Origin of the sequence: Exiguobacterium sp. s80 (assembly GCF_018618725.1) — a bacterium.
Lineage (GTDB): Bacteria > Bacillota > Bacilli > Exiguobacteriales > Exiguobacteriaceae > Exiguobacterium_A > Exiguobacterium_A oxidotolerans.
The window spans coordinates 1-57,671 of the sequence record NZ_JACSMP010000005.1; the positions used below are offsets into that span (position 1 = coordinate 1).

A 57,671-nucleotide genomic window follows, 5' to 3' on the forward strand; every position below is an offset into this window, starting at 1 on the left:
CGTTGACGAAGCTTGCGCTTCATTCATTGTTTGTATCCGAAGATACGTTTTTTGCCTCATCGTTCAGTTTTCAAAGTTCGTCGTGTCGTGTTAGCGACTTTAATAAGATATCATGGAATAACTTAACCGTCAATCCTTTTTCTTATTTTTTTAATTTGTTTTCGTCGTTCAGAGCGTGTCGCCCTGTCGACATGTATTAATATACTATCTCAAAATAGTAACGTCAACAGATTTTAATAAAAAACTTTTAATTATTTTTTTCTTCTATATATAGTATTTTCGATTCGCGATAAAAAACATATGAACCAATCGTTTAAACGACTGGTTCATATGTTACGAGTTCCACGCCCGTACCTTTTGTTTGACGATAAGAGATGCGAATTAACCCTTTACGCATAAAGAAATCGACTAAACTACCTAAATCAACCTTCAGTTCCTGCAATCGTTCATTTTCCATTAGTTCATACATCGTCCACGGGATTGTTCTTTCACGCATCACTTCAAACAAATACTTTCCACCGGATAATACTTTCGATTGAAGTAGATGTTCCAGACCAATCAAAGCTAAATGGATTCGCAATTCAAGTGTTTCTTCACTTAATAGTAATTGCTGGTATAACTTGTACACTTCCGGATCATCCATGCGAGCTTGTTCCCAGACGACAATTTCAGGATGTGCTCCTTTTTCAAGAACGGAAAGCCGTGCTAAATGATGTAAAGCATGATGCACGTGCGTGTAAGCATCATAGTAGTTACCGCGACTAAAGAGATTACGCCCGTCTTGAAAACGACGTAGTAGTTTCGCAAAAGACAGTGACATTTGCAGGCAACGTTCTGCTTCCGGGAAATTCAACAGCCTTTTTTTCATATCAGTTAAATAATCATTGCGTTCAAAAATAATTGTTCCTTCGGATATCCAATGGACAGCTCGCCGATTCGCGTTCAGTACAATCCATCGTGACAGTACATCTTCATGGACGACATGAAGTGACACCTTGAGTGTATCTAGGCGGTAGTGTTTGATTGTCCATTCAATAGAGGAGTCCCGTGTAACAACTAGTAACAGTATATCAAATTGGTCCGTCAATGAATCCTTCGGTTGCTGTTTTTCAACAGCGATGATCCCTTGCGTTTCTTGATAGGCAGCATATTCGGAATAAATTGTTCTTGTGACTTGTTCCATTCAATTCTCACCCTTCTTCACTCATACTCATCCGTTACCATTTTCGACAAAAATTCATTGTTTCCTTCTTCAGGACATAAGCTACAATATGCTAGACTGTCGTTAGGGGGAATTCAATTGAAAAAACAACGCAAGAATAAAATAAACCGCGCCCGTAACTTGGCGATGTTCCTCGTTTTTGGTGGAATGCTCGTTATGTATGGCGGTCTTCTATTAAAACAATTTGAAATCATCATGGTTATTTTAATGCTACTCGGTTTTGTCATGGTCTTAGCGAGTACTGCCTTATATTTCTTAATTGGTTTAACTTCAACGAAAGCAGCCGTCGTCACTTGTCCGAACTGTGGAAAAGAAACAAAAGTCCTCGGTCGCGTCGATTTATGTATGCATTGCGATGAGCCACTCACGATGGACCAAGAACTTGAAGGAAAAGAATTCGATGAAAAATACAATAAACACAATAAACGAGCTCCCCGTTAAAGGAAGCTCGTTTTTATTGTACGTTTGATTGGCATTCAGGACACGTCCCGTATACTTCGAGACGATGACGATCTACTTTAAATCCAGTCAAATGTGCAGCGACCGTCTCGACATCATCGAGAACCGGATAATTGAAGTCGACGATTTTACCGCACCCTTCACATATCATATGATAATGACGTGTCGTAACGAAATCGAATCGGCTCGAAGCGTCTCCATAGTTCATCTCTTCAACGATTCCTTTTTCACGGAAAACACGTAAATTATTATAAACTGTCGCCACACTCATATTTGGAAAACGATGTTCGAGCGCACGATAGATATCATCTGCCGTCGGATGCGTATGTCCTGTCGTCAAGTATTCCAAGATTGCGTGACGTTGTGGTGTCATGCGAACGCCCGAGTCCCGTAAAGATCGTACTGCGTCATCTAGCATTTCGTTAGCCACGTCCATCCCCTCATTTCTATCTTTCATTGATTATTAGATTGTAATCTTTATAATTAGTCTACCTACATTATTCCCGTCCGTCAACGGCTCTGCTTCTGATTTGACGTCCGTGATACAATCATATCGTGATATTTTTCACGAATCAACGATTGGAGGAATCATCCATGTCAACCCATTCTACACGCCCGACATCCGAGGCGTTATACGACGTTGCCCAAAAATGTATCGTCGGAGGTGTCAACAGTCCATCCCGCTCTTTTAAGGCCGTCGGAGGAGGCGCCCCCGTTTATATGGAACGTGGAGAAGGTGCTTACTTTTACGATGTCGATGGCAATCGTTATATCGATTACTTAGCCGCTTACGGTCCAATCATCACCGGGCACGGGCATCCACATATTACGGAAGCGATTACGCATGCGGCGCAAAATGGTCTCCTATATGGTACGCCTCATCGCCTAGAAATCGACTTTGCACATAAGCTTCAACAAGCGATTCCGTCTTTAGAAAAAGTTCGCTTTACGAATTCAGGAACCGAGGCGGTCATGACGACGATACGAGTCGCGCGTGCCTACACGGGTCGTGAACTCGTCGTGAAATTCAGCGGCTGTTACCACGGACATTCTGATTTAATGTTGATTGCAGCAGGAAGTGGTCCAGCAACACTCGGTTCACCGGACTCTGCCGGTGTAACGAAAGCAACAGCGAAAGAAGTCTTGACGACACCGTTCAATGATGTTGAAGCCTATCGTCAAATCATGGCTGAATGGGGCGATCAAGTTGCCTGTGTCCTCGTCGAACCGATCGTTGGGAACTTCGGGATTGTCGAACCGCATCCTGGATTCCTCGAAGCCATCAATGAGATTACTCATGAGCACGGCGCACTCGTCATCTACGATGAAGTCATCACGGCGTTCCGCTTCACATACGGCAGTGCTCAAGAACTATTGAATATCCGTCCTGATATGACGGCACTCGGCAAGATCATCGGTGGTGGTCTTCCGATCGGTGCATACGGTGGTCGTAAAGACATCATGGAACACGTTGCTCCGCTCGGTCCTGCTTATCAAGCTGGAACGATGGCTGGAAATCCGGCATCGATGGCAGCAGGTATCGCTTGCCTAGAGTTACTTGAACAGCCTGGTGTCTACGAAGAATTCGAACGTCTCGGTGCGAAGCTCGAACAAGGGATTCTCGAGGCTGCTGCTACTCATGACGTCACGATTACAATCAATCGTCTAAAAGGAGCTTTGACGGTCTACTTCACGGATGAGACGGTCACTGACTACCTCGGTGCGGAGCGCTCAAATAGCGAGATGTTCGGTCGTTTCTTCAAATTGATGCTCGAGCAAGGCATTAATCTTGCCCCTTCAAAATACGAGGCGTGGTTCTTGACGACGGCTCACACGGACGCAGACATCGATGAGACGATTGCTGCCGTCAACCGTGCGTTCGCACAATTGTAAGCTGTTCATTCTTTATACAAAAAGGCTATTCCGAAAAAAACGGAATAGCCTTTTTTCATTCGACGAGCTCGAGGTTCTGAATCGCGTACAGTTCAAAATATGCGCCACGTTTACGCATCAACTCTTCATGACGACCGAGTTCCGTGATTTGACCATTTTCAATCACGACAATCTTATCGGCATCCGTAATCGTCGACAGACGGTGGGCGACAGTAAACGTCGTCCGTCCTTTCGCGAGACGCGCAAGCGAATCTTGAATCATCGATTCACTTTCTAGATCTAGCGCACTTGTTGCTTCATCCAGAATGAGAATCGGTGGGTTCTTCAAGAAGACACGGGCAATCGCCAAGCGTTGCTTTTGTCCCCCTGACAGTTTAACGCCTCGTTCTCCGACCGCCGTCTTGTACCCTTGCGGCAGCCGTTCAATGAACTCGTGTGCATTCGCCGCCTTCGCAGCAGCAATTACTTCTTCATCCGTCGCTTCCGGGTTCCCCATCTTGATGTTCATTTCGACCGATTCACTAAAGAGAATCGATTCTTGCATGACCATTCCGATTTGGTCGCGTAAGCCACGCAATTTCAAGTTTCGGATGTCGACACCGTCAAGCGTAATCCGTCCAGACGAAACATCATAAAAACGAGGAATCAGACTGACGAGCGTCGATTTCCCGCCTCCCGACATTCCGACGAAGGCGATTCGTTCCCCCGCCTGGACGTCGAGCGTCAACCGGTTGATCGCAAGTTCGCCATCTTCTTCATACGAGAAGCTGATGTCTTCGAACTGGACGTTTCCTTTAACAGCGACCGGATCTTTCGCATGTGCTTTTTCCGTAATATCATACGGTTCGTCTAAAAATTCAAACATCCGGTCCATCGAAGCAATCGATTGTGTCAACGTAGTGGACGAGTTGACGAGGCGACCGAGCGGTGCATACAGACGGTCGATGTAGCCGATGAAAGCGACCATCGTCCCGATTGTTACTTGTCCGTTCAAGACGAAAAAGGCAGCCGTACCAAAAATCAAAATCGGTGCAAAGTCGGTAATCGTCGAAACGACGACGTAGGTCCGTGCATTCCAGTTCGTCTGACGAAGTGCCGCTTTTAAGAAACCATCATTTTGACCTTTGAACGCTTTGTTTTCATGTGGTTCAAGGGCGAAACTGCGGATAACTGCCATTCCGTTGACCCGCTCCGTCAAATGTCCTTGGAGTTCCGCAAGTGCTGCTGAGCGATCGCGCGTCAAACTGCGGAGCCGCCCATAAAAGAACTTCACGGCAAAGGCATAAAACGGCAATGGGATGATTGCGACGAGCGTCAATTTCGGATTGATCGTCCACATGATGGCAATTGCGATAAAAATCGTAATCATATCGAGCCATAAGTTCATCAAACCCGTTACAACAAAATCTTTTGTTTGTTCGACATCGTTGATGATTCGGGAGATGACTTCCCCGGTTTTCGTATTTGAATAAAACCGAAGTGATAATTTCTGAACATGATCAAACAAATTATTCCGTACGTCGAACAAAATTTTCGACGCCGACCACTGTGCTAAATACTGACGGACGAATTCAAGTGGTGGTTTGACGACGAGGAAGACGAAGAAGCCCGCTCCAATCAAATACGCCAGTTCCTTACTCCGCTCTGCAAGCGGTACCGTATTATCGGTCAGGAGGTTATCGATGATGTACTTATACAGTAACGGTAATCCTAACGGAATCGAAAACTTGATGATCCCGACGAACACCGTCAAAAAGATTTGTTTTTTGTACGGCTTGACGAACTGCATGTAGCGACGAATCGAACCTGGCGCCTTATTTTTCTGTTGTTGAGTTTCCTTACCCATGATGATTCACTTCCTTCAATTAAAAAAAGACGATGGCGAACCATCATCTCCGATATCTTGTTTCATATTCACGATACCACGTTTCAACGAATGCCGGATTGAACGGACCTTTCCGACTTCGAATCCACTGGATTAAAATCTGGACGTTGTCCTTCAGGATACGATCAATCGCTTTCGGATAATTCATTTCCCGGCGATGTTTCTCGTACTCATCCTCATCCAAAATCATATACGACATGTCCGGATACACCTTAATGTCTAAATCATAATCAATGTACTTGACTGCTCGATCCTTTTCATCAAACGTCGAAGGTGACCCTAGGTTACAGTAATAGTAGATTCCATCCTCTCGAATCATACAGATTACGTTAAACCAGAGTTCTGTCGAAAAATAACAAATCGCGGGTTCGCGTGTCCGCCACTGACGACCATCCGATTCACTGACCATGATTCGATCATTGAATCCAATCAATTCTTCTTCCGTCGATTTAAGCACGAGCGTTTCTTCCCAAACTCTGTGTAAGCTGCCATTATGTTTGAAACTTTGAATCTCAATCTTGCTACCTTCTTTTGGGAATCGACTCATGTGCTACTCCTTTCTGAAGCTTTTTTATTCAATTTTTCTATACTCTCGTGCTTATTATACCCATTTTCAGAACACATGAAAAACGAAAGGGTACTTTTTCAGAAAAATGACTGTGATTTATTAACTAAAGTAGTCTAAAATCGCGCGTTTCCGTTGATTGAACATCGGTTTGAGAATCAGTAGATCGACAATCATTTTCGGAAAATAAGATTTATAGAGTAATTCATCAATCATGTAGACCCCGTCCGGACGCTGTTCGACACGGTGGAGATGACACCAAGCAGCGAACGGGAACGGGACCTTGACCCCTACATCAACGAAAGCATGTTGACCGACAATCGGAATCAGTGACTCCCACTCGACGAAAATGGGCGGAAGACCGACTTTAAGCTGAATCGTGTTTCCGGCGATTGTCCGCGTATCACCAATCGTTTTCACTTTCGGGAAAACCGTCATTCCCGTTAATGCTTTCGCATCGCCTAAAAACGTCCAAGCCTGCTCTAACGTCGCTGTTACTTTCGTTTCCGTACGAAATGTATTCATGTAGTCTCCTCCTTTAATAGACGATCGATTTTCATTTGTGCGACTGATATCGGCTGCTTGACGTACGTTGCTTCATCCATCAGTACCGTTCCTTCAGGTTGCGTCGCGACACGGTAAATACTGACTTCCCAAATCCGGTGTGAAAAGATATGTTTAATCTTCCCGACATACGTTCCGGGTACGGTTTCCGTCGATTCGACTAACGGATATTGCCACATACCCGCGAGCAGTCCCGTATCCGGTCGCTGTTCGATTGCAACTTTCCCTGCTTCTTCGTAGACGAGAGCGTCGTATTGAATCGTCTGCGTTTTTCCTTTTTTCGTTTTGACCGGTAACTCACCTTGGGCATTTCGCTCGTACGCAAAACAGACGTCATTGACGGGACATAACCCACACATCGGAGACTTCGGTGTACAGACGATTGCCCCGAGCTCCATCAATCCTTGGTTGAAGCTCGACGGATCAAGCGGATCAATCAGTTCATGGACCGCTGCCTCGAACAGTTTCCGTGTTTTCGGTGCGGCGATGTCTTCATAAATCCCAAGCACCCGCGATAAGACGCGCATGACATTTCCATCGACTGCCGGTTCCGCCTGACCGTAAGCAATTGACAGGACTGCTCCCGTCGTATACGGTCCGACACCACGTAAGCTTTCAAAAATTTCTTTTTCGTCAGGAACAATTCCGCCATATTTTTCAACAACTTCTTGAACGGCGATTTGAAGATTCTTAACACGGGAATAGTATCCTAAGCCTTCCCAGTATTTTAAGACTTCGCTTTGCTCTGCCGCCGCTAAATCGTGCGGCGTCGGAAAACGGTCCGTGAAGCGATTATAATAAGGGATGACGGTATCGACACGCGTCTGTTGTAACATGATTTCACTAATCCAGATGTGGTAAGGATTTTTAGTTTCTCGCCATGGTAACTGGCGTTGTTCACGTAAAAACCATGCGACCAATTCGGTTGTGAACGTTCGTTTGTTAAAGTTTATGAAATATTCTTGAACGGGGATCAAATGTCTACCTCTTTTCTACAAAAATACGTTATAGTGAATGAAAATTACCCGGAACGCTTACACTTGTTTGTTTATCCGTACCATTACTACTTTTAGAGGAGCGAATTCGCATTGGATACTGGTACACATATCGGAATGGGACTTTGTCTCGCCGCCATCGCAACACTTGAACCGGATGTCGCAGCAAGCGCAACACTCTTTGCTGCCGTCACGACCACTGCCTTAGTCGGATCGCACGCCCCCGACTTTGACACGGTTTTTAAATTTAAAGGGAACGGTGCTTACTTGACGCAACACCGTGGAAAATCCCATGGATTGATTGCCCTACTCGCTTGGCCGTTACTCTTATCAATCGTCATCGGCACCTTATTCGGCGTACCACCTACTTCATTATGGCTGATGGCGCAGATCGCTGTCGCCCTTCATGTCTTCGTCGATCTGTTTAACGCCTATGGCACACAAGCTCTGCACCCCTTCAAACAGACCTGGATTGGTTGGGGTGTCATCAATACGTTCGATCCGTATTTATTCACGATGTATTACGGCGCTTTCGGAATCTGGGTCCTGACACGCGCGACCATCGTCATTTTCCCGATTTTAATCGTCATCGTCGCGATTTATTACGCCGTACAGTTTAAACTCCGAAATGATGCCCTGGCGACGGCAGCCCGTTACTATGGCGGGGCCCACAAGTTATTCATCTCACCCGGAATGAAGTGGGACGAGTGGCACGTCGCAGCACGACTGCGCGACGACTATTCCGTCGTCAAAATCAACTCTGGTGTCGTCGTCGAATGCGGAAACTTCCGCATCAAAGAGGAACCGCATGGGGATTCACTCTATGAAGTCGTCAAACAAAATGAGGACTTGAAAGCTTTCCTCGCCTTCTCAAAAATCCACACGTATACGGTATCCCGAAAAGACGGCATCGTCGAATATCGTTTCACGAACTTACGGTATTTCACAAAAGATGTCTACCCATTCGTTGCCGTCGTCCGAATCGACGAGGCGTCCCAACAAATCGTCAGTTCCTATACGGGTTGGGTCTTTAGCGAACGGACGCTGCAAAAGAAACTGATTATCCCTGCTTTATAAACAAAAACTCCGTGTCCGTGGTCAACCGACCAAGACAGGGAGTCTTTTTCTGTTCATTTACTGGACGTCGCGTCCGAGCATCAAGTGCTTAAACTTTTCATTCGATGTATTGAAGCGGTGCAACATCGCGCCATGTTGTTTGATTTGTTGCTCGACGAACCGGACGGCGACAGCCTCACCTTGATATTTTTCGCCTGCCCGGGCAAGCGTCGCCTCAAAATCTTCCCAAAGGACTTCGACCCATGTCAATGCCTCGATTGGCGTTAATACCGGATTGACGGCTTGTAATTCTCCTGCTAGTTGCTCTAGTGCCGCTGTGCGGTTTTCTTCCATCATACACCCTCCTCAGAATGAATCAGCGCAAGCGGAATCGCGACTTCGTTGACGGTTCCTTCAAAATGCCCCCAACCCATGACGCCGTTGACGAAATGTAATTCGAATACCGCCTCTTCCCCTTCGACTTGGTAAAGTTGTCCGGTTTCGAACTGACTTGCATCGACGAGATAACTTTGTGCCATCGCGATTTTCCGAATGACAACTTCGACTTCACTCATGTTCCCATGCTGCTCCGCTTTTCTTTTTTGTTCGTTTAGTTTCGTGACGAGCATTTCTAATTCGTATTTCGATAATTGACTCATCCGTGTTTCCATCAAAAAACTCCCCCTCTTCGTCATTAGTATATACGAAAAGGAGGAGTCATATCATGGTGTTAGCTCGATTTCAGCTCAAGATTCCGTTTGCTTTGAAGGGCGTACATCTTCGCGTAAATCCCTTTTTCCGACAAGAGCACGTCATGTGTACCACGCTCCATGATTTGACCGTGATCGAGGACGATGATTTCATCGGCATCTTTAATCGTCGACAACCGGTGCGCGATGATGAAGGTCGTCCGTCCTTTCGTCAACGTCAGCAAGGCTTCTTGAATCATCGCTTCCGTCTCGGAATCGACACTTGCCGTCGCTTCGTCAAGAACGAGAATCGCGGGATCAAAGGCAAGCGCACGGGCAAAACTGATTAATTGCCGTTCCCCCGCAGACAAGGTCGCACCTTTTTCGATGACCGGTTCGTCTAAGCCATGCGGAAGTCGATCGATGAAGCGGTCTGCTCCGACGGCAACGATTGCCTGGCGGACACGCTCTTCCGAAATCGATGGATTATCCAGTGTAATGTTCGAACGAATCGTTCCTGTAAACAAGAACGGATCTTGTAAGACGATTCCCATGTGGTCACGGACCGCTTGTTTCGGTAACGTCGTAACATCTTGTCCGTCAATCAGGAGATGACCGGACGAAGGATCATAAAAACGCATCAACAGGTTCATGATTGAGCTTTTCCCACTCCCCGTATGCCCGACGAGGGCGATGGTCGCACCAGGACGTGCCTCAATCTCGATTTGACGTAAAACCGGATACCCCTCTTCATAGCTGAATCCGACGTCTTTAAACTCGACGCGCCCTGAGAAACGGGGAATCCGACCTTGTTCGACCGGTTCACCTTTTTCGTCGAGCAACTGGAACATCCGGTCGGCCGAGACGAGTGCTTGTTGGAGCGGTGACAGTTGATTCATGATTTGTGTGACCGGTTCGAACAGACGCGACACGTAATCAATGTAGGCATAGAGAATTCCGAGTGATAAAAATGTCCCGTTCGTTAAACTTTGACCGGCAACGACCCAAATCAATAAGGCGAGCGTCAAGTTTTTTAAGAAATACGATAAGTTGTGTGACATCAATGCATCGAGCCGTAACAGTTTCGCACGGGTTTGATAGTTTTCTTCATTTTTCTGTTCGAATTCAGCGAGCACTTCTGCTTCACGGGCGTACGACTGAATGATCGGCATCGTCTGGATGTTTTCATTCAATTGTCCGTTCATATCCGCGACGAGTGCCCGGACTTTAAAGTTGTTTTCCGTCGCAAACTTTTGGAACAGTTGAATCCAAAAATAGACGATCGGGATAATGGCTAAGGAAACGAGACCCAGCCGGACATCCAGGAAGAACATCGCGACGAGAATCCCTGCCATCGTGATGATGCCTGAGAACACACGCGCCAGGACACCGAGGTAGAGATCCCGGATCGTCTCCGTATCGTTCGTGACACGACTGACGATTTTACCAATCGGTGTCTGATCGAAGTAACGGACCGGCAAGCGTTGCAGATGTGAAAAGACATCAAGCCGCATCCGTTTAACGATTTTATGCGCTGAGCGTTGCAATAAGATTTGTTGGACCCAGTTCAGGCCCGCTGCGATCAACAGCAAAATGATATAAAAGAGCGATAACCAACCAATCGCCTTTAAGTCCGAGGCATAAAAATCATAGACTTGTCCTTGCGTGAGCTTTTCGACACCGGCGTACCGAAACGTTTCCTCTCCTCGCGTGACAGTTAACGTGTCCCCCGCGACTTGACGTTCGCCACCACTGACGACTTGTTCCGGAACGAAATAATACCCCGCCTTCGACTGGACGATCGAGATCGGACCGATGACCGCCGACTTCGGAACGTCTTGCGACTTCGCAAAACGTCGTCCGTCATAACCGACCGTCCCCCCCGATTCGACTTCCACCCAGTCTTTTTCGATTGCGACGATGTGTTCGTCGATGATGATTTTTGCGATATACGGTCCTGTCAGTTCGGCTCCGACCGCTAAAACGAGCAGGAAAAGCCCGAGAAAGATTGCGCGTTTCTCATGCATCGCATAGCGGACGAGTGAACGAATCGTCGTTTTCCGTCTGACGGGATCGAGTAAATAATTTTCTTGTTCAGTCAATTTCAGCACCTCCTGCCTTACGTTTCTTCACTTTGTCGTTCGAATTGTTCTGCATACCAGCCACGTCGTTCCATCAGCTGTTCATGCGTTCCCCGCTCACTGATCACGCCGTCTTGTAAGACGAGAATTTCATCCGCATGCGCGACGGCAGACAACCGGTGCGCAACGATCAATGTCGTTGACTGATGACGGTTCGTCCGGATCGCGTCGATGATTTGTGATTCCGTTTTCGCATCAACGGCTGACAACGAGTCGTCGAGCAACAGCAACTCCGGTTTCTTCAACATCGCCCGGGCAATCGACAAGCGTTGTTTCTGTCCACCGGAAAGCGTGACTCCCCGTTCTCCGACCATCGTTTGTAACCCTTGGTCAAGCGTCTCGACATCCGTCGTAAAGGCCGCTAAACGAATCGCTTCTTGCAACTCAGCTTCTGTTGCCTCACCCGCCCCGAACAAAATGTTATCGCGTACGGATTTTGAGAAGAGTAGATGCTCTTGCGAGACATAGCCCGTCCACCCGCGGACGGTCTCCAGTGCGACGTCTTCATAGGGGGTTCCATTTACTTTCAACATGTCTCGTCCAATCGGATACTCCCGTAAAAATTGGCGTAAGAGCGTTGTTTTCCCAGATCCAGTCGGACCGACGATTCCAATCGTCTGTCCGTGTTTGATCGTCAAATCAATCCCGTGTAACGACGGATGATTCATCTCTGGATACGTAAACGTCAAGTTAGCCAGAGTAATCATTCCCGGTCGCACAACTTCGACTTTCGGTGTCGATGTGATCAGCGGTTTGACACGCATCGTCGCTTCTAAGCGATCGAGACTCGCCGTCCCGCGCTGGATGACGTTGATGAGCTCACCGAAGGCATACATCGGCCAAATCAACATCCCGAGGTAAATATTGAAAGCGACGAGCTGACCGAGCGTAATATCGTTCGTAAAGACAAGGTACGTCCCGAACGATAGACCAATTAAATAGCTGACACCGACCAATAACTTGATGATCGGTTCGAATAAGACGTCAATTTTTGCGACATGCATGTTTTTTTCGAAGACATCCGTCGTCGTGTCATCGAATTTTTTGACATCGATCTCTTCTTGGACGAACGAGCGGATGACACGAAGTCCGGAAATCGATTCGACGACCTGGTCATTCATCGTTCCAAACGCATCTTGGGCGACGATGAAGCGGCCGTGAATTTGACTTCCGAGCTTGTTCATCGCATACGCGAGGAGCGGCATCGGAAGGAGTGCCGCGAGCGTCAGTTTCCAATCAATCGCGACCCCCATCACGACGAGGGTGATCGCCGTCATATTCAACGAATCGACAAGTGTCAACACACCGAATCCGGCTGTTCGTTCGACCGCTTTTAAGTCATTCGTCGCAAGCGCCATCAAATCTCCTGTTCGGTTCTTTTGATAGAATGTCGGCGTCAATTTTAATAAATGTGTAAAGAATCGGCTTCGTAATGTCCGTTCGAGTAAAAATGCCGTCCCGAACAATTTCGCGAGCCATAGATACGTCAAAATAAACGAAGCGATCGAAATTACGAGCAGTCCGACGACATATTGAATCAGTGTCGTCCGGTCCATCGACCCGGACCGTAACCCGTCAATCACTTTTCCAATCAGCCACGGCGGCGTTAAATCAATAAAACCCGTGATAATTAAGAGTACGACGGCAATCAGATAAGATGTTTTGTGTTCTTTTAGAAACCAACTGAGTTGGCGAAATAATCGCACGATGGTTCCCCCCTTTGTGTCATGTTATGGTGTTCCTTTTTTCCGAACGCACAAAAAAGGCATACTGATTTCCGGAAGCAGTCCGAGAATCAATATGCCTTGAAAAGACGATATGAATCAAAAATATGGTCTGCGCGCTCGGGGAACGGATTCCCTGTCAATCGCACACTAAAATGAGTGTTTATACGAGTTCGAGAGTCTCCGCCATATTCAACTGTCCAATAGTAGATGCGATAACAAGTTGCTTTTTCATGTGACGGTTCCTCCTTTTCTTAATCTGAGCGTAGAATAGCACAATTGTCGGACAATTGTCAATTTTCCATCTTGCTATTTAGGAGAATGAGTTTTCAATTTTTTCAAAAGGAAAGACGCTTGTTAGATTCCTTCTTCTTCTTGCTTGACCTGTTCGATGACTGTTGCCACGATTCCATATGGGAACCCTTTTCGAACGAGTGCTTGTTTCGTTTTTTGTTCTCGGGCAAATGGCTCCAGTTTATGATATTTCGGATAATATTTACGCGCTTGATAGAGCGCCGCCTCTTCTTCCGCGTCGACTTCGACTTCCTCAAAGACGATTTGAAACCCTTGTTGCGTCACTTCTGAAGAAAAACCACGTTGCATCAGAGTTTGTTGCAGTTTCTGTTTCAATTCCCGGACCGAACGCCGCGCTAATTCCTTTTGTTTTTGGCGCAAGAACTTGACGACCTTCTCAAGCTCTTCTTCTTCCGTAAACTGTCGTAACGCTTCATCGATAAACTCTTTTTTTACCTTCAATGCTGCTAAATCACGCCGGATTCGTCCCGGACCTTGGGGAGTCGTCGCTTTTTTCGTCGCCGTATAGGCAAGGGCAAACTGCTGGTCATCGATATACTTTTGTTCCGTCAGGCGCTGAATCGCATGTTTGATTGCGTGTTCCGGCGTTTCCTTTTCGATCAAATGCGTTTCGACTTCGCTCGTCGCCCGCATCCGGTAAGACAAATGGTTCAACGACAACCGGTAAGCTTTTTGTTCTTCTTCCGCCGTCAACACTTCCTTGACGAAGTCGTCATCGATTTCCTTATCACGCTCAAGGTTATATTTAATTAAGATGTCAACATCGACGGCAAACGCATACTCTTCTTTTCCGTCCCGTTCGATATAGATATTAAACCGTTCATTATTTTTCTTTTGGGTTGAAATCCGTTTAATCTTCAAGGGGGTATCCTCCTATATGAAACTGAATACTTAACGATAACATGCTTCCTCATGTTTGAGTGAAACTGACAAACGGGAACATATGTACAAGATTGTTGAAAGGGATGATACAGATGAAGATTGCGATTACAGGTGGGACAGGAATGATTGGGCAGGCGCTCTCGAAACGATTGATTGCGGAGGGGCATCATGTCTATATTTTGACCCGGTCCGTACAAGACAACACAGAACACACTACTTACGTTGAGTGGTTGACGTCGTCCGCCGCTCCAGAACAGCAGCTTGAAGGTATCGATGCCTTTATCCACCTGGCTGGCGCTTCCATCAATGATGGTCGCTGGACGGAAGAACGGAAACAAACGATTCTGCAAAGCCGGATCGATTCGACGAAAGAGTTAGTCCGCATCAACCAGGCATTAACAACGAAACCGGCTGTCGTCCTCTCCGCTTCCGCTGTCGGCATCTATGGACAGGACCGGCACCAGACATTCACGGAGGAACAGCCACTCCCGCCGACAAGTGACTTCCTCAGTCAAGTCTGCGTCAAGTGGGAAGCGTTAGCCCAACCAATCGCTGACCTCGGGATTCGGCTCGTCCATCCGCGGATCGGTGTCGTCCTTAGTAAAGAAGGCGGAGCCTATCCATTGATGCGCCTCCCCTACAAGCTTTTCGGCGGCGGGACGATGGGCGACGGAAAGCAATGGGTCTCTTGGGTTCATATCGACGACCTCGTTGAATTATTCATCTTTGCCCTTAAAACAAATCAACTCACTGGTCCGCTTAACATTACGGCACCGCATCCGGAAACGATGCGTCAGTTCGGAAAAACAATCGGAAAAACGTTACAGCGCCCCCACTGGTTACCGGCTCCGCGCTTTGCTCTCGAACTCGCACTCGGTGAAAAAAGCGTCATCGTCCTCGAAGGAGCACGCGTCATTCCGAAAAAAGCACTCGAAAATGGGTTCAAGTTTCGGTATGCTGAATTAAAGGATGCACTAAGCAACTTAGAGCAGACAAACTAATACAGGGGCTGACGAAACGTTGAACGTATTAATACGCAATGCACACATTTTCCCGATCACAGCAGATAGTTTTTATGGTGATATTCGCATCAAGGATGGCAAAATCCACGAAATCCACGAGTTACTTGACGTTCAAGACAACGAACGTGTCATCGAAGCCGAAGGACGCTTTTTATTGCCGGGCTTCATCGACGCCCATACCCATCTCGGGCTTTATGACGAAGGAACGGGAACGGTCGGAAATGACGCCAACGAAACGATTTTCGCAATGACACCGCACCTGCGTGCGATTGACGGCGTCTATCCGCTGGATGAAGGATTCAAAGAAGCGATTGAACATGGTGTCACGACCGTCCAAGTCATGCCGGGCAGCATGAACATCATCGGTGGTGTGACGAGTGTCATCAAAACGCACGGACGCTTTATCGACGATATGATTTTACGGAAATATGCCGGTCTGAAGATTGCGCTTGGTGAAAACCCGAAACGTGTCCACAGTGCCGGACGTGCAGGAGAATTGACGCGGATGGGCATCATGGGCATGCTCCGCGAAGCGTTCCTCGAAGTGAAGATGCAACGGACGGCAGATACGTTCGCTCACCGAATGATTGAACGCGTCCTGAATAAAGAGATGCCACTTCGCGTCCATGCACACCGGGCGGATGATATCCTGTCTGCCATCCGCTTCGCTGAAGAATTTAATCTCGATGTCCGGATCGAACACTGCACGGAAGGTCATCTCGTCGCAAAAGAATTACAACAATTGCCGATTGAACACGTCACCGTCGGACCGACCTTCACCCGCAAATCAAAAATCGAGCTTAAAAATAAGACATGGGAGACGTATCGCGTTCTCCACGAACATGGTCTCGAAGTCTCGATCACGACCGATCATCCGTACACGCCTGTTCAGTACTTGAACTTGTGCGCAGGACTCGCCGCTCGTGAAGGCTTACCCGTCGACATTGCCCTCCGCGCCATCACGATCAATCCAGCTCGTTCGCTTGGCGTATCGGATCATGTCGGATCGATTGAAGTCGGAAAAGATGCTGACTTAGTGTTATGGAGCCATTTCCCACTTGATTATTTAGCAAAACCGCTCATGACGATGATTGACGGAAACGTCATTTTTGAACACACGCATTTAACCTCGATGTCTTAAAAAATCAGCCTTTGATTTTAACGCTAAAACGTTGAAAATCAAAGGCTTTTTTCTTTGTGAAAAACAGTCATTTTCATTTGCAAAATTTGTCTTGTTTTTGTATGTTTTTTCACAAAAATTATTTACTTGCATTTTTAAAAAAAGAAGGTAATATTATCTTATCCGACAACTGAAGAAGGCATACCATGCGCGGTTCAAACGAGTCAGACAGGTAGCTTTCGACAATCATTCTAGCGGTCTTAAGAAGGAGGAATGGAAGTATGCTCAAGCAACGGGAGCTGAGCGACTGCGCTGATTTGTTCGAACTGATGCAGCATCAAGACGTATATCCGTACGTCCGCCAAAAAACACGGTACTTTGATGAATTTCTGTTTACTACAAAGCAGGCAATCGAAGAGGAAGAACGTGGTGAACTTGTCTCACGTACAATCCTGGATGAATTCGATCAACCAATCGGTACAATCAGTTTACTCGATATCGAAGGACATTATGGTTTTCTCGGTACATGGTTAGGTAAACCGTATCATGGAAAAGGCTATAACAACCTTGCAAAAGAAGCATTCTTTTCCGAGCTGTTTTTCGAACTCGGTTTCGAGAGTGTCTTTATGAAGATACGCCAGACGAATATCCGTTCACAAAAAGCAGCTGAAAAATTGCCTTATGCCTTTTGTGCGGATGAACTCCGTCCAACGTTACTCGAACAATTGAATACAGGCGAGACCCAGTTCACGCTGTATGAAGTATCAAAGTCGAGTTTCCACATGTATATTCATGGTCGTGAGCTCGAAACGGTCTACGAACAACAACTCGAAGCATGAGTGGCATCGCCCACTCGTGCTTTTTTTGTCGTACTTTTGATGCGGCGTGAAACGCTCAAATGGTATGATTAAAAAAAACTCACCGGTCAACTGGGTTCAAATCCCGTTTCCCGGATGAATGAGGAGCGATTTGAATGGCAGAACAGTTTAAAATACTCGTCGTCGATGATGAAGCACAGATGCGCGATTTACTCGTATCAAACCTTGAAAAAGAAGCTTACGTCACGACAACTGCGACGAATGGACAAGAAGCAATCGATAAAATTCAACAGGATACCTTCCATCTCATTTTACTTGATGTGATGATGCCTGAAATGGATGGACTGACGGCATGCATGCGGATTCGCGAATTTTCAAATGTCCCGATCATCATGTTGACGGCACGTTCGGACGAACTCGACCGGATTCATGGTTTAAAAATCGGTGCCGATGACTACATCACGAAACCTTTTAGTCCACGGGAACTCCTTGCGCGAATCGAAGCGACGCTCCGCCGGTCGCACCGTTTCGCTGTCGATCAATCGGCGTCGTTATCGATCGGCAAACTCGAACTCGATACAGAAAGCCGAAGCGTCCACGTCAGCGGTAAACCAGTCAGCCTGACACGAAAAGAATTCGACTTGTTGCACTTGTTCGTCCAACATAACGACAAAGTTTTTTCTCGCGAACAACTGCTCGACCAGATTTGGGGAGCCGATTATATCGGAAACTTACGGACGGTCGATACGCATATCAAAACACTTCGCCTGAAACTCGGAGAAGCTGGGGGCGCCATTCAAACGGTCTGGGGCATCGGCTATAAATTCGAGGAAGTATGATTAAACGCTACACGATCCGAAAGCGGATTTGGATCACAATTTGGTTCACGAGCGTCTTTTCGGCGATTCTCTTCCTGTTACTCACGTTTTATCTGTACGACCGGTTTTATCTCCAGACACAAGAAGACATCTTGCTGAACCGCGGTGAAAAATTGATTAACATCTATGAATCGGAAGGCCTGTCCGGTGCTTTTTATGACGGAATGACCTATACGAACGAGCTGACGGAATCAAAAGTCTTTTTCATCGATTTCTTACAAAAGAATCCGGGCGGACTGCGTTTCCTGACGAACGAAGATATCGAACAGCTCCGAAACGGCCAAACGGTCGTCTCGAGCCGGACCCATCCGATTGAAGGCACTGATATTTTGATGACGGGATTTCCAATTATCGAAAACAACCGGTTAGTCGGGACGTTGATCCTCTACCTTGAACTGGGACAGATCAGTGAACCGTTCCGCCCTCTGCGGCTGATGATTTTCTTCATGATCGGCTTAATCGTCCTCAACCTCGTCATCTTCGGTCGACAAATCATCGATACGATCATTCGTCCATTGATTGACATGAAACGGGCCTCGACGGTCTATGCCCAAGGTGATTTTGATTACCGGATTCCGATTCAATCGGATGATGAAATCGGGGAGCTTGCCGAAACATTGAACAAAATGGCAGAATCACTTGGCGAAGTCGACGAACAGCGAAAAGAGTTCCTCGCGAATGTCAGCCACGAACTCCGGACACCCTTGTCCTATATCCGTGGTTATACGGAAATGATGCAAGATGAACATTTAGACACGAAGACACGCGATCAGTATTACCAAATCATCGAACGGGAGACGGAACGTCTGCAGCGTCTCGTCAACGATTTACTCGACCTCGCGCAACTTGAACGGGACTCGTATCCGATGACGAAACAACCGCTCGTTTTCAGCCAGGTTCTCGAAGATGTCGTCTACCGGATGGCACCGATCGCGCAAGCAAAAGGCATTCAACTCGTGACAGACTTTGATCCGAGTCAAATCGTCCTCGGTGACAATGACCGGTTGGAACAAGTCATCGGAAACCTGATTGACAATGCCCTTCGGTACACACCGTCTGACCGTTCGATTTACTTGACGACGAAAACGGATGGCAATTTGACCATCTGTACGATCCGTGATGAAGGAGAAGGAATTCCCCCTGAACATTTAGAGCGTTTGACGAAACGTTTTTATCGTGTCGACAAATCGCGGACACGTAAAGATGGCGGGACCGGTCTTGGCCTCGCGATCACGAAGCACATCATCGATCGCCACGATGGAACGCTTGCCTTTACGTCATCAATCGGACAAGGAACGACCGTCACAATCACGCTTCCCCTCTTACCGGATGAAGACGATGGATTTGCATAACAAAAAAAGTCATCCGTTTTCACGATTGTTTTTCAGAAGTGTTTGCTTAAAAGGAGTGTTTCTTCATCGAAACGAGATTAATTGATTTACTTCAGGGTGCGGACCATTTCGCGGTTCTGATCAGCTTGCTCGTCAGCTTCATCGTCAGTATTTTTGGTTTCTTACCGAGTGCTTTCGTCACCGCTGCAAACGTGCTTTACTTCGGTTACTGGGAAGGGTTTTTGTTATCCTTCCTAGGTGAGGCCTTTGGTGCACTCATCGCTTTTTACTTGTACCGGTTCGGCGTCAGGCATCTTACACCAAAGATTGACTCGGTCCGCGTTCAAAAGTGGACCGACCGGCTCGCTGAAACGAACGGACGTGATGCGTTTTGGCTGATCGTTTTACTACGCGTCTTGCCGTTCATTCCGTCTGGCCTCGTCACGTTACTGAGTGCGGCTAGTCGTGTCTCTCCGCTCGTTTTTTTCATCGCAAGTACTCTTGGAAAGATTCCTGCTCTATTTATCGAGGTCGCGAGCGTCAGCTGGTTCATCGGAAGCGATGCGGTAATCCAGTGGATTGTCGTCGGTGTCGTCATCGTTCTGTATGCGGCTCACCTCGTCTACAAACAGTATCAATCCAAACAAAAAACGCCGTCTTCTTGATTTACTTCAAGAAGGCGGCGTTCGTACGTATTAGAACTTTTTCTTTTTCTTTTTCTCGAGGACGACGATTGCTTCGACATGTGCCGTTTGCGGGAACATATCGTACGGTTGAATGTAACTCACTTTATAATCAGCCTTCATCAAGTGATCACAATCGCGGGCAAGCGACTGTGGATTACACGAAACGTAGACGATTTTTTTAGCTTTTGACGAAATCATCGCATTCAATAGTTGTGTATCACAACCCGACCGTGGTGGGTCGACGATGAAGACATCCGGGACCCAACCTTCTTTGACCCAACGCGGAATCCAAGCTTCTGCTTTCCCGACGACGTAATGGGCGTGATTGAAACCATATTGCTTCATGTGTGCATTCGCATCTTCAACCGCTTCTTCAATGATTTCCATACCGCGGACTTCTTTTGCTCCTTTTGCAAGCCAAAGACCAATCGATCCTACTCCAGCATACGCATCGACGACACGCTCTTCACCCGTCAGCGCCGCTGCCCGAACGACTTCTTCATACATCCGTTCTGCTTGTTCCGGATTCAATTGGAAGAAGGCACGTGGCGAAAGTTGATACGTGAATTCACCCATCTGCTCTTCAATCTTTTCGACACCACGAAGAACTTCTGTTTCTTCTCCGAAGACACGTGACGTCAGTTTGTCATTGATGTTTAGCGCGACCGAGATGACACCCGGAATATTGTGAATATCACGTGATAGTGCTTCGAGATCTTTAAATCCATCTTTAAACGCGACGAGGACGACTTGAATCTCACCTGTTTTGATTCCTGTCCGGACGACGATGTTACGAATGACACCATCTTGTTTCGCAGAATTGTAGACCGGTACATTGTAATCATTTAATAACTTCGTCACGGCATTGTTGACGCGTAACGTTTCTTTATTTTGTACGATGCAATCATCAATCGCGACAAGACGATTTGAATTCGCTGAATACAAACCACTGACGATTTGATTGCCTTCTTTTCCGACCGCAAATTGCGATTTATTCCGGTATTCCCATTCTTTTGTACCGATTGTTGAACGGATATCTGCCTTTTCGATGTTCAACTTCGTTGATTTCGAGAATGCATTTCGTAACATCTCTTCTTTGTAACGGAGTTGTCCTGCATAGCTCATATGTTGAAGCTGGCATCCGCCGCATTGACTGTAAATCGGGCAGAGTGGTGTGACACGATCCGGCGAGCGATCATCACGTTTGACTAGTTTTGCATTTGCGAAATTGTCGTGGACTTCCGTGATTTCAATCTGTGCTGTTTCTCCGACGAGTAACCCCGGAATGAACACGATTTGTCGTTCGAGTGTCGCAATCCCCTCGCCATTGATTCCCATCCGTAGACACGTGACGGAGCGGATTTCTCCGACATTTAGTTTAATTTTCGTTGCCATTCTCTTCATCCTTTCCATGATACAAATGAAAAAGCGGTTTCGATTAACCGCTTTCTGATCCCTCATGTTCCTTCATATCTTTTGCATAACGAAGTACCTTGGCTTTTAACTGGTCCAAGGAAACTGCGAGTCGTTCTAAATCCTCGATATCTGATGTTTCATCCAGTGAATCGATCGTGTGGCATAGAAGCTGCATTCTTGATTTTAGCACATTCATCTGGCCAAGTTTATCAGTTCTTGCTTTTCCCATTATTCAGACTTCCTTTCTTCTTATAGATTCCGTCGTTATTTTAGCATACGATACGAAGTGGAGCATTTATGAAGGAGGAATATAACTATGTTACAACAATCAACGATCACGATCGAAAATGATCCGTGGGAAGCCTATCGCGATATCGAACAGTATGGTCAGGCCATGCTGACGAACATCGAAGTGACGACAACAAAACTCTGCAACATGCGGTGTGAACATTGTGCCGTCGGCTATATGTTAGCGAGTAGCGAGAACCCAGAAATCCCCGTCGAACTATTAATCAAACGTCTCGATGAAATCAAACATCTCCGGGCCTTTTCGATTACAGGGGGCGAACCGATGCTATCGACGAAATCGGTCAAGGAATATGTTGTCCCTTTACTTAAGTATGCCCACGAACGCGGCGCTAAAACCCAAATTAATTCAAATTTAACACTTCCACTCTCACGGTACGAATTAATCATCCCCTATCTCGACGTTTTACACATATCCCATAACTGGGGAACGGCGGACGATTTCATCGATGGTGGTTTTGCGATGATGGAACGGAAACCGTCACGTGAAGCGCGGACGAAGTTATTCGAACGAATGAAGGAGAATGCACGGATTTTAAATGCCCGTGGCGTTCTTGTCTCCGCCGAAACAATGATTAATAAACGGACACTCCCGCACCTCGAAGCGATTCATCAAGAAATCGTGGATATGGGTTGCGTCCGTCATGAAGTGCACCCGATGTATCCAGCAGATTTCGCTTCAATGATTGAAGCTGCCAGTCTTGATGAAATTCGCGACGGGATCCATCGTTTGCTTGACGTCCGTGACCCGAACATCTGGATGCTCTTCGGAACACTCCCGTTCTATGCCTGTTCGATGGAGGAAAAAGATTTAGCTCTTCATCGCCGTCTGCGTCAAGAAACGAATGTATCTGTCCGAAACGATCCGGATGGACGCTCACGCCTAAACGTCAATATTTTTGATGGTGAGATCATCGTCACGGACTTTGGTGATGAACTCGCTTCTCTCGGAACGATTCATGATACCTCTTTCAACGACGCCTATGCTGAATGGCAACAAACTGAACTAAATAAAAGTCTATCGTGTCATTGCCCGGCCGTTAAGTGCCTCGGACCGAATGCGCTCGTCAAGAATGCCTACTATCCAGATGTCGACTTCCTCAAGCAATCAAGTCGCTTATAACAGCCGACAGGTTTTACCTGCTTCCAAACGGGGAAAAGATTGTCACAAAGTTGACACACGTTCTTTCGCTGAAGGGAGTTTTCAAAATGGAATGGCTCGTCGGGATTGTCACCATCATCGGGATGTTCAGTATGGTACTCGGAATCATGATGATTGGAATTCGTTCTTCCCACAGCATCGAACATGATGAAGTGTTCGATCAGACGGATTGGGACGAACACCTTCTGCATATGCCACGCCCAACACGTTTTGAACAGACTGAAAAATAGGAACACAAGCGCCCCGCTGTACAATCGTGCAGGCGGGGCGTGTTATGCTTAATTCAAAAAAATGAAAGGCAGTTGTTTTGTCGTGTCTCGTCGCTTCGCCCTGATTTTATCGATTGTCTTTATCTCCGGCTTTACGCAAGGATTATTGATTCCTTTGTTGTCTATTTTACTCGAGCGTCAAGGAACACCTGCTTACATAAATGGTCTGAGTGCTGCCGTCCTTTATATCGGTGTTATCGTCGCTGCTCCATTGATGGAAAAACCTTTACGACGTCATGGCTATGTCCCCGTCATCTCTTTCGGTCTATCGTTAGTCGCCGTCGCTGTGTTCGCCTTTCCGTTGTTACCAAGCGTCCTCGCCTGGATGGTATTACGCTTCATCGTCGGGTTTGGCGATCAAACGTTACATTACGGTTCGCAAGTCTGGGTGACATCGATTACCCCCAATGAAAAGTTAGGACGGACGATGTCGCTTTACGGCATGGCATTCGGGCTTGGCTTCGCACTCGGTCCTCTTGCCGCTCCACTTGTCGATTTAATTGACTGGCTTCCGTTCGTCTTAACCGGGACATTGACCGTCATCGTCCTCGTCTTGTTACGTCGCTTGCCGAATGAAAAACCAACCGACATCATGCCGGAAGAATTACAAAGTGCAGCCTCCCGCTATCGTCTCGTCCTCGCGAGTGCCTGGTTTACGTTACTGCCTGGCTTCACATACGGATTTTTGGAAGCGACATTGAATGCAAGCTTCCCGGTTTTCGCGACACGTAACGGGTATGCCTTGTCCGAAACGAGTGCATTAATCACGACATTCGTCGTCAGTTCGCTCATCATGCAACTCCCGCTCGGACGGCTAGCTGACCACTTCGGAAAACGGCGTACCTTAATTACTGTACTCTGCATCGGGGCAAGCGCGTTTCTCGCGGCTTGTTTCCTCTTTGAAAGTTACGGTGCCTTGTTTGCCATCTTCGCCTTTAGCGGCATGGCACTCGGCTCGACGTATTCATTAGGGGTCGCTTACATGACCGAACAATTACCGAGTCACTTATTACCGACCGGCAACCTCCTAGCCGGTATTTCCTTTAGTCTCGGGTCGATTCTTGGACCGATTGCAGGCAGTGTGTTCGTCTTACTTCCTCCTGCTTTTTACTTTAGTTTATTTGTCGGCGTCCTCTTTACACTGGCTTATTTATTATTTCGCTCGACAGCTAAGCCGATACAAATTAAATGAGACCCGTTCTTTCATGTACAGTAAGAAGGGAGTGCCGCTCGATGCGACACTCCCTTTATTGTTTAGCGTTTATTTTTCATTCAGTCCATCGTAATTCGATGACTCCTATTCACGAGACGGTATCACTTGACGATTCCGACTTGTCGAAAACGTTGCCAGAGCTTTTCATCGATTGCGTACGGTTGATTTTTTGCTTGCTTCAACTCTTCCGTCTCCAATAACACGATGACCTCTCGACCATTGATCGACCAAACTGAATCGTACCCCTTTTCCGCCTCAATAATTTCCACATCGACCTCGCCATGGGTTTCCTTGAGTTGCTGGCTGACGCACGTTACGACGAACCGAGCGAACTCATCCCGGGGACGGCGATTTGCCATGATCTTTCGAACGATCTCATTACGTTCCACTTTTCTCATCTCCTCTCGTTTTCTAGTCATACTAGCCTTTTTGGCAAGGCCGAATCGGTGTTTTATGACCGTACAGAAAAAGCCGAACAAGTCGGCTTCAGCAACGAACGATTAAGAATGAAACTTTAATTGAGACTATTTTCACACGATTCAGATTCTTCGTCAACTGCGCTTTTGAAACCAGACTGGAAGATACGTCGAGACAAGAATCCCTGATACAACAAAAAGCAATCCAAGGAGCGCTTGCGGCGGAATCGTCTCACCGAGAATCAGGGCCGACAGACTGACACCGTAAATCGGAACGAAAAACATGAATAATGAAACACGACTAACAGGATTGTACTTCATCAGTAAATTCCAAAGTGTAAAGCCCGTCGCTGATAAAAAGGCGAGGTAAAGCAACATCCAGGCCGTCGTTTGTGTGAAGTGGAACGGGAACCATTGACCATTCAGCACCGCACCTGCGATGAACAGGCCGATCGAACCAATCACCATTGCCCAGCCCGTCATCGGTGCGACCGGATAAGCAGCTGAATATTCTTTCGCAATCAAATTAGCAAATGCCCCTGAGATCATTGCACAAATCAACAAAATCTCACCGACGCCGAACGTGACACCCGCCGACCCTTGTGGCCAGTTTGCTAAAATGACACCCGTGAACCCTAAGAACAACGCTAGTCCTTTAAAACGATTCAAGCGGTCGTCTTCATAACGAAAGTGTGCAAGTAACATCTGAAAGAACGATGTTGAACCGGCAATGATTGAGCCTTGGACACCTGTCGATAATGACAACCCGATGTAGAAGAAGACATATTGTAAAAAGGTCAAAAAGAATCCAAGACGACTATAGGCATACGCTCTCTTTTTCAAAGTAATCGGCTGTTTAAAAATCAGGACGCTGACGATGAGCAATAAAACTCCTGCCAGAAAAAAGCGATAGCTCGCAAACAATAACTGCTCTCCATATTCTGAAGATGTGATTGCTAAAAGTTCATAACTCTTTTTAATGAACGGAAAGGCGCTCCCCCATAAAAGTGTCGTAAACAATGCAAAAACAACCATCCCGACCGGATGGGTTAAGATTTTTTTCATTTTTTTCAGTTTCCTTCCCTGTTTCTTTTCACTGAGGCATGGTATAGTAACTTTACAGATAATAATAATTATAATCTAGCGACAATGAAACTCATTATCATTGACTTAAAAACGTTGGTAATAAACATTCTCATTGTTTTAATATAATGATTTCATTTCTCATTTATAATTTGGAAGGAGCTTTTTTATGACTACCTCTACTACTACCGATACTCATCAGCGTTCCGCAATTCGTCATGCTATCGAGGAGCATCACGAATTGATTTTAGCACTCTTTAGCGGAATATTAATTTTAATTGCTTACGCTTTCGAAAAACTACAAATTCCGGCAACTGTCTACGTCACACTTTACTTATCCGCCTATGTGATCGGAGGCTATGCGAAAGCTAAAGAAGGATTGACAGAAACGTATCAAGAAAGAACATTGAATGTTGAATTGTTGATGATTTTAGCAGCAATCGGTGCAGCAGCCATCGGCTACTGGATGGAAGGTGCGATCCTAATTTTCATCTTCGCGTTATCCGGTGCGCTTGAAACGTATACGATGAACAAAAACGAACGTGCTCTTCAAAGCCTGATGTCACTACAACCAGAAGAAGCAACACGATTGAACGCAGACGGAAAACTTGAAGTCATCGGAATTGAACATCTCTCGGTTGGTGATATCGTCTATGTCCGTCCCGGTGAACGAATTCCCGTAGACGGGACGATCATTCGTGGTCAAGCCGCGATTGAGGAAGCTTCGATTACGGGTGAATCCATTCCTGTCGAAAAACGGACCGGTGACACGGTTTACAACTCAACCGTCAATATGAACGGCGTCTTGACGATTGAGATGACGAAAGCCGCTGATGAATCGTTGTTCCAAAAAATCATCCATATGGTTCAAAATGCGCAAAGTGAACAATCACCTTCTGCTCAGTTCATTGAGCGGTTTGAAAGTCGTTATGTCAAGGTCGTCCTTGTCGTCGTCACATTGATGATGGTTCTCCCACATTATCTTGTCGGTTGGAGCTTTGAAACAAGCATCTATCGTGCCATGATTTTACTCGTTGTTGCGTCACCTTGCGCCCTCGTTGCCTCAATCACACCAGCTGCCCTATCAGCCATTGCAGCTTCTGCCCGGAACGGTGTCCTGTTTAAAGGGGGCGCCCATATTGAGACGTTAGGTCAAGTAAACACGATCGTCTTTGATAAGACAGGTACACTCACGACCGGTAAACCGATTGTGACCGAAAGTCATTATGCAGAGGATGCTAATCAGTTCTTGCTCAAACAAGCCGTCGCCTCGATCGAAGCGCAATCAAATCACCCGCTCGCTCAAGCGATTGTCGATCATCTTCAAATCGAGACGCAAGAACCGTCTGCTTTTAAAGACGTGACAGGATACGGCATTGAAGCGACGGTTTCCGGCGTGACGTATCGTATTGGGAAATATGGTTTCCATGAAGGCTTAAATGACCCGTTTCGCTCGATGGAACAAACATTAAAAGAAAAAGGAAATACAATGGTCTACGTCAGTAACGGCGAATCCATCGTTGCACTCTATGCACTCCGTGATACGATTCGTCCTGAAGCAAAAGCAGCCATCACTTCTCTCAACTCGCTCGGCATCACGACGATCATGCTGACAGGCGACAACCCTGTCACGGCAGCTGCAATTGCAGAAGAAGCCGGTCTTACATCGTTTGTCGCAGAATGTCTACCTGAAGATAAAGTAAACTACATCAAACAATACCAAGCAGATGGACAAACTGTCGCTATGGTTGGTGACGGAATCAATGATGCTCCTGCGCTTGCCCTTGCTCATGTCGGAATCGCGATGGGCGAAGGAACAGATGCTGCATTAGAGACTGCTGATGTAGTCTTGATGAAAAATGACTTAGGTCGTCTCGCTTACGCTGTCAATAAGGCACGGAAAATGAACCGTGTCGTCAAACAAAACATCACGCTCGCAATCGGCGTCATCTTAATCTTGATTGCCTCGAATCTCTCTCAATTTCTCATCATGCCGTTCGCTGTCGTCGGGCATGAAGGATCGACGATTCTCGTCATCCTCAACGGCTTACGTCTTTTACAAAAAGACGCTCCCACACCTGTAGAGATGACTGCCAGCTTAAAAAAAGTCGCAGCTTAATTCAGTGATTCACTAAAAAAGACTCTAAAAACCGAGCAACCGGTTTTTAGAGTCTTTTTTTTATCACCCGAACGTATTCGTCGGAATCGAGTCGAGATCCGCTTGTTCTTTCAGACGTTTTTCTTCCATTTTTTTCGGATCAGCCTTCTTCATGAAACGTTCCCATGAAGCATTTAATTCTGAACCCAGTAAAATAATCAATCCTGTGAAGTAGAGCCATAAGAGAACGATGACGACACTCCCGAGTGAACCGTACGTCTGGTTGTAATTCGAGAAGTTCGATACGTAAAATCCGAATCCAACGGACAGCAATTGCCAAACGATGACACCGAACACGGCACCTGGAATCGCCTCTTTCATCGTAATCGGACGCTTTGGTGCAACACGATAAAAGATGGATAAGATGACAATCAGTAATACTGTCGAGATTGTATACCGAAGGACCGTCAAGAGAACTTTTTGCCCCATATCAATCGGTAAAACGAAATCTGCTAAGTAACTAATGATCGGACCACCGAGGACGTTTAAGATGATTAGCAATAACATCCCAATCCCGAGAACGACCGTCAAGATTAAGGCGATTCCACGCGAAGCAACAAAGCTCCGTGGAGAAAAATCTCCATAGGCGTGATTGGCAGTTGTAATCAAACGATCGACACCTTTAGATGCTGACCAAATCGCTAAAATCGCACCAATCGAGAGCAGACCACCTTGAGGTTCTTTGATTGCTTGGAAGATGACATCCGTGAATGTATTCACTGATCCACCCGGTGCTAAATCGCGAAGTTGCGATTCAAGTGTTTGCTGGTCAATATCGAAAAATGATAATACTGAAATAACAAAAATGATACCTGGGAAAATCGATAAAAACCAATAATAGGCGAGCGTTCCAGCGTAGTCTGTAATGTTATGATCAGACATCCGCTGCTTTAAATTAAGTGCTAACCCTTTTGGGTCACGTGTATGCGCCATCCTCATCATCTCTCCTTAATTAAAAAGAGGCAGTCTAGGACTACCTCATCATCTTCCTATTTATTTCCCTGTTTAGTTCAACTAAAACCTCAAATATCTTCTAGTCGAATATCATAAAATCGTTCTGTCATCTCTGACAATTCCTTGACGAGAGAAGTCGGACGAACCGGTAACTGTTTTAGTTCGCTACGTTTGACCCAAAGCGGGGTATACCCAGATGATGTATCTTCGAACTCTTCTCCAGTCCCTGTACCAAATACTCCACCCGTGATTTTCGCCCAGTAATATGGATTGTCTAAATCGTTAAAACGAACGATTGCTGCTACCCCTTCGAGTTCGACATCGACACCTAATTCCTCATGAGCTTCCCGAATCGCCGTTTGTTCGAGCGTCGCCCCCTCTTCGAGACCACCTCCGGGGAAAACGTAATACGTCACGTCTTGTTTATCCCGGCGAATCAAGGCAACCTCATCTGCTTCATTCAAAATGATGACGGCACTTCGTTGTATTGGCATGGCTATCCTCCCCACATTTACATTAGACATAGTCCGGTTACTTATCGAATCGTCTCTAACATCTCAGGAACTAAGCCGTTTTCTGTAGAAGCGATGACTTCGGCCGCGACTTTCATTCCGAGCGTTAAGGCGTCTTCTGCTTTTTTTGCGTCTGTTAACTCCGACAAAACAGCTGAGAAGAATGAGTCTCCCGCTCCAGTCGAATCGACGACCTTCACTTTTTTTGTTCCGATGTGACCAGATGTCGCACTTCGGCGATCAACATAGACTGCACCAAGCTCGCTCATCGTCACGACTGTGAACGGTGCCCCTTTTTTCGCCAGTTCATTTGCCACATGAAGCGCATCCTGAACCGTCACGATTGATAAATCAGATAAGATTTCTGCTTCTTCGCGGCTGCAGATAAATCCTGTGAATCCTTGCAAAAGGTGACGATTCCGTTCGATGACACTGAGGTGTCCGCACACTCCGAACAACGGCAACTCCATTTTTCGGCAGAGATGAATCAACCGTTCTAAAACGGTCACGGATAAATCTAAATCGATCGCGACTGCATCGACTCCATCTAGGGCGTAGACGGACTGGCGAAGAATCGCTTCTTCTAATAATTTTGCGTCAGGTTGCTTTGAAATCGATGTCTGGAGGTCACCCTCGTTATCCATGACGGCTAACCACATACCCATTCCGTTGTCGTCAAGCATTTCGACGTGATCCACATTTGCACCGTATGATTTTAGTTCTTCCAACACGCCGACACCGATTTGGTCGTTCGTAACCGTCGAGATAAAGCGAACATCATTCCCGAGAACGGCTAAGTTCTGCGCTACATTCCGTCCTGTACCACCATTTGAAAACGTGATGTCTCCAACGTTTTTCGCATCCTTATGCAATGGAGCGAACGAAGTTCCTTTTATGTCGACGAATACTTTTCCGATTACCGCGATTTTATTCATTCCAGTTCCACCTCTAAAAAAAATTCATGATTCCCGAGTATCCACTCGAATATTTCAGGCACATTGCTTCAATTATAGTAAAATTTTAAATCTGTGACAACCAATCCTACTCTTACGAGTAACTCGTGCATGGCAAAAAAATACCCTGCTGCCCGTATTCACGGCAGTAGGATATTTTAAAGGTATTATTTTAGAAGTTAGCGAACGTCAAGCTAATCGCAAGCAACAATCCGAAAATTGTATTTACTTTTCCCGTCTGCGCCATTCCCGGCATCAATTCTTGTGGTTCAAGGTCGTCCCAAAACAGCTTCACGGCCTTGATCATCAATGGAATACTCAGTAAGGCAAGTAACGCGAACCAGGAAACGTTAAACGCAACGACGGCAACGATTAACGAAATGACGGCAGCAACAAAAAAGGCGATCAGGACGTAGACTGCCGCCCGGTGACCGACGAGGCAAGCAATCGTTTTTCTTCCGTTCACTTTATCGTTGTCGAGATCACGAATATTATTCGCTAGCAAGATCGATCCAATCAAAATCGCGACTGGCACTGAAATCGCGACCGCTTCCGTCGGGACATAGCCAATCTGGAGATAAGCCGAAATGGCGATGATGACGTACCCCATGAAGAATCCGGCGACGATTTCCCCGAACGGCGTGTATGCAATCGGGAGCGGTCCCCCGGTATAGATGTAACCGACGAACATCGAAACAAGTCCGACTAAGAGCAGCCACCATGTTGTCTCAAGACAGAGATAAATCCCAAGCAGTGCAGCAATGCCATAGAGTGATAAGGCGAAGGCAAGAATCGTCCCCGGCTTGAATCCGTCCCGGACGATTGAACCACCGATGCCGACCGACTCTTCATTGTCGAGTCCCCGCTTGTAGTCATAGTATTCATTAAATAAGTTCGTTGCGATTTGAATCAACACCGATGCGATCAACATCGCAAAAAATAGATCGAGTCTTAATGACTCGATACGTGGTGCGACGATAGCCGTCCCCACGACGACCGGTACAAAACTCGCTGTTAATGTATGTGGCCGTGTCATTCGCCAATATACGGCGATTGATTTATTCATATAATAAACCCCTTTCCCGTCTAAGTGTATCGGGTTTCGTTTTTTGCTGTCAATGCTCAATGAAAGATAGCTTATTCCTTCTTTTTTTTCAACAAAAAGTTTACACTTAGATTAAGTGAAACGTATCACAGTATCTACAGACTAGGGGGCAATGAGCGGTATGGCTTACGCTCAACAAGAGCTTAAACAACGTATTGAACAGGCCGTTGGTCATGCGAACGCATACCAGCGCTCTATAATCGCTTCTTATTCATGGGAAATCGAAGCGCAAGACGTCAATTCATTGACGTACGGAACAAAAGAACGCTATTACTTTACGACACCCGACCGATCGATGCGTGCCATCGGTTTCGGTATTGCGAAACAGTTAAAAGCGTCAGGACACGACCGATTTTTACGAATTCAATCCAAATGGTCGAATCTCAACCGCGATCATGTGGGTGATGATTTATTTGCGTTTTGCGGTTTTTCGTTCAGCGAACTCAAAAACCCCGATTATCGCTGGTCTTCCTTTGGAGAAGCCTCGATGACAGTTCCAAAGTTTTTATTCTTAGAACGGGATGGACGGACGACCGTTACACTATTCGCGATCGTCGACCCTCAGTCAAACGCTGAAAAAACACTCAATCAACTCGCTTCCGATTACGCCGAGTTACACCAACCAAAAACAAGTCGTTTCGTGACTCGGATCCGAATGACTCGCGACGGGAATGAGGCTTTTGAAGCGTCTTTCCATCAAGCGACACAACTTTTAAAAACATCGTTAAAGAAAATCGTGTTGGCCCGTGAGGTCGTGTACGAAATGGATCAGGCCGTCGACCTTGCCGGACTCGTCCGCGAACTCGAGCAGTCTCAACCGGGAAGTTATGTTTTCTTCTTCCAGCCGACCGTCGACGAGGCGTTCCTCGGAGCTACACCAGAACGACTCGTCTTAAAAGAAGGAAACCAAATTAAAACAGCTGCCGTCGCTGGTTCTGCGCCACGTCACGAAGTCGAACCAACAGATGATGCACTCGGTCTCGAGTTGCTCGAAGATAAAAAAAATCGTGTCGAACACTCAATCGTCGTTGACTCCATCACGAGTACGTTACACGATTTATCGACTCGAATCGAGAAACCGGATCAGCCGATGTTGCTTAAGAACCGCCACATCCAGCACCTGTATACACCGATTACTGCTACGTTGTCACCGGATGTGACGTTGCTGCAGATTATCGAAAAATTACACCCGACGCCTGCTTTAGGTGGCGAACCTAAACTAGAAGCAGTTCAAGCCATCCGTGAGATTGAAACATTCGAACGCGGTTGGTACGGTTCTCCTGTCGGGTGGATGGACGGTCAAGAAAACGGTGAATTCATTGTTGCCATCCGGTCAGGTCTTTTCACTGAACGGTCGGCAATTCTCTATGCCGGTTGCGGACTCGTCGACGGGTCACAACTAACGAGCGAACTAGAAGAGACGGAAACGAAACTTTCACCGATGCTTCAAGCTCTTTCACATCTGTGCACGTTAGAAAAGGATGATGTTTATGTTGACTAAGTGGATGCACACATTAATCGATACGCTCGTCGCTAGCGGGGTACGGGATTTCGTAATCAGTCCCGGCTCTCGCTCCACACCACTCGCGATTGCTGCATTTCTTCACCCGTCTAGCCGTACCCACGTCCTCGTTGACGAACGGTCGGCTAGTTTTTTTGCTTTAGGATTAACACGGACGGAAGAACAGACACGTCCCGTCGCTTTGATTTGTACGAGCGGGACAGCTGCGACGAATTATTTTTCCGCCATCACGGAAGCAAACATTTTTGAACTCCCGTTGATTGTTTTGACCGCTGACCGACCACACGAATTGCGTGGGGTTGGAGCACCACAAGTCATCGATCAAGTCGGTCTTTACGGAAAACAAGTCCGTCATGCATTCGATTTACCTTTACCCGAGGAACAAAGTCTATCGTATGTCGCTCATGTTGCAACGCGGTCCGTCCTGTTGGCGATGACCGAACCGGCCGGACCGGTCCATATCAATGTCCCGCTACGCGAACCGTTGATTCCGGAGCTTGATCCATTGCGGACTGGGCGAACTGTCGGAACACTCCCCCGTTTTGCCGAGCAAATGACGACTGACGAGCTCCTAGCTCTTCTATCTACAAAGCGTCTTTTGATTGTCATCGGACCACAACTTTCGACGGTCGATACAAAAATTATTTTGGATTACGCGAAACACTCGCGAATCCCCGTATTAGCGGATCCCCTGAGTCAAGGACGTCAGTACAAAACAGACACCGTTTTTGCCTTCTATGATACGTGGCTAAAAAATGAGACAGTCAAAACAGTAGCTAAACCCGACCACATCTTACGGTTCGGAGCAATGCCGACATCAAAACCTTACTTACTTTGGTCACATGATATTCCGACGACGGTCGTCGGTCATGCGGCAAATTGGCGTGCTCCGCAACTGCATACGAATCTGTTAGCCGGGCATCCGAGTCAGCTCCTGAGGATACCCGTGACTGAGCATGATCCTGCTTATCTCAAGACGATCCAAAGAGCTGAAGAAACAGTCGGCACTGTCTTTACGACGCTCGATCAAGACGACCTGACGGAGTATAACGTCGTTCGTGCCTTAAACACCTTGTCGTCAGGCAGCTTATTCGTCTCAAACAGCATGCCGATTCGCGACATCGATACGTTTTTGCCTGCAGGTACACCGCTTCGCCTTCTCGCCAACCGGGGTGCGAATGGAATCGATGGGATTTTATCGAGCGCAGTCGGTGCGACATACGATGCACAGGAACGCTACTTGCTCGTCGGTGACCTCGCCTTTATTCATGACGTCAATGGCTTGATGATGGCACGGACTCGTCCGATTACCATCTTGCTCATCAACAACACCGGGGGCGGAATTTTCAACTTCCTCCCACAACAGCAACAGCTTGAATCCGAGGTCTTCGAACCGTTATTCGGAACAGCCCAGCATCTCGATTTCAGTCATATCGCAGCCGGTTATGGGGTCAAACATCAAGTCGTCACGTCGATTTCCGAACTGAAAACACGGTTAACCGAACCGACGACCGTCACACGAATTCTCGAGATTCGAACAGATCGTGCGACGAACGTCCTGAAGCACCGTACGATTTGGGAACAGACGAATCATGCGCTCACGGAGTGCTTTCAATGAAGTTACGTGACCATGACTACCATCTCGAAATCGAGGGGCAAGGTCCTCCATTGTTGTTACTGCATGGGTTTACCGGCAGCAGCGGGACATGGACGATGCTCAGTGCACGACTTCAGGAAACCTACACCGTCTATCGGATTGACTTGCTTGGTCATGGAAAGACGCCGCCTGCTGCGTATCAGCGGATGCGTTTGACGGAGCAAGTCAAAGACTTACAAGCGTTACTTGCGACAAGAAATGAACGATGGACCGTGTTAGGCTACTCGATGGGTGGACGGATTGCCTTGATGCTTGCAGCCTGTTCAACGCAAGTCCAAAAGACAATCGTTGTCAGTACGACACCTGGCCTAAAGACAGCACACGAGCGCCGTGCCCGGCGTGCAACAGATCGGCTTTTGCAACAGATGTTGCTTGAAGACGGACTCGAGGCATTCGTCCGGCACTGGGAAGCGTTACCGCTGTTCGCAAGCCAGCGCCAATTACCGTCCTTTGCGCAGCAACAGATTCGGTCGGAGCGTTTGTCCCAATCAGCAGAGGGATTAGCCGCTTCACTCGCCGCGCAAGGAACAGGGAATATGCCGTCTTTATGGACCTGTCTTCAAGACGTATCCATTGAATGGATTGTCGGGGAACACGATGAAAAATTTAAAAAGATTGCGCAACAAGCGGCGGATTCAAAAAAAATCCACCAGATTTCGCATGCAACGCATGCCCCACATATCGACCAACCGGAAAAGTTTGTTACAATAGTAGAGAAACTACTCTTAACTTAAGCAAATGGGGGAATTTAGATGAAATATGCTCCAGAATGGGCAGCAGTCCGTAGTTATGAAGACATTAAATACGAAAAATGGAATGGGATCGCTAAAATTACGATCAACCGTCCAGAAGTGCGCAACGCGTTCCGTCCACACACGGTCCATGAATTAATCGATGCGTTCTCACGTGCGCGTGACGACCAAAACGTCGGTGTCATCATCTTGACAGGTGAAGGCGATCTCGCTTTCTGTTCAGGTGGAGACCAAAAAGTTCGCGGACATGGTGGTTACGTCGGTGAAGATGAAATCCCACGCTTGAACGTCCTTGACCTTCAACGTTTGATTCGTGTTATCCCGAAACCGGTCATCGCGATGGTCGCTGGTTATGCAATTGGTGGCGGACACGTCTTACACTTAGTCTGTGACTTAACGATTGCTGCTGATAATGCGAAGTTTGGACAAACAGGTCCTAAAGTTGGATCATTTGATGCAGGGTATGGTTCTGGTTACTTGGCTCGTGTCGTCGGCCATAAAAAAGCGCGTGAAATTTGGTTCCTCTGCCGTCAGTACGGTGCTCAAGAAGCACTCGACATGGGACTCATCAACACGGTCGTTCCACTTGCTGATCTTGAGCAAGAAACAATCCAATGGTGTTCTGAGATTCTTCAACATTCACCAACAGCTCTTCGTTTCTTAAAAGGAGCGCTCAATGCAGACTCTGATGGTCTTGCTGGAATTCAGCAACTTGCTGGAGATGCAACATTACTCTACTACACAACAGACGAAGCCAAAGAAGGACGCGATGCGTTCAAAGAAAAACGTGATCCTGACTTCGGTCAATTCCCACGTTTCCCATAATACGAAAAAAGGTTCAATGTCGTGAGACGTTTGAACCTTTTTCGTATCATCTTGAAGAAAGGATGTGATTTCCGGTGTACCCTTGGATTTATACACGCGCTAAGGAACAACCTAACGACTTAGCTCTAGTCACAGATCAAGCCCGCTTATCTTGGCAGGAATTATATACGGCAGCACACAAATTAGCAAGTGCCTGGGCAAGCCACCTTTCGCGTGGTGACCGGATTGCTCTTTATGGTCCTGCAAGTCAGTCATATATCATTGCCATCCATGCGGCACAACTACTTGAATTAACAATCGTCCCACTCAACGTCCGCTTAAGTCAGCGCGAACTGGATGATCAATTAAAACGAGCACAAGTCAAATATGTCATCTCCGACCGGACGCTAGATACCGATATCAAGATTTTACCGTTCCACTATATGAACACGGCACCTGACATCATCGTTCGACATATGCCAAAACATTATGTCCAATCCATGCTCTTTACGAGCGGAACGACAGGTCGGGCTAAGGCAGTCGAACAGACAATGCTAAATCACTTTTCAAGTGCGATGAATGCAGCACGTCATATCGGTTCCTCGACGGATGATCGCTTCTTAATTGTTACCCCACTGTTTCATATGAGTGGTCTCGCTGTCGTTTACCGTGCTGTCATCTACGGCGCCCCGATCGTCCTTGAACCTCATTTCGCCCCGACGAAAACGATTGAATGGATTAAAAATGAACGGATTACCCATGTTTCCCTCGTTTCTGTCATGTTGGATCGGCTGCTTGAAGCAGGGTTGCGTCGCTATGATTTACGTGTCGTCTTGACGGGCGGTGGACCGGTCCCTTTACCGATTTTGACTCGCGCCCTCGATCGAAAGATTCCTGTCATGCAAACATACGGGATGACAGAAACCGCTTCGCAAATTGCGACACTATTGCCGGAAGATGCGTTACGAAAAATCGGTTCTGCCGGTCAAGCAATTGCTCCGACCGATATCCGAATCACACGCCATCAAGAAATCGAAGTCAAAGGACCGACCGTCATGAAAGGTTATTTTTCAGATGAGCAAGCGACCGTAGCATCTTTTACCGCAGACGGCTATCTCAAGACAGGTGACCTTGGACGTTTAGATGAAGAAGGCTATTTATACGTTCTCGATCGGCGAAGCGATTTAATCATTTCAGGCGGTGAGAATGTCTATCCGGCTGAAGTCGAATCTGCCCTGCTCTCGATTGATGGAATCAAGGAAGCTGGTGTCGTCGGTCGCTTTGATTCGACTTGGGGACAAGTCCCTGTTGCGTTTATCGTCAGCGCTGTCGATGAATCGGTCGTCCGTCAAGCAATCAGTCAGTTACTCGCCAAATATAAGTGCCCCGTCACCTATGTTTATCGTGACGCTTTACCGCGTAATGCGAACGGTAAACTGCTGCGCCATCAATTGAAGGACTTCGTATGAAGATCACACTTCGAAGCGCAGAATTATTTGATGTCCGATTAACATTCCGTCAGCCGATGAAAACGGCACTCACTACTTTAAGTAATCGCCGAACGACGATTCTCCGATTGACGGACACAGAAGGCAACATCGGTTACGGGGAAGGTGTCGCCTTTGAAACACCTTGGTATACCGCGGAGACACAAGATTCGATTCATGCCTTAGCTCCCGTCCTCTATCGCTTGCTTAAAGGACCGCTCAATCATCCGTCAGAAGTCGCAACACGCTTTCACCCGATTCAAGGAAACCAGATGGCAAAAGCAATGTTCGACGGCGCCGTCTATGAATTGTTTGCTCGTTCGAGTAACCAAACGCTTGCCACGTATCTCGGGGGTGACGAAAACAAAGCCATCCCTTGCGGAAAAGCACTTGGTCGCGCGGAAGCCAGCAAGACGGTACATGCCGTTGAGGACGCGTTACAGGACGGTTTTCAGCGTATCAAGCTAAAGCTAGACCCAACGGATACCTCCGTCTTAGCGCACGTTCGAAAACAATTTCCTGATGCGCCTTTAATGTTTGATGCCAACGGAAGTTTCACCCGTTCCGAGATGAATCTCCTGCAGGACTGGGATCAGTATGGATTAATCATGATGGAGCAACCATTTCGGGCAGATGATTGGTTGACGCATCAATATGCTGCGTCACTGCTCTCGACTCCTTTATGTTTGGACGAATCGATCCAAACGGTCACTGACGCTGACTTAATGCTCTCACTCGGTGCAGGTCAAATCATCAACATTAAACCGGCACGCGTCGGAGGCTTGACGAACGCCCTAGCATTAAGAGATAAAGCGACGTACTGGCTCGGTGGAATGTTCGAGAGTGGAATCGGGCGTCGGCAGACGCTTGCTTTCGCTACACTACCTGGTCTAGCGTATCCGATTGACATGGCTGGAACCGATCATTATTTCGCCGAAGATCTCCTTGAAGTCGACTATCGAATCGGGAACGGTCACATTCCATACGCCGAGCACGAGGTTTCACTCGAGCGGTTAAATCGGCTTACCCGGTCTAAAATCGTGCTTTGAAGACGCGAAGGAGCAATTGCTCCTCAAAAAAAGAATAACAACACGTAGTGCCTGTTAAACTACCGCTTTTGTCCACCGGGCATCATTTCGTCTACAAACCATTAAGAAGCGTAAACACGCGGTATCGAGATGCAATCCGTTCGCGCTCCCCTGTCTCGCCTCGTCTTCAAAGCGGCAATCGGTCACGGTATTACCTAAAAAGCGTCACGTTTCGTTGACTCCTGCGGGGAAAAGTGCGTTTTTAACGCGACTTACCAAAGGCAGGCAAGACCTGTCCGTGAGGATTAAGGAGCAACGGCTTGCTCCTCCCGAGGAAAGCAACGAAAAAAGACGCTTGATCTCCCGATAGCACTTTTTCTGCATTCTAAAAGCGCCGTCCCTTTGCGGAACGACGCTTTTTTTAGTCTGCCTTCGTCAAGATTTCGTATCCATCCTTCAAGACAACGACGCTATGTTCGAACTGTGAAACCAAACTTTTATTTGGCGTGTACAGTGTCCAGCCGTCCTTTTCATCTTCCATACAAAATTCGTCGCTCGTCGAGATAAACGTTTCGACTGCGATGACTTGTCCTTCTTTCAACAAATCATTTTCTTCTCGGTTGAAGTAATTCGAAATCGACTCCGGTTCACCATGCAACGTTTTTCCTAATCCATGTCCAGCTAAATTCCGAATGACCGTAAAGCCATTTTTGCGTGTTTCCGCATAGATTGCTTTACCGATTTGATTGACTTTCGTACCTGCTTTGACTTTCTCAAGTCCTTTTTCAAGGGCAGACAATGACACCTCGACCAGTCGGACGTGCTCAGGACGCTTCGCTTCGCCTGCAATCACCGTTTTACCTGTATCTGAATAGTAGCCATCTTTGACTGCCGAGACATCGACGTTGACGATATCGCCTTCTTGAATGACATATGCACCAGGAATACCATGAGCCGCGACTTCATTGACACTGATACACGTTGCTCCAGGAAAATCATACATGACGATCGGTGCTGATTCCGCTCCATGTTCCTTCAAAATACGCGCTCCGATATCATCAAGCTCTTTCGTTGTAATTCCTGGTTTGACAGCATCCGCCATTTCATCGCGCGCAATGGCGACGATGCGCCCAATCTCACGTAGTGCATCATAATCATAGTCCAACATGTTTCATTTCCTCCTTATTCACTTAACCGTTCTTGATATAAATAACTTGCTGAAATATCAGCAAATAAGAACATCCCATTATTTAGCGGCATACTGAACGTTCGCGTTTGTTCACTCGAACTGAAATCGACGTATCGATCAGAGAGGTATCCCGTATGCCGTCGTTCCATCGCAACCGTGGTCCGAATGAAGTACGGTCGAAAACTCCAGTTATAACCTTTGTAAAACGCATATGTTTTCCATCCACCGCTCTTTTTACTAACGTTTGATGATTTTTGAAAGCCATTCGCGTCTGTGATGTAAAAGCGAATGAATTCGGGTTCCATCTTTTGGGCCAGCCTAATTAACCATTCATCCAATGCTTCATCTGCTTTTAACGACTGGCAGTACTCATTAAACCGAATCGTCCAGTCTTGTTCGAGCTGGAACAAACGATTCATCTGTTCCCGGTCATATTTATAGAACATTGGCACTTCATGTAATAAGATTTCCATGCCTGGGCATGTCGTCACCCAGTCAGGTGTCGTCTCACCGAGTAGATTTCCCATGTAATAGCGCCCACCATGTTGCCATGCATACCGAAGTTGACCAAGATGGCTGATATTTTTGTAAAGAAGTGGCGCACCGAGCTGGTCACATAAGTGTTCCATCGTTTGTAACAGGTGCGGATAGCTCGCTGAAACGGTTTTTTTCTCAATCATCGAAGATAAGTCGACAATCAGCATGTCCGGCGACATGGCAAAAACGCGTTCTAAGCTCGTCGCCTCCGCACGATCAAGCGCAACCTTTAAGCCAGAGTTTTGATAGTACGCAACGATTCGTCCGAGTCGATCAAAGTCATCCACTTGGACATCGGTCAGTGTGACATATAACCGGTCTTCCGGAAAGTCGATCTGTGCGTCACGTAAGATACTCAAAAAATCTTCACCACCATTTTCGAATAACCAATCAGGTCGACAGCGGATTAAGACAAATGAATGCGCATCGGCCGGGACTTTTTGAAAAGCATGGCGAATGACATGACTCATGACTTCTAACTGGTATTCAATTGGTACATCATCTTCTTGAAAAAATGGCTTCAGCGGCTCACCGCGAAAATGAGATTGGATTTCATACCCTTCCACTTTAAAAGGTGCCGCTCCAACAATTGGTTGGAACCACGCCTCAATCTGTTCGGGATGAACAATGACATCTAATGCATCCATTCTTCTCCCCCCCTATTCTCTTGTTCTATCTTATCAAAAAAAAGACCACCCTGTAATCAGAGAGGCCCCGTCTTTAAAATAACGTTGTATCTTTTCTTAACGCAATGTACAAATAGACACCAAATGTCGCCGTTAAATAGATAATGCTCAGAACACCGTATTGAATGCCTGTAGCACCACCCTTACCAATCGCTAAGACGAGAAAAATAATCCCGCCAAACAATAACGTCGCTAAAGGGATATAACGAAAGTGTCCTTTTGTCGTCTGCTCGCTAATTTTTTTAGTTGCGATGAGCAGTCCAATCAGACAAATGAATGCTGCTGCATAAATGGTATACACGAACGATTCAGCCCTCTCTATATCTTTCATTGCTCATTTTATCATGAGAATTCATAAAAAAGAACCGACTTGTCTGTGACAAATCGGTTCGGATTTTTTACTTTTCAAAACGTGGTTTACGTCCGCCACGGTTACGATCACTTTCGCTACGGTTGCTACGACCAGCGTATCCACCTTCACGACGATCTGATGACGATGAACTACGGTTTCCTTCAGAAGGACGACCGCCTTCACGGCGCTCCCCACCACGCGGGTTGCTGCCACGGTATCCGCCACCACGGTTAGAAGAACCAGAACCTGATCCACCTTTATTGCCGTAAGGACGACGGTTACCACCGCCACCGTTGCTACCAAAACGTTTGACACGGATTGGTTCGATTGACGAAATTTGAACTGGAGTTGCATCCGGCTCTTTCGTTAATCCTTTAAGCGCTGCTGCGATTAATTCAACCGCTTCATACTCTTCAAGAAGTTCTTGCGCGAGTGTTGTATACTCTTGTGAGTTTTTCGCTTCTACACGTTTGATGAGTTCTTGTGCAGCAAGCTTCAAGTTGCCTTCCAAGATTTCGTCAAGTGTCGGTGCGTGACGACGTGACATTTTTTTGTTTGTTACACGTTCGATTGTTTTGATTTGACCAAATTCACGTGGTGTAACAAACGTGATTGCTGATCCCGTTTTACCAGCACGTCCCGTACGACCGATACGGTGAACGTAGCTCTCTGGATCTTGTGGTACATCAAAGTTGTAAACGTGTGTAACACCAGAAATATCAAGTCCACGTGCTGCAACGTCTGTCGCAACAAGGATATCGATTGTTCCTTTTTTGAAGCGACGAATGACTTGGTCACGTTTCGCTTGTGTTAAGTCACCGTGTAAACCGTCCGCCGTGTATCCACGTTGGATAAGTCCTTCCGTCATTTCGTCAACACGTTTTTTCGTACGACCAAAGATGATTGAAAGTTCTGGAGAATCTGTATCAATCAAGCGGCAAAGCACATCGAATTTTTGGCTTTCTTTTAGTTCGATGAATGATTGGTCGATGTTTTCGACTGTCATTTCTTTTGCTTTTACTTTGATGTGCGTTGGTGTTGTCATGAAACGATCCGCGATTTTACGAATCTGTGGTGGCATCGTTGCAGAGAACAAAAGTGTTTGACGAGTTGGCGGAAGTGTACCTAAGATTTTTTCGATATCTTCCACGAAGCCCATGTTCAACATTTCATCTGCTTCATCCAAGATGACTGTTTGAACGTGGTCAAGGTTTAATGTTTTACGGTTCATGTGATCCATTAGGCGACCAGGTGTCGCAACGACGATTTGTGGGTTCTTGCGAAGCGCACGAATCTGACGATCGATTTGCTGACCACCGTATACTGGCAATGCATGAACGCGTTTCATTTCACCAATGCGGTTAAGTTCTTCTGCTACTTGAATCGCAAGTTCACGAGTCGGTGCAAGAATCAACGCTTGGATATGGCGCGATTTTGCGTCAAGACGCTCAATCGTCGGAATACCGAATGCTGCTGTTTTACCAGTACCTGTTTGTGCTTGACCGATTAAGTCAACGCCGCTAAGACCGACTGGAATTGTTTCTGCTTGGATTGGAGTTGCTTCTTCAAAGCCCATTTTTAGGACACCTTTGATAAGTGCCTCACTAAGATTTAATTCACGAAATGTTGTCAATGCTAAATACTCTCCTTTGTCATATGAAAAGCGTCTGCCACTAAACAGACGCTACCGTAACGAATACAATCGACTACCTATTATAGCAGAAGCCCGTCCTTAAAGATAGAGGCTATTTCTACTGATAATAATGTTTAGGGAAGTCACCATCATAATCGTTGCCATAAGGGCGAGGGAAAGGCATGATGCCCGGACCGTTCAACGCTTTAAATCGCGCCGCTTGCCCCCACTAGTGATGGGGTTTTATTTGGAAATGGTCGCCGGTTAAAACCAGCCGCAACCACCAAAATGATGAATTCCTAACTATTTATTCGAAACGTAGGTGCAGTTGGCTAGCTTACTTCGTTAGCCGAATACCCGTTTCATGTTTTTCTATTTTTTTATCTTTCAACAATCGACCTAGAGCACGTTTGAAGGCAGCCTTACTTAGGCCGAATACCTCATCAATCGTCTCAGGAGGTGTCTTATCACCATACGCCATCTGACCGCCATGTTCAAGTAGGTGGTTCAGGATTAAATCCGCATCGATGTCGATTGCCTCGTGAGCACGTGGTCTTGCTGAAAGTAATACTGTACCATCTGGCTTCACATTTGTCACCCGTAATTTCATAACTTCTCCGAGACGCGGCCACCGTTCCATCTCTTGTTCATGTAGAAAACCAATCGATTGATCGTTCACCCAAACGTTGACACCCGGGTCGCGTTGAGCAAAAACAAGTCCTTCAACGTCCATGTTATTCCACTCTTCCGGTGCCGGTTGCGCCTTGAGATTGAAATAGGCATAAGGAGCCGGGTCACCTAACAAACGTAATTTTTGGTCATGTTTCAAACGAATGTAAAGTTCGTCTCCCTCTTCCGGCCAAAATGTCCGGCGTTGCGGAAGATCGTCCAGCGAGACGAGAACATCCTTTTGAATTCCGATGTTCGCAAAAACACCTGTATTGTAACGTGTTCCGTTAATCGGTGCTTTGACGTAATCCTCAAATGACGCTTCCGGAATCGTCATCGATGAGGCGAGACGCCCTTCATTGTCTTGATAAAGGAATACTTCGACCTCTTCTTCTAGCATGAGCGATTTCGTCTGTTCATTTTTATGAAGTAAGATATCCTCCGTACCATCACTTAAAAACACACCAAATTCTGCTTCACGCTCTACTTTTAATGTGACAACCTGTCCTGCACGTAGTGCCATTTATGGTCATCTCCTTTCATTAACTTGGTTAAGCTGAAACACTCAACTAACCGTAAGTTCTTTTCATCACCTTCAATACTATACTCTTTTTCAACCTATCTCCGACATCAAATGGAAGCGAACAGTTGTGACATTTTTGTGAACGAATCTGATTTAAGTGATTTTTTTGAAAAAAACAGATATGATAAAAGAATAGGAAAAAGAAGGTTTAGTTTTGGTAAATATGGGGGAAAAAATATGTTTCATGACATTCAATCGCGTTCTTTCGCAAGACGCTTTACAAAAACGTTAGTATTCGCTTTTTTCGCATTTCTCGCAACGATTGGAATTGTATTCGCTGAAGGGTCGAGTAGCACTGATTTGTCTCCAAAGACACCTGCACTCCAACAAATCGATACACCTTAAAATCTACATCTCATCGTGTAGATTTTTTTATTTGTTTCCGAGTTTTTACTGGACGATAAAGGAAATCCTGCTTCGTTAGCGAATTGCTTTACTAGACACACTTAGTAGAGTGACACGAAGGAGGAAGTACTGTGTATTTTTACTTATTTACGACGCTTACGGGTCTCATTAGTACATACCTTAGTTTTATCACGGGATATTATACCGATTCAGTCGGGATTTTCGTCTTCACCCTATCCATTTGTCTTTCACTTTCATCTTTTAGACAATTAATTCGTACGACATATCATGGTTATCATGAATATATGCAATACCGCCGCGTCAAAAAACAGTTGGAGCGTATGAAGAAACGGGAACACTCTTATCAATTGTCTTACGAACAAAATGACACAGTCGCATCACTTGCATTATCAACGACAGAACAGCATGATAAATAAAGAGTTTGACTTCATGTTTTTAGGAGGAACCGATTCATTATGAATGAAATACCACTATCCAACGGCTGGACACTTCGTTACTCACCTGTCATCGACTTATGGCTAAAAGAAGATGGTGTTTTACTCGTCGATCATGAAGATAAGGTACGTTTGACACTCATCCTCGATGAAGAGACGATGGAAATCAAACAAATCGATAATACGAATGCCTCGTTTTCCATCGATCCGACGACGAGACGCCTGACATTCGAACTCGGCGAGAGTGAAGAGGAATCTGAACCTCGTTACTGGGAATAAAGAAGAAGACCGGGTGCGATACCTGGTCTTTTTTTGTACAATAATAATACACAGTAAAAAAGGAGTTTGATGCCATCATGTTACGCACGATCATCTGGTTCATTCATTTTGGGCTAGTATTACCTCTTACATTACCATTTTTGCCTGGCGCAAAACGTCGAACACACGCCGCTCGCTACGCGTATACACAAAAAGTAGCACACGTTTGGGCGAATTCGCTCCTTCGCTTAGCTGGAGTGAAAGTCCGTCTGACAGGGGAAGAACATATTCCGTCTGATCAACCTGTCGTCTTCATCGCCAACCACCAAGGGAATTTTGACATTCCGATTTTGCTCGGACATATCGCAAAACCCAAAGCCTTTATTTCGAAAATCGAAGTCAATAAGATTCCAATCGTCAATGTCTGGATGAATTTAATGGGATGTGTCATGATTGACCGAAAAGATCGCCGACAGTCTTTAAAGGCGATTCGTGCCGGTGTCGAGACAATCAAAGATGGGCAATCGATGATCATCTTCCCGGAAGGTACTCGCTCGAAAGGCGGACCGATTGCTGAGTTCAAAGCAGGTAGCTTCACCCTAGCAACATCTAGTGGTGCACGCGTCGTTCCGATTGCCATTTCAGGAAGCTATCGTGTCATGGAAGAGACTGGTCGGATTCGACCGGCAACTGTCGATGTGACAATCCTTCCATCCATCGACCCTGCTACAATGACCCAAAAAGAACTCGTCGCTACTGTTGAACAACAAATCAAGCATATTGTAGAAGGAGTCTGACATGCTACTTAAAGTAGATCAATTAAAAAAAGAATTTGCTGATAAAATCGTTTTTGAAGACGTGACATTTTCCGTCACACCCGGAGACCGGATTGGAATTATCGGTGTCAACGGGACAGGAAAATCGACACTGCTCCATATTTTAGCAGGAAAAGAGACAGCTGATTTCGGTGAACTGCATCATCCGAACGATTACCGGATACGTTTACTTTCACAATCGACAGATTATCCGGAAGATCAAACAGTGATGGAAGTGCTCCTCTCCGGAAACACACCGACAATCAATGCTTTACGCCATTATGAAACGGCTCGTTTAGCGCTTGAACAAGATCCGACAAATGAAACGTTACTCAAACGATTCATCGATGCCCAAACGGAAATTGATGCCGCAAATGCCTGGGATACGGAGTCTCGCCTTAAAATGATTTTAACGCGACTTGGCATTACAGATTTAGAAGCAAAAATCGGTTCGTTATCGGGCGGCCAACGGAAGCGTGTCGGCTTGGCAGAAGCTTTGCTCGACGAAGCCGATCTATTACTACTCGATGAGCCAACGAATGAACTCGATGCAGAAACGATTACTTGGCTCGAATCACAGATCAAGGAATACCGTGGAGCGATTCTGTTGATTACCCACGACCGTTATTTCTTGAATCGTGTCACGAATCACATGATGGAAATCGCGAACGGGACGGCCCATTTTTATGTCGGAAACTATGAGTCATTCCTTGAAAAGCGGGCTGAGCGCCGCGAACGGACTGCTTCAATGGAAGAGAAGCGCCAAAACATTTTACGCCGTGAACTCGCTTGGCTACGTCGTGGTGCAAAGGCACGGACGACAAAACAAAAGGCACGGATTCAGCGTGTCGATGCACTCCAAGAACTCTCTTATGAAGAAGAAGAAGCAACACTTGAAGTACAAGTCGGTTCGACACGACTCGGTAAAAAAGTCATCGAAGCAACGGAACTTGGTCATACATTTGGTGAACGAACACTGTTCGAATCATTTAGCTGGTTATTCGGTCGAAAAGAACGTTATGGCATCGTCGGTCGGAACGGGAGCGGGAAATCGACACTGTTGTCGATTTTAGCGAAACAACTTGAACCGACTCAAGGGGAAGTCGTGCACGGGGAAACGGTCAAAGTTGGGTTTTATGGACAGTTCGCCGAGTTCACGCACCCGGAACGTCGTGTCATCGATGAAGTCGAACGGATCGCCCAGGTGATCACGACACTTGATGGTCAAGAAATCACAGCCAGTCAGATGCTTGAGCAGTTCTTATTCAAACCGGAAGCACAGTATAAGCCGATTGGTAAATTATCCGGTGGCGAAAAGCGTCGACTCAAGTTGTTGACGATCTTAATGGATGAACCAAACGTCTTGTTCCTCGATGAGCCGACGAATGATTTAGATACAGAAACGCTGTCGGTTCTTGAAGATTATCTCGAGTCCTTCCCCGGGACGGTTATCACAGTCAGTCATGATCGTTATTTCCTCGACCGTGTCGTCAATCGGTTACTTGCGTTCGAGAATAGTACGATTGTCTCTTATTATGGGCAGTATACGGATTACCTGGAACAGCGTGAGGATGAGACACCTGAAGCAGCTATCGTGACTGAGGTAAAAGAAGTGGTAGCTGCTCCAACCGACATCCCGAAAAAATTGTCTTATCAGGAACAACAAGATTGGACAACGATTGAGACACAGATTGAAAACGCGGAAGCTGCGCTTGAGCAACTCGAACAACAGCTCGCTTCGGCAGGTAGCGATATCGGGCAAGTTAATGAACTCTATCAAAAGATTGAGCAAGGAAAATCCCAACTCGATCAACTGATGGACTATTGGTCTTACTTGTCCGAGAAGATAGAGGCGTACGAATCTTATAAAAAATAATTTGTTTTTGATTTATTGTCTATTTGACCGTATATTTTCCTTTCCGGAAAAATGCGGTCTTTTTTCTTCTGTTCCAAGTACGTTTTTTCCAAATTGAGGGTAATGAATTATATAGTTAAACTGTTACTTTCATTAGACAGGAGGTTTTCTCATGTCAAAAGCGTTCAAACGAATGACAGGAGGAATCGTCATTTATTTGATTATCTCGTATACCATCCTTCTTTTAATTCCAAACTCATTCGTCTTACCCACAGCCGTCTTTTCAAGCTTTGTCGGGTCTTTATTGATTACGAGTGCCGCCATTTTATTTTATAGAAAAACACCTTCACCAGAACTTAAATGGATCCTCATTGCTGTAAGTGCTTATTTCATCGGAGACTTAGGTGGAGTTGTCAGTGGTTACTTTTCGCTCACGTCTGTCAATTTGAACGTCCTACTCGACTTTCCCTATACAATCCATCTCTTGACGATTACCATTTTTTTATTCCGTCTTTTGGATATTGAACATTTCCGTTCACAAAAGCTTTTAATTCTTGATTCATTGACACTTTTTACTGTCGCGATGATTGCTGGATACTTGACAATTTTTAAATACATCCCCGAATACACAAGAACGTTCGCGGAGCAGCTCAGCTGGGATATCTATTCATTCTTGACCATTCTCCTGACTCTTTTCTTTTTTTTACTCTATGCTTCCGGTTTAAAAAAACCGGTCTCGTTGTTCGCTTTTAGTTTTTTAATGGGTGGAACGTTTTTATTAGGTATGATCAACTTTTTATTTTACAGCTTTTTATTGAACGATTTTACTTTTTACGCAATGCTTTTATTACCGCTCTATCCGCTGAGTAGCTATTTTTTCATTAGTTTCCTAGTAACTTGGCATTTACCGATCATCGCTAAACAACAATTATTGTTACTTCGGATTGAACAAATTCTTCGTCCTTCTTTTTCATACATCTTACTATTACTGTTAATTACCTATGTCACGTTTTCACCTGTCACGACACGCTTCTACTTCATCACAATCGCGACCACTTTTTTACTTTTCTTAACGCGGCAGCTTTTTTCTTATCGCGAAAATGTACGCCTTTTACGAGAAACGACTTCGCTACAAGAAAATTTGGAAACCATCGTTTCACAGAAAACGGAGTTACTTCGGTTACGCGAACAAGAATTCAAGGCACTGTTCCTCTCCTATCCGCAAATGGTACTTGAAGTAAATCAAGCGAGTCACATTCTATCCGGAAATCCTGCAGCCATTCGAGAAGGATGGATGGAGAAGTCATTGAAAGACGAACAGGTCCGTCTTTTCAAACAAGTAATGGAGGCGCTACATGCCAATAAAGGGGTCCCTTCCTTATCAAAAACGTTTTATATCCCCCATGACGAAGAGGACCTCATCTACACGATGACGTCGATTTGTATAGCCGATCAAGAACGTGTCTTTATCATTTTATCCGACGTCACAGAAGATGTTCGCCAAGAACAATGGTTGGAGAAATTAGGAAATCATGACGCTTTGACCCGTTTACCGAATCGGCGCTTTTTTGAAGAACAATTGCAGACTCTCCTCCCTACCATACGACATGGATCGTTATTGTTTGTTGATTTAGATGGTTTTAAAGCTATCAATGATACGTACGGGCATGATGCTGGAGATTTATTACTTCAAGAAACCGCAGGCCGGCTACAACAACTAATTCAAGGAGAGGAGCTTGTCGCCCGTTTAGGAGGAGACGAATTCATTTTATTCACCGTTCGAGACGAAGATGAGACGACTGCATTTGCGAGTAAGTTGCTCGCATCACTCAATGAGCCGTTTTATATTAAAGATCAAACGATGTCTGTCACACCGTCCATCGGTATTTCGCTTTATCCGAGTGATGGAAAAAGTTCGAATGTCCTTTTGATCCGTGCAGACGAAGCCATGTATCACATTAAAAATACGAACAAAAATAATTTTCAGTTCGCCGCTCAACTAAAACGCAACTAGGAGGAAACGCATATGCAACGATCCCCCTACTTCATCAGATGGTTCCCTTCACTACTAATCATTTCTTTGATTTTAATTCTCTATTCATACACGCAAGGCTCATTCATGAACCACCTTGTCGAACAAATTCTAGAGTACTTGTCATTTCTTTTAATCGGACTTTTCATCCTCATCGCCTATAAAAAAGAACGGTCACTCGTCGTGCCAAGACGAAAATTTTGGATCATCGCCTTCATTTCACTTATCTTCTCGCTAGCTGCTTCGATTTTTGAAACCATTAACTTATTCAGTAATACGCTGTCTTTTCCGAACAGTTATAGCTTAATTTGTTTCTCCATTTCGCACTATATATTTTTAATCGGACTTTTTTACCGGATTGCTTCACAAAAGAGTTTTTCACAACATCTGCTTGCATTCGTGGATGCTCTAATCATCGTCGTTTTTTTAGGACTTGCTGCTTTTCATACATTAAGCGAACTGGCCGACCCGACAGCTAGTACGTTCCCGTACGATATGATCGTCGTCCTCAACACTTCACTCGGATTGTTTGTTCTCTTCTACTTCTTTTTTGTTCAAGAAACACACTGGGTTTCCCGAACGACGTTATCTCTATTATTCTTTTCACTGTTCATTCGTGGCATGTATGAAGTATCTGCTGTATACTTTCCAGATTTCACGGAACAATATTTAGTCTTTTCTCCTGTATTGATTCGTCTTGTTCAAAGTGCAGCAATCTTATGGCACCTTGATCACATCACTGAAGGTAAACAAGCGTCTCCTGTCGTTCAGAGAACTTGGCTGCCTTTGCTCGCAATTCCACTATTTTTACATTATGTCATCGAACTCGAAGGTAAAAAATTTGATGTGTTCATCATCTTATTGTTACTAATCATTCGACAAATCATCATCGCTCGGCAACATACGTTGCTCGTGCAAAAGTTAAACGAGCGAAACGAACAGTTAGCCGAACGCATCGAACACCGGATCCGGCAAATCAAAGAAAGTGAGCAACAAGTCCTGCCACTGTTTTCAAGTCATCCTGATCCAATCATCCGTTTTGATCAAAACGAAACAGCGACGTATGCCAATCTTGCGGCTCAAGCAACGTTTAAGCTTTCTGCCTTGTCAATCGAAGTACCCACTCACTCAGTCTTACATCTTCAGTCTTCCTTACAGCTTGATTCCAATCGTTATCTCGATGAATCTAACCGCCAATATGAATTAACAAAAATCCCCATCCACATCGCTTCAAAATCGGCCGGTCATTTCTTAGCCTTACACGACGTAACAGAACAAAAGGAGCGGCAGCAACGGATTGAATACCACGCGTTTCATGATGTTTTAACTGGTATCGGTAACCGTCGTTCGCTCGAACGGACATTCTTATCGATTGACCAGTCCGTAAACTATCTGGCGTTACTTGATTTAGACGGTTTTAAATTAGTCAACGATACGTATGGGCACGAAGCTGGTGATTATGTCTTAATCGAAGTTGCTCGTAGAATAAGTCTAGACCTCGAACGCGAAGAGTCAGTTTACCGGCTGGGTGGTGATGAGTTCGCCTTGCTAACTTCAGCGAAAGATGAACTTTCACTCCGACGTCGCTGTAAACATTTCTTACAATTATTGCGTCGCCCTTATGTTTATAAAGGGCAAACGTTACATGTCTCGGCCAGCATCGGAGTCGCTCCATTTTTCGAAAACGATGATTTAGAAAGTTGGCTGAAACATGCTGATCTCGCCATGTATCGCATCAAAAACCGTAAAAAAAACGATATTGCGCTGTACCATCAAGATTTTTAAACGAACAAACGTCCATTCACCCTAGCTTAGGATTGAATGGACGTTTGTTTTTTGCTGTTATGCTTCAGGTCGTGGTGCAATGTTTCCCTCTTCGATATCGAGTAATAAGTCAATCAACTCCGCACAAAATTCAGGATACTGACGCAATAGTGCGTCGTCACCGACTTCATCGACAAAATCAGCTAAAAGAACACGCACTTCAGGTACAAGTGCCCGTGCAACCTTCATATAGGCGATTGCGAATCGCCATTTGCCTGAAATGTAGAGAAGTTTGCCGACTAACAGATCGCCAACCGCAACGTCAATCTCTGTCAAATCGGTCTGATACGTTTGTTCCGACATGATGTCGAAGACGCCGTCTTCTTTTACAAGGAAAAGCGACGGAACAGGATCGGCCAGTCCTCTTAAGGCACGATACAGACTTTGAGACATGTCTTCTTTGACTTGTTCTAAAAAACGACCATGCGGTGTTTTCCCTTGTTCATCGGTCTCATAAAAAATGGCCCAATCGACGAACAAGTCTCGGAATAACTCAGCATCTTTTAAATACCAACGTCCTTCCGTCGCGATTTCTTCGATAAATGCGACCCAATCGGTGCTTCGAGCAGTGGCTGCTTCTTGATATAAAGTTTTGAGCGCTGTGTTCATCTCTGCTTCGGATACAGTCGTCGGAAACGGGATAATCTTTCGCTCACTTTTCATCGTGTTGGTCCTTTCCGGTGTGGTTTCGCCGGACTTTTAAGCGCTTCCGGTTCCGTGACTTCACGTTTTGGAATCACTTCCCCGCCATAAATCTCCATCGGTTCAATTTCCACACCCATTTGTTTCGCTAATGCTTTCAGGTGTTTCAGATCATGATCCGTGACGAGCGCAAGGACCATACCGGACGCGTTCCCACGCCCTGTTCGACCTGAGCGGTGGACAAAATCATCAAGGGATTCCGGTAAATCATAATGCACGACATGCGTGACGGCATCAATGTCCAGACCGCGTGCAGCAAGCCCTGTCGTGACGAGTAACGGAAACTCTCCCCGCTTATATGAACGTAACGTCTCCATCCGTTCTCTTTTCCCTTTTTCGGCATCTAAAATCCGGTATTTCAGCGAAAACTTGCTTAATTCACCGTTTAACGGACCGAGGAAAGAACGGTTGTTTATGAACGTCAACACTTTGACCTGTTGCATATTAGACAAACGACGCAACATTTCCGGTTTCAGACGACGGGATGTTTCGATGTAACCGAACTTGACTTGCGTCGTCTCCGTCCGTTCAACTCGGATGACTTCTGGATCATTCGAAAGTGTCCGTCCCCATGCTGCTGTCCGTTCAGGCAATGTTGCTGAAACGAGTGCTAACTGGCGGTCACGAAGCGCACTGTTCGCGATGCGCGTCGCTGATGCACTCATTCCACTTTCGTAGATTTGATCAGCCTCATCTAAAACAATCAATTTTACTTTATGCATCTTCAACTTTTTTGAATCAATCAACTCAACTAAGCGTCCTGGTGTCCCAACAATAATTTGTGGTTTTTTCTTGAGACGCTCATATTGACGTTTTAATTCAACGCCACCGATGAACGCACCTGACTTAATCCCGCTTCCTTGGGCAAATAATTGGATGACTTGATGAATTTGCATGACCAGTTCTCGTGTCGGTGCCGTAATCGCGACTTGAACGTGTGGTTCATTCGGATCGATGCGCTCGAGGGCTGGAATGACATAAGCGAGCGTTTTCCCAGTTCCTGTCGGCGCTTCGACTAAGACATCTTTCCCCTCACGGATTAGAGGAATGGCTTGTTCTTGAACGGGCATCATTTGTTCAAAGCGTGCTCGTTCCCACGCTTCATTAATAAAAGGTTTAGTAAAATTCATAACGTATCTTCTCCTACTCTCTTGTCTATCATTCTGTTACATATTCGAAACGATCATCGGTTTCAGTTTTAATACCGCGTAACGTCTGCGTATATTCATTTCCAGAATCGATTAACCGAATATGAAAAACGATTTCTGTCTCATTTTGTTGATCTGCACTTAACACTTCGAAACCTTGCGCCATTCGATCTTGCAGCTCAACAGCAAGTGTTTCAAAACCAGCAAGTACAGGATAAGTTGCTCTGACATCGATTGGGCGTCGAACTAATCGTGCGAGGTACTTCTGGTCGTAACCGATAAAGTCCTCGAAATCAAAATCATCTTCAAACCGGAGCCAAAACCCGTCGTCTTCAAACTCGGTGATCATCCCGATCCGTTCTGTTCCTTCAGTTGATACTTTTAGGGAAACCCAGTCCCCTGTTCGATAGTCTGCTTGCTCTTTTAATGGCGAAAACTCCATTCACTCCACCTCCACGTTCTATATTCCCTTTTTCATTGTCAACGATACGTCCTAAAAATACAAGGTAGCGCCGCGTGACTTTTATCACACTAGCTTCTGTCTCTATCCATTCCACTACAAATTAATGATACAGCTACAGAAAAATCCTTTCACAGCAGTCTTTTTCTGTTTTTCGAACACGGGACACTGACTGATACAATTTACTGTGAAGTAAGTCATAGCAACACTTTTACATTTGTTAAAAGATTCACATATACGTAAAACCTCTATCCCGAATTGTTTGTTACACTATTCACATAAGAGATGTATTAAGAACCGCTGACCTTACTAATGAAGGAGTGTTGATGATGTTACTTGAAAAAACACAAGCATGGCAACGATTCGAAGGTGGAGAATGGATGGAAAAGATTGATGTCGCTGATTTCATCCGGCGCAATCGCTCAGAATACACAGGAGACGATCAGTTCCTCGCCGGTCCGACCGATGCAACCAACACGTTATGGCAACAAATCATGCAGTTAACAGAAGAAGAACGAATTCGTGGTGGTGTCTATGCCGTTGATGCTGCGACTCCATCTTCAATTCTTTCGCACGGTCCAGGTTACCTCAATCCTGAACTCGAAAAAATCGTTGGTCTACAGACCGATGAACCATTCAAACGTTCGATTCATCCGAACGGTGGTATCCGAATGGTCAATGATGCCTTAGAAGCGTATGGTTTTAAATCAGATGACACTGTTACACAGATTTTTAGCGAGTACCGTAAAACGCATAATCAAGGGGTTTTCGATGCGTATACGCCCGAAATGCGTGCTGCCCGTAAAGCCGGTATCATCACTGGACTTCCTGATGCGTACGGTCGCGGACGGATCATCGGTGATTACCGTCGCGTCGCCCTTTATGGAACAGCTCACCTCATTGCTGCAAGAAAAGCGGATTTGAAAGCACACGGTGGATTTTTATCAGAAGCGATGATTCGTGATCGCGAGGAGATGAACGAACAACTCCGCGCCCTTCATGAACTGACAGAACTCGGTAAACGTTACACATGTGACTTATCACGACCAGCTGAAACGGCCCAAGAAGCATTCCAGTGGGTCTATCTTGCTTATCTCGCAGCAATCAAAGAACAAAACGGAGCAGCGATGTCGCTCGGTCGCGTTTCGACCTTCCTTGATATTTATATCGAACGTGACTTGCAAACGGGTCGGTTGACAGAAGAGAGTGCACAAGAACTTGTCGACCACTTCGTAATGAAACTTCGCATCGTCAAGTTTCTTCGGACACCCGATTACAACGAACTCTTTTCCGGTGACCCAACGTGGGTAACGGAATCAATCGGCGGTATGAGTGAAGATGGTCGCTCGAACGTCACAAAAAGTTCGTTCCGCTTCTTGCAGACACTCGTCAACCTCGGTCCGGCACCTGAACCGAACTTAACCGTTTTATGGTCACCAAAACTTCCACGGGGCTTCAAAGATTTTTGTGCGAAGATGTCCATCCTGTCTAGTTCGATCCAATATGAAAATGATGACTTGATGCTTCCGATTTATGGTGATGATTACGGGATTGCTTGTTGTGTCTCAGCAATGAAAATCGGTAAACAAATGCAATTCTTCGGCGCCCGGGCGAACTTAGCAAAAGCCTTACTCTACACGTTGAACGGTGGCGTCGACGAAAAACTCAAAATTCAAGTCGCCCCTTCTTCCGACTTGATTTTAGATGACGTGCTCGATTATGAAACCGTCATGGCCGCCTATGATAAACAATTGGATTGGTTAGCTGAGCTCTATGTCAATACACTGAATGTCATTCACTTCATGCATGATAAATATAGTTATGAGCGCATTGAAATGGCACTCCACGATCCTGAAATTTTACGGACGATGGCTTGTGGGATTGCCGGATTATCCGTTGTCGCCGATAGTCTGTCAGCGATTCGTTATGCTAAAGTCACACCAATCCGAGATACGGATGGCATTACAGTCGACTTTAAAATCGAAGGCGATTTCCCGAAATTCGGAAATAACGATGATCGTGTCGATCAAATGGCCGTCGATCTCGTCGAACTCTTTATGGAAAAAATCCGGAAACATCCAACGTATCGTGATGCTTTACCAACCCAATCTGTTCTGACGATCACGTCAAACGTCGTGTACGGTAAAAAAACCGGGAATACCCCCGATGGTCGTCGTGCTGGCGAACCGTTCGCACCGGGAGCAAATCCAATGCACGGACGTGACACACGTGGTGCAGTCGCTGCGTTGACTTCTGTCGGCAAATTACCTTATGAGCATGCCTTAGATGGTATTTCCTACACGTTCTCAATCGTTCCGAAAGCACTCGGAAAAGATGAAACAACACGTATCAACAATACAGTCGGTCTACTTGACGGCTATATGGGCGGTACGACTACCCGTGGTCATCACTTAAACGTCAACGTGTTCGATCGCGCCACTTTACTCGATGCGATGGAGCATCCTGAACTTTATCCACAGTTGACGATTCGTGTATCGGGTTATGCCGTCAACTTCATTAAGTTGACACGCGAACAACAAATCGATGTCATCAACCGTACATTCCACGGTGCACTTTAACTTCTCTGAAAGGACTTGATCACTATGACTTACGGGACGGTTCACTCTGTCGAATCTTGTGGGACTGTCGATGGTCCCGGTATTCGTTTCATCGTCTTTACGCAAGGCTGCCCGCTGCGCTGCCAATATTGCCACAATGCGGACACCTGGGAATTCGATTGTGGTCGAAAAGTATCACCGGAAGAAATCATCAAAGAAGCGAACAGCTATCGTTCCTTCTTTGACGCAACGGGTGGAGGGGTGACCTTCTCCGGTGGCGAACCGTTGGCTCAACCCGAGTTTTTAGAAGCCTCGCTGCGTGAAGCAAAACGAAACGGCTTGCATACCGTCATCGATACAGCAGGTTCGGTCGTCCCGAAAAACCTGGATCAAATCCTAGACTATACAGATCTCGTCTTACTCGATATCAAGCACATCGATGATGCGACGTGCCGGATTTTGACCGGGCGAAGTAACGTCAATACACTAGCCTTCGCAAAATTGCTCGCAGAACGAAACATTCCCGTC

General features: G+C 46.1%; 55 protein-coding genes (1 of these 55 running past the window's edge). 28 read left to right on the forward strand and 27 right to left on the reverse strand.

The features are described from left to right. Positions 1 to 313: 313 nt before the first annotated feature. On the reverse strand, positions 314 to 1,183 hold the full coding sequence (locus tag KNP94_RS10250) for a nucleotidyltransferase-like protein (RefSeq protein WP_029332786.1): 870 nt from the start codon (positions 1,181 to 1,183) through the stop codon (positions 314 to 316). 117 nt (positions 1,184 to 1,300) lie between these two features. On the opposite strand from KNP94_RS10250, the gene KNP94_RS10255 reads away from it, so the two are divergent. After that, positions 1,301 to 1,663 carry a DUF2614 family zinc ribbon-containing protein gene (locus KNP94_RS10255; RefSeq protein WP_029332785.1) on the forward strand — a complete coding sequence of 121 codons (363 nt, stop codon included), beginning with the start codon at positions 1,301 to 1,303 and terminating at the stop codon, positions 1,661 to 1,663. Positions 1,664 to 1,676: 13 nt separating this feature from the next. Here KNP94_RS10255 and perR read toward each other — a convergent pair whose 3' ends face one another. Continuing rightward, positions 1,677 to 2,099, reverse strand: coding sequence for a peroxide-responsive transcriptional repressor PerR (perR, locus tag KNP94_RS10260; RefSeq protein ID WP_369834779.1), 423 nt, complete (start codon positions 2,097 to 2,099; stop codon positions 1,677 to 1,679). 176 nt (positions 2,100 to 2,275) lie between these two features. Between perR and KNP94_RS10265 the strand changes: the two genes are divergently transcribed. Further along, positions 2,276 to 3,574: a glutamate-1-semialdehyde 2,1-aminomutase gene (locus KNP94_RS10265; protein WP_215115624.1), complete on the forward strand. Its 1,299-nt coding sequence runs from the start codon at positions 2,276 to 2,278 to the stop codon at positions 3,572 to 3,574. A gap of 55 nt (positions 3,575 to 3,629) precedes the next feature. Here the strand turns inward: KNP94_RS10265 and KNP94_RS10270 are convergent, their stop codons facing one another. From KNP94_RS10270 to mutY, 4 genes are all read right to left on the reverse strand, one after another. Continuing rightward, positions 3,630 to 5,420 (reverse strand): ABC transporter ATP-binding protein, encoded by a 1,791-nt coding sequence (locus KNP94_RS10270; RefSeq protein WP_214766612.1) that lies wholly within the window; start codon positions 5,418 to 5,420, stop codon positions 3,630 to 3,632. A 43-nt stretch (positions 5,421 to 5,463) separates the two neighbouring features. Next, the gene (gene ntdP, locus KNP94_RS10275) at positions 5,464 to 6,006 is read right to left on the reverse strand and encodes a nucleoside tri-diphosphate phosphatase (RefSeq protein ID WP_029332781.1); all 543 of its coding nucleotides are present in this window, start codon (positions 6,004 to 6,006) and stop codon (positions 5,464 to 5,466) included. A 120-nt stretch (positions 6,007 to 6,126) separates the two neighbouring features. Continuing rightward, complete coding sequence (locus KNP94_RS10280; RefSeq protein WP_214802438.1) at positions 6,127 to 6,549, reverse strand: hypothetical protein; 423 nt, start codon at positions 6,547 to 6,549, stop codon at positions 6,127 to 6,129. Then, a complete protein-coding gene (gene mutY / locus KNP94_RS10285; RefSeq protein WP_214766616.1) occupies positions 6,546 to 7,565 on the reverse strand; it encodes an A/G-specific adenine glycosylase in 1,020 nt (339 codons plus the stop codon). The genes KNP94_RS10280 and mutY overlap by 4 nt, the downstream gene beginning before the upstream one ends. Positions 7,566 to 7,676: 111 nt before the next feature. Here mutY and KNP94_RS10290 point away from each other — a divergent pair, with 111 nt between their 5' ends. After that, a complete protein-coding gene (locus KNP94_RS10290; protein WP_214766618.1) occupies positions 7,677 to 8,660 on the forward strand; it encodes a metal-dependent hydrolase in 984 nt (327 codons plus the stop codon). 57 nt (positions 8,661 to 8,717) lie between these two features. Here the strand turns inward: KNP94_RS10290 and KNP94_RS10295 are convergent, their stop codons facing one another. The 5 genes from KNP94_RS10295 to KNP94_RS10315 form a co-directional block, all read right to left on the reverse strand. Continuing rightward, positions 8,718 to 8,993: a YfhJ family protein gene (locus KNP94_RS10295; protein ID WP_051667383.1), complete on the reverse strand. Its 276-nt coding sequence runs from the start codon at positions 8,991 to 8,993 to the stop codon at positions 8,718 to 8,720. Next, complete coding sequence (locus KNP94_RS10300) at positions 8,993 to 9,310, reverse strand: DUF1811 family protein (protein WP_088836429.1); 318 nt, start codon at positions 9,308 to 9,310, stop codon at positions 8,993 to 8,995. Before KNP94_RS10300 ends, KNP94_RS10295 begins: the two co-directional genes overlap by 1 nt. A gap of 59 nt (positions 9,311 to 9,369) precedes the next feature. Beyond that, on the reverse strand, positions 9,370 to 11,430 hold the full coding sequence (locus KNP94_RS10305; protein ID WP_088836428.1) for an ABC transporter ATP-binding protein: 2,061 nt from the start codon (positions 11,428 to 11,430) through the stop codon (positions 9,370 to 9,372). Positions 11,431 to 11,447: 17 nt separating this feature from the next. Then, a complete protein-coding gene (locus KNP94_RS10310) occupies positions 11,448 to 13,175 on the reverse strand; it encodes an ABC transporter ATP-binding protein (protein WP_371816040.1) in 1,728 nt (575 codons plus the stop codon). 375 nt (positions 13,176 to 13,550) lie between these two features. Next, on the reverse strand, positions 13,551 to 14,369 hold the full coding sequence (locus KNP94_RS10315; protein ID WP_215115625.1) for a RecX family transcriptional regulator: 819 nt from the start codon (positions 14,367 to 14,369) through the stop codon (positions 13,551 to 13,553). 113 nt (positions 14,370 to 14,482) lie between these two features. Between KNP94_RS10315 and KNP94_RS10320 the strand changes: the two genes are divergently transcribed. The 6 genes from KNP94_RS10320 to KNP94_RS10345 all read left to right on the forward strand — a co-directional run bounded on the left by KNP94_RS10320 (position 14,483) and on the right by KNP94_RS10345 (position 20,224). Continuing rightward, positions 14,483 to 15,391 carry a TIGR01777 family oxidoreductase gene (locus KNP94_RS10320; RefSeq protein WP_088836425.1) on the forward strand — a complete coding sequence of 303 codons (909 nt, stop codon included), beginning with the start codon at positions 14,483 to 14,485 and terminating at the stop codon, positions 15,389 to 15,391. 19 nt (positions 15,392 to 15,410) lie between these two features. Continuing rightward, the gene (locus KNP94_RS10325; protein WP_088836424.1) at positions 15,411 to 16,553 is read left to right on the forward strand and encodes an amidohydrolase; all 1,143 of its coding nucleotides are present in this window, start codon (positions 15,411 to 15,413) and stop codon (positions 16,551 to 16,553) included. Positions 16,554 to 16,813: 260 nt separating this feature from the next. Further along, positions 16,814 to 17,371: a GNAT family N-acetyltransferase gene (locus tag KNP94_RS10330; RefSeq protein WP_029332770.1), complete on the forward strand. Its 558-nt coding sequence runs from the start codon at positions 16,814 to 16,816 to the stop codon at positions 17,369 to 17,371. 134 nt (positions 17,372 to 17,505) lie between these two features. Then, complete coding sequence (locus tag KNP94_RS10335; RefSeq protein WP_029332769.1) at positions 17,506 to 18,189, forward strand: response regulator transcription factor; 684 nt, start codon at positions 17,506 to 17,508, stop codon at positions 18,187 to 18,189. Continuing rightward, positions 18,186 to 19,580 (forward strand): sensor histidine kinase, encoded by a 1,395-nt coding sequence (locus tag KNP94_RS10340; RefSeq protein WP_088836423.1) that lies wholly within the window; start codon positions 18,186 to 18,188, stop codon positions 19,578 to 19,580. Before KNP94_RS10335 ends, KNP94_RS10340 begins: the two co-directional genes overlap by 4 nt. Positions 19,581 to 19,705: 125 nt before the next feature. Beyond that, on the forward strand, positions 19,706 to 20,224 hold the full coding sequence (locus tag KNP94_RS10345; RefSeq protein ID WP_251132629.1) for a TVP38/TMEM64 family protein: 519 nt from the start codon (positions 19,706 to 19,708) through the stop codon (positions 20,222 to 20,224). A 30-nt stretch (positions 20,225 to 20,254) separates the two neighbouring features. Here KNP94_RS10345 and rlmD read toward each other — a convergent pair whose 3' ends face one another. Then, positions 20,255 to 21,640, reverse strand: coding sequence for a 23S rRNA (uracil(1939)-C(5))-methyltransferase RlmD (rlmD, locus tag KNP94_RS10350; protein WP_214808555.1), 1,386 nt, complete (start codon positions 21,638 to 21,640; stop codon positions 20,255 to 20,257). A 43-nt stretch (positions 21,641 to 21,683) separates the two neighbouring features. Continuing rightward, complete coding sequence (locus KNP94_RS10355) at positions 21,684 to 21,890, reverse strand: SE1561 family protein (RefSeq protein ID WP_029332765.1); 207 nt, start codon at positions 21,888 to 21,890, stop codon at positions 21,684 to 21,686. A gap of 87 nt (positions 21,891 to 21,977) precedes the next feature. Between KNP94_RS10355 and yfkAB the strand changes: the two genes are divergently transcribed. The 3 genes from yfkAB (at position 21,978) to KNP94_RS10370 (ending at position 24,590) form a co-directional block, all read left to right on the forward strand. Beyond that, a complete protein-coding gene (gene yfkAB / locus KNP94_RS10360) occupies positions 21,978 to 23,090 on the forward strand; it encodes a radical SAM/CxCxxxxC motif protein YfkAB (RefSeq protein ID WP_088836420.1) in 1,113 nt (370 codons plus the stop codon). 86 nt (positions 23,091 to 23,176) lie between these two features. Beyond that, positions 23,177 to 23,359: a hypothetical protein gene (locus tag KNP94_RS10365; protein ID WP_029332759.1), complete on the forward strand. Its 183-nt coding sequence runs from the start codon at positions 23,177 to 23,179 to the stop codon at positions 23,357 to 23,359. An 82-nt stretch (positions 23,360 to 23,441) separates the two neighbouring features. Next, complete coding sequence (locus KNP94_RS10370) at positions 23,442 to 24,590, forward strand: MFS transporter (protein ID WP_239456825.1); 1,149 nt, start codon at positions 23,442 to 23,444, stop codon at positions 24,588 to 24,590. A 122-nt stretch (positions 24,591 to 24,712) separates the two neighbouring features. On the opposite strand, the gene KNP94_RS10375 is transcribed toward KNP94_RS10370, so the two are convergent. Both KNP94_RS10375 and KNP94_RS10380 read right to left on the reverse strand, forming a co-directional pair. Continuing rightward, a complete protein-coding gene (locus tag KNP94_RS10375) occupies positions 24,713 to 25,000 on the reverse strand; it encodes a hypothetical protein (protein WP_029332757.1) in 288 nt (95 codons plus the stop codon). Between the two features lie 162 nt (positions 25,001 to 25,162). Continuing rightward, complete coding sequence (locus KNP94_RS10380) at positions 25,163 to 26,092, reverse strand: DMT family transporter (protein WP_214802446.1); 930 nt, start codon at positions 26,090 to 26,092, stop codon at positions 25,163 to 25,165. Between the two features lie 187 nt (positions 26,093 to 26,279). Here KNP94_RS10380 and KNP94_RS10385 point away from each other — a divergent pair, with 187 nt between their 5' ends. Next, complete coding sequence (locus tag KNP94_RS10385; protein ID WP_214769994.1) at positions 26,280 to 28,229, forward strand: heavy metal translocating P-type ATPase; 1,950 nt, start codon at positions 26,280 to 26,282, stop codon at positions 28,227 to 28,229. A 63-nt stretch (positions 28,230 to 28,292) separates the two neighbouring features. Here KNP94_RS10385 and KNP94_RS10390 read toward each other — a convergent pair whose 3' ends face one another. From KNP94_RS10390 to KNP94_RS10405, 4 genes are all read right to left on the reverse strand, one after another. Further along, entirely contained in the window at positions 28,293 to 29,201 is a 909-nt protein-coding gene (locus KNP94_RS10390) for a YihY/virulence factor BrkB family protein (protein WP_088836414.1), read from the reverse strand. An 89-nt stretch (positions 29,202 to 29,290) separates the two neighbouring features. Continuing rightward, entirely contained in the window at positions 29,291 to 29,716 is a 426-nt protein-coding gene (locus KNP94_RS10395) for an NUDIX hydrolase (protein WP_088836413.1), read from the reverse strand. Between the two features lie 41 nt (positions 29,717 to 29,757). Next, positions 29,758 to 30,669: a guanosine-inosine kinase gene (locus tag KNP94_RS10400; RefSeq protein ID WP_029332752.1), complete on the reverse strand. Its 912-nt coding sequence runs from the start codon at positions 30,667 to 30,669 to the stop codon at positions 29,758 to 29,760. A gap of 190 nt (positions 30,670 to 30,859) precedes the next feature. Further along, on the reverse strand, positions 30,860 to 31,753 hold the full coding sequence (locus tag KNP94_RS10405; protein WP_088836412.1) for a 1,4-dihydroxy-2-naphthoate polyprenyltransferase: 894 nt from the start codon (positions 31,751 to 31,753) through the stop codon (positions 30,860 to 30,862). 160 nt (positions 31,754 to 31,913) lie between these two features. On the opposite strand from KNP94_RS10405, the gene KNP94_RS10410 reads away from it, so the two are divergent. The 6 genes from KNP94_RS10410 (at position 31,914) to menC (ending at position 39,063) form a co-directional block, all read left to right on the forward strand. Then, on the forward strand, positions 31,914 to 33,293 hold the full coding sequence (locus tag KNP94_RS10410) for an isochorismate synthase (RefSeq protein WP_214766632.1): 1,380 nt from the start codon (positions 31,914 to 31,916) through the stop codon (positions 33,291 to 33,293). Then, positions 33,283 to 34,932 carry a 2-succinyl-5-enolpyruvyl-6-hydroxy-3-cyclohexene-1-carboxylic-acid synthase gene (menD, locus tag KNP94_RS10415; protein ID WP_214766634.1) on the forward strand — a complete coding sequence of 550 codons (1,650 nt, stop codon included), beginning with the start codon at positions 33,283 to 33,285 and terminating at the stop codon, positions 34,930 to 34,932. Before KNP94_RS10410 ends, menD begins: the two co-directional genes overlap by 11 nt. Next, on the forward strand, positions 34,929 to 35,705 hold the full coding sequence (gene menH / locus KNP94_RS10420; protein WP_088836409.1) for a 2-succinyl-6-hydroxy-2,4-cyclohexadiene-1-carboxylate synthase: 777 nt from the start codon (positions 34,929 to 34,931) through the stop codon (positions 35,703 to 35,705). The genes menD and menH overlap by 4 nt, the downstream gene beginning before the upstream one ends. 18 nt (positions 35,706 to 35,723) lie before the next feature. Next, positions 35,724 to 36,548 carry a 1,4-dihydroxy-2-naphthoyl-CoA synthase gene (menB, locus tag KNP94_RS10425; RefSeq protein WP_029332747.1) on the forward strand — a complete coding sequence of 275 codons (825 nt, stop codon included), beginning with the start codon at positions 35,724 to 35,726 and terminating at the stop codon, positions 36,546 to 36,548. A gap of 74 nt (positions 36,549 to 36,622) precedes the next feature. Then, positions 36,623 to 37,996, forward strand: a complete 1,374-nt coding sequence (gene menE, locus KNP94_RS10430; protein ID WP_215115626.1) for an o-succinylbenzoate--CoA ligase — start codon at positions 36,623 to 36,625, stop codon at positions 37,994 to 37,996. Further along, complete coding sequence (menC, locus tag KNP94_RS10435) at positions 37,993 to 39,063, forward strand: o-succinylbenzoate synthase (protein WP_215115627.1); 1,071 nt, start codon at positions 37,993 to 37,995, stop codon at positions 39,061 to 39,063. The genes menE and menC overlap by 4 nt, the downstream gene beginning before the upstream one ends. A gap of 400 nt (positions 39,064 to 39,463) precedes the next feature. Here menC and map read toward each other — a convergent pair whose 3' ends face one another. The 5 genes from map to KNP94_RS10460 form a co-directional block, all read right to left on the reverse strand. Further along, on the reverse strand, positions 39,464 to 40,210 hold the full coding sequence (map, locus tag KNP94_RS10440; protein WP_088836406.1) for a type I methionyl aminopeptidase: 747 nt from the start codon (positions 40,208 to 40,210) through the stop codon (positions 39,464 to 39,466). Positions 40,211 to 40,224: 14 nt separating this feature from the next. Further along, entirely contained in the window at positions 40,225 to 41,415 is a 1,191-nt protein-coding gene (locus tag KNP94_RS10445) for an EAL-associated domain-containing protein (protein ID WP_214766642.1), read from the reverse strand. A 73-nt stretch (positions 41,416 to 41,488) separates the two neighbouring features. Beyond that, on the reverse strand, positions 41,489 to 41,755 hold the full coding sequence (locus tag KNP94_RS10450) for a hypothetical protein (RefSeq protein WP_029332742.1): 267 nt from the start codon (positions 41,753 to 41,755) through the stop codon (positions 41,489 to 41,491). Between the two features lie 97 nt (positions 41,756 to 41,852). Then, entirely contained in the window at positions 41,853 to 43,439 is a 1,587-nt protein-coding gene (gene cshA / locus KNP94_RS10455; RefSeq protein WP_088836404.1) for a degradosome RNA helicase CshA, read from the reverse strand. A 337-nt stretch (positions 43,440 to 43,776) separates the two neighbouring features. Then, positions 43,777 to 44,631 (reverse strand): S1-like domain-containing RNA-binding protein, encoded by an 855-nt coding sequence (locus tag KNP94_RS10460; protein ID WP_029332740.1) that lies wholly within the window; start codon positions 44,629 to 44,631, stop codon positions 43,777 to 43,779. A gap of 237 nt (positions 44,632 to 44,868) precedes the next feature. Between KNP94_RS10460 and KNP94_RS10465 the strand changes: the two genes are divergently transcribed. The 7 genes from KNP94_RS10465 (at position 44,869) to KNP94_RS10495 (ending at position 52,236) form a co-directional block, all read left to right on the forward strand. After that, entirely contained in the window at positions 44,869 to 45,036 is a 168-nt protein-coding gene (locus KNP94_RS10465; protein WP_204251421.1) for a hypothetical protein, read from the forward strand. A gap of 131 nt (positions 45,037 to 45,167) precedes the next feature. Continuing rightward, entirely contained in the window at positions 45,168 to 45,473 is a 306-nt protein-coding gene (locus KNP94_RS10470) for a hypothetical protein (protein WP_088836403.1), read from the forward strand. Between the two features lie 39 nt (positions 45,474 to 45,512). Then, positions 45,513 to 45,770 (forward strand): hypothetical protein, encoded by a 258-nt coding sequence (locus tag KNP94_RS10475; protein WP_029332738.1) that lies wholly within the window; start codon positions 45,513 to 45,515, stop codon positions 45,768 to 45,770. Between the two features lie 77 nt (positions 45,771 to 45,847). Continuing rightward, positions 45,848 to 46,546 carry a lysophospholipid acyltransferase family protein gene (locus KNP94_RS10480; RefSeq protein ID WP_088836402.1) on the forward strand — a complete coding sequence of 233 codons (699 nt, stop codon included), beginning with the start codon at positions 45,848 to 45,850 and terminating at the stop codon, positions 46,544 to 46,546. Between the two features lies 1 nt (position 46,547). Then, a complete protein-coding gene (locus tag KNP94_RS10485) occupies positions 46,548 to 48,440 on the forward strand; it encodes an ABC-F family ATP-binding cassette domain-containing protein (RefSeq protein ID WP_088836401.1) in 1,893 nt (630 codons plus the stop codon). 151 nt (positions 48,441 to 48,591) lie between these two features. Then, a complete protein-coding gene (locus KNP94_RS10490) occupies positions 48,592 to 50,433 on the forward strand; it encodes a GGDEF domain-containing protein (protein WP_088836400.1) in 1,842 nt (613 codons plus the stop codon). A gap of 12 nt (positions 50,434 to 50,445) precedes the next feature. Then, positions 50,446 to 52,236, forward strand: a complete 1,791-nt coding sequence (locus tag KNP94_RS10495; protein ID WP_214766644.1) for a GGDEF domain-containing protein — start codon at positions 50,446 to 50,448, stop codon at positions 52,234 to 52,236. Between the two features lie 57 nt (positions 52,237 to 52,293). On the opposite strand, the gene KNP94_RS10500 is transcribed toward KNP94_RS10495, so the two are convergent. From KNP94_RS10500 to KNP94_RS10510, 3 genes are read right to left on the reverse strand one after another with little or no spacing between them, the layout of a single operon-like run. Further along, positions 52,294 to 52,938, reverse strand: a complete 645-nt coding sequence (locus tag KNP94_RS10500; protein ID WP_214766646.1) for a hypothetical protein — start codon at positions 52,936 to 52,938, stop codon at positions 52,294 to 52,296. After that, positions 52,935 to 54,107, reverse strand: coding sequence for a DEAD/DEAH box helicase (locus KNP94_RS10505; protein WP_214766648.1), 1,173 nt, complete (start codon positions 54,105 to 54,107; stop codon positions 52,935 to 52,937). Before KNP94_RS10505 ends, KNP94_RS10500 begins: the two co-directional genes overlap by 4 nt. A gap of 28 nt (positions 54,108 to 54,135) precedes the next feature. Beyond that, the gene (locus tag KNP94_RS10510) at positions 54,136 to 54,567 is read right to left on the reverse strand and encodes a hypothetical protein (RefSeq protein ID WP_088836396.1); all 432 of its coding nucleotides are present in this window, start codon (positions 54,565 to 54,567) and stop codon (positions 54,136 to 54,138) included. Positions 54,568 to 54,914: 347 nt separating this feature from the next. Between KNP94_RS10510 and pflB the strand changes: the two genes are divergently transcribed. Both pflB and pflA read left to right on the forward strand, forming a co-directional pair. Then, positions 54,915 to 57,164, forward strand: a complete 2,250-nt coding sequence (gene pflB, locus KNP94_RS10515) for a formate C-acetyltransferase (RefSeq protein WP_285801301.1) — start codon at positions 54,915 to 54,917, stop codon at positions 57,162 to 57,164. Between the two features lie 24 nt (positions 57,165 to 57,188). After that, positions 57,189 to 57,671 carry the 5' portion of a pyruvate formate-lyase-activating protein gene (gene pflA / locus KNP94_RS10520; protein WP_214766652.1) on the forward strand. It continues 237 nt past the right edge of the window, so only the first 483 of its 720 coding nucleotides appear in the window; the start codon lies at positions 57,189 to 57,191; the stop codon falls past the right edge of the window.

Excerpts from the sequence above, each read along its gene's own strand:
- KNP94_RS10445 (WP_214766642.1), bottom strand. The coding sequence starts at position 41,415 with ATGGATGCATTAGATGTCATTGTTCATCCCGAACAGATTGAGGCGTGG.
- KNP94_RS10390 (WP_088836414.1), bottom strand. The coding sequence starts at position 29,201 with ATGGCGCATACACGTGACCCAAAAGGGTTAGCACTTAATTTAAAGCAG.
- KNP94_RS10500 (WP_214766646.1), bottom strand. The coding sequence starts at position 52,938 with ATGAAAAGTGAGCGAAAGATTATCCCGTTTCCGACGACTGTATCCGAA.
- KNP94_RS10385 (WP_214769994.1), top strand. The coding sequence starts at position 26,280 with ATGACTACCTCTACTACTACCGATACTCATCAGCGTTCCGCAATTCGT.
- KNP94_RS10380 (WP_214802446.1), bottom strand. The coding sequence starts at position 26,092 with ATGAAAAAAATCTTAACCCATCCGGTCGGGATGGTTGTTTTTGCATTG.
- KNP94_RS10270 (WP_214766612.1), bottom strand. The coding sequence starts at position 5,420 with ATGGGTAAGGAAACTCAACAACAGAAAAATAAGGCGCCAGGTTCGATT.
- KNP94_RS10335 (WP_029332769.1), top strand. The coding sequence starts at position 17,506 with ATGGCAGAACAGTTTAAAATACTCGTCGTCGATGATGAAGCACAGATG.
- KNP94_RS10410 (WP_214766632.1), top strand. The coding sequence starts at position 31,914 with ATGGCTTACGCTCAACAAGAGCTTAAACAACGTATTGAACAGGCCGTT.
- KNP94_RS10490 (WP_088836400.1), top strand. The coding sequence starts at position 48,592 with ATGTCAAAAGCGTTCAAACGAATGACAGGAGGAATCGTCATTTATTTG.
- KNP94_RS10460 (WP_029332740.1), bottom strand. The coding sequence starts at position 44,631 with ATGGCACTACGTGCAGGACAGGTTGTCACATTAAAAGTAGAGCGTGAA.
- KNP94_RS10295 (WP_051667383.1), bottom strand. The coding sequence starts at position 8,993 with ATGGAAGAAAACCGCACAGCGGCACTAGAGCAACTAGCAGGAGAATTA.
- yfkAB (WP_088836420.1), top strand. The coding sequence starts at position 21,978 with ATGTTACAACAATCAACGATCACGATCGAAAATGATCCGTGGGAAGCC.
- KNP94_RS10475 (WP_029332738.1), top strand. The coding sequence starts at position 45,513 with ATGAATGAAATACCACTATCCAACGGCTGGACACTTCGTTACTCACCT.
- menC (WP_215115627.1), top strand. The coding sequence starts at position 37,993 with ATGAAGATCACACTTCGAAGCGCAGAATTATTTGATGTCCGATTAACA.
- KNP94_RS10265 (WP_215115624.1), top strand. The coding sequence starts at position 2,276 with ATGTCAACCCATTCTACACGCCCGACATCCGAGGCGTTATACGACGTT.
- KNP94_RS10250 (WP_029332786.1), bottom strand. The coding sequence starts at position 1,183 with ATGGAACAAGTCACAAGAACAATTTATTCCGAATATGCTGCCTATCAA.
- KNP94_RS10355 (WP_029332765.1), bottom strand. The coding sequence starts at position 21,890 with ATGGGAAAAGCAAGAACTGATAAACTTGGCCAGATGAATGTGCTAAAA.
- menH (WP_088836409.1), top strand. The coding sequence starts at position 34,929 with ATGAAGTTACGTGACCATGACTACCATCTCGAAATCGAGGGGCAAGGT.
- perR (WP_369834779.1), bottom strand. The coding sequence starts at position 2,099 with ATGCTAGATGACGCAGTACGATCTTTACGGGACTCGGGCGTTCGCATG.
- menD (WP_214766634.1), top strand. The coding sequence starts at position 33,283 with ATGTTGACTAAGTGGATGCACACATTAATCGATACGCTCGTCGCTAGC.
- KNP94_RS10480 (WP_088836402.1), top strand. The coding sequence starts at position 45,848 with ATGTTACGCACGATCATCTGGTTCATTCATTTTGGGCTAGTATTACCT.
- map (WP_088836406.1), bottom strand. The coding sequence starts at position 40,210 with ATGTTGGACTATGATTATGATGCACTACGTGAGATTGGGCGCATCGTC.
- KNP94_RS10465 (WP_204251421.1), top strand. The coding sequence starts at position 44,869 with ATGTTTCATGACATTCAATCGCGTTCTTTCGCAAGACGCTTTACAAAA.
- KNP94_RS10365 (WP_029332759.1), top strand. The coding sequence starts at position 23,177 with ATGGAATGGCTCGTCGGGATTGTCACCATCATCGGGATGTTCAGTATG.
- KNP94_RS10300 (WP_088836429.1), bottom strand. The coding sequence starts at position 9,310 with ATGGAAACACGGATGAGTCAATTATCGAAATACGAATTAGAAATGCTC.
- KNP94_RS10495 (WP_214766644.1), top strand. The coding sequence starts at position 50,446 with ATGCAACGATCCCCCTACTTCATCAGATGGTTCCCTTCACTACTAATC.
- pflB (WP_285801301.1), top strand. The coding sequence starts at position 54,915 with ATGTTACTTGAAAAAACACAAGCATGGCAACGATTCGAAGGTGGAGAA.
- KNP94_RS10405 (WP_088836412.1), bottom strand. The coding sequence starts at position 31,753 with ATGAATAAATCAATCGCCGTATATTGGCGAATGACACGGCCACATACA.
- menB (WP_029332747.1), top strand. The coding sequence starts at position 35,724 with ATGAAATATGCTCCAGAATGGGCAGCAGTCCGTAGTTATGAAGACATT.
- KNP94_RS10320 (WP_088836425.1), top strand. The coding sequence starts at position 14,483 with ATGAAGATTGCGATTACAGGTGGGACAGGAATGATTGGGCAGGCGCTC.
- KNP94_RS10330 (WP_029332770.1), top strand. The coding sequence starts at position 16,814 with ATGCTCAAGCAACGGGAGCTGAGCGACTGCGCTGATTTGTTCGAACTG.
- KNP94_RS10395 (WP_088836413.1), bottom strand. The coding sequence starts at position 29,716 with ATGCCAATACAACGAAGTGCCGTCATCATTTTGAATGAAGCAGATGAG.
- ntdP (WP_029332781.1), bottom strand. The coding sequence starts at position 6,006 with ATGAGTCGATTCCCAAAAGAAGGTAGCAAGATTGAGATTCAAAGTTTC.
- KNP94_RS10280 (WP_214802438.1), bottom strand. The coding sequence starts at position 6,549 with ATGAATACATTTCGTACGGAAACGAAAGTAACAGCGACGTTAGAGCAG.
- rlmD (WP_214808555.1), bottom strand. The coding sequence starts at position 21,640 with ATGGCAACGAAAATTAAACTAAATGTCGGAGAAATCCGCTCCGTCACG.
- KNP94_RS10485 (WP_088836401.1), top strand. The coding sequence starts at position 46,548 with ATGCTACTTAAAGTAGATCAATTAAAAAAAGAATTTGCTGATAAAATC.
- KNP94_RS10340 (WP_088836423.1), top strand. The coding sequence starts at position 18,186 with ATGATTAAACGCTACACGATCCGAAAGCGGATTTGGATCACAATTTGG.
- KNP94_RS10400 (WP_029332752.1), bottom strand. The coding sequence starts at position 30,669 with ATGAATAAAATCGCGGTAATCGGAAAAGTATTCGTCGACATAAAAGGA.
- KNP94_RS10510 (WP_088836396.1), bottom strand. The coding sequence starts at position 54,567 with ATGGAGTTTTCGCCATTAAAAGAGCAAGCAGACTATCGAACAGGGGAC.
- KNP94_RS10505 (WP_214766648.1), bottom strand. The coding sequence starts at position 54,107 with ATGAATTTTACTAAACCTTTTATTAATGAAGCGTGGGAACGAGCACGC.